Source organism: Bradyrhizobium sp. UFLA05-112, from assembly GCF_053572325.1.
This window is the reverse complement of sequence record NZ_JBANBK010000074.1, coordinates 1-44,434: the sequence shown is the minus strand read 5'-3', so window position 1 is coordinate 44,434 and position 44,434 is coordinate 1. Positions and strand designations below refer to the sequence as shown.

The 44,434-nt window shown below is 57.3% G+C and carries 35 protein-coding genes; 13 read left to right on the top strand and 22 right to left on the bottom strand.

Going from position 1 to position 44,434, the window contains the following annotated elements:
* Positions 1 to 157: 157 nt before the first annotated feature.
* From gmd to SO180_RS32270, 6 genes are all read right to left on the bottom strand, one after another.
* On the bottom strand, positions 158 to 1,249 hold the full coding sequence (gene gmd, locus SO180_RS32295; protein WP_449382869.1) for a GDP-mannose 4,6-dehydratase: 1,092 nt from the start codon (positions 1,247 to 1,249) through the stop codon (positions 158 to 160).
* Positions 1,250 to 1,403: 154 nt separating this feature from the next.
* Positions 1,404 to 1,796 carry a VanZ family protein gene (locus tag SO180_RS32290; RefSeq protein ID WP_449382868.1) on the bottom strand — a complete coding sequence of 131 codons (393 nt, stop codon included), beginning with the start codon at positions 1,794 to 1,796 and terminating at the stop codon, positions 1,404 to 1,406.
* 480 nt (positions 1,797 to 2,276) lie between these two features.
* Complete coding sequence (locus SO180_RS32285; protein WP_449382867.1) at positions 2,277 to 5,165, bottom strand: MFS transporter; 2,889 nt, start codon at positions 5,163 to 5,165, stop codon at positions 2,277 to 2,279.
* Positions 5,166 to 5,940: 775 nt separating this feature from the next.
* Positions 5,941 to 6,198 (bottom strand): hypothetical protein, encoded by a 258-nt coding sequence (locus SO180_RS32280; RefSeq protein ID WP_449382866.1) that lies wholly within the window; start codon positions 6,196 to 6,198, stop codon positions 5,941 to 5,943.
* Positions 6,199 to 6,343: 145 nt separating this feature from the next.
* Positions 6,344 to 6,712, bottom strand: a complete 369-nt coding sequence (locus SO180_RS32275; protein ID WP_449382865.1) for a hypothetical protein — start codon at positions 6,710 to 6,712, stop codon at positions 6,344 to 6,346.
* Positions 6,713 to 6,886: 174 nt separating this feature from the next.
* Entirely contained in the window at positions 6,887 to 7,258 is a 372-nt protein-coding gene (locus tag SO180_RS32270; RefSeq protein WP_449382864.1) for a hypothetical protein, read from the bottom strand.
* Positions 7,259 to 8,584: 1,326 nt separating this feature from the next.
* On the opposite strand from SO180_RS32270, the gene SO180_RS32265 reads away from it, so the two are divergent.
* On the top strand, positions 8,585 to 8,866 hold the full coding sequence (locus SO180_RS32265) for a hypothetical protein (RefSeq protein ID WP_449382863.1): 282 nt from the start codon (positions 8,585 to 8,587) through the stop codon (positions 8,864 to 8,866).
* A gap of 708 nt (positions 8,867 to 9,574) precedes the next feature.
* Positions 9,575 to 9,751: a hypothetical protein gene (locus SO180_RS32260; RefSeq protein WP_449382862.1), complete on the top strand. Its 177-nt coding sequence runs from the start codon at positions 9,575 to 9,577 to the stop codon at positions 9,749 to 9,751.
* A gap of 825 nt (positions 9,752 to 10,576) precedes the next feature.
* Here the strand turns inward: SO180_RS32260 and SO180_RS32255 are convergent.
* Both SO180_RS32255 and SO180_RS32250 read right to left on the bottom strand, forming a co-directional pair.
* A complete protein-coding gene (locus tag SO180_RS32255) occupies positions 10,577 to 10,834 on the bottom strand; it encodes a hypothetical protein (protein WP_449382861.1) in 258 nt (85 codons plus the stop codon).
* A gap of 418 nt (positions 10,835 to 11,252) precedes the next feature.
* The gene (locus SO180_RS32250; RefSeq protein WP_449382860.1) at positions 11,253 to 11,915 is read right to left on the bottom strand and encodes an arylesterase; all 663 of its coding nucleotides are present in this window, start codon (positions 11,913 to 11,915) and stop codon (positions 11,253 to 11,255) included.
* An 837-nt stretch (positions 11,916 to 12,752) separates the two neighbouring features.
* Here SO180_RS32250 and SO180_RS32245 point away from each other — a divergent pair.
* From SO180_RS32245 to SO180_RS32225, 5 genes are all read left to right on the top strand, one after another.
* Entirely contained in the window at positions 12,753 to 12,887 is a 135-nt protein-coding gene (locus SO180_RS32245) for a hypothetical protein (RefSeq protein WP_449382859.1), read from the top strand.
* 17 nt (positions 12,888 to 12,904) lie between these two features.
* A complete protein-coding gene (locus tag SO180_RS32240) occupies positions 12,905 to 13,156 on the top strand; it encodes a PilZ domain-containing protein (RefSeq protein WP_449382858.1) in 252 nt (83 codons plus the stop codon).
* Positions 13,157 to 14,112: 956 nt separating this feature from the next.
* A complete protein-coding gene (locus SO180_RS32235) occupies positions 14,113 to 14,451 on the top strand; it encodes an H-NS histone family protein (protein WP_449382857.1) in 339 nt (112 codons plus the stop codon).
* 1,319 nt (positions 14,452 to 15,770) lie between these two features.
* A complete protein-coding gene (locus SO180_RS32230; protein ID WP_449382856.1) occupies positions 15,771 to 16,043 on the top strand; it encodes a hypothetical protein in 273 nt (90 codons plus the stop codon).
* A 621-nt stretch (positions 16,044 to 16,664) separates the two neighbouring features.
* Positions 16,665 to 17,183, top strand: coding sequence for a hypothetical protein (locus SO180_RS32225; RefSeq protein WP_449382855.1), 519 nt, complete (start codon positions 16,665 to 16,667; stop codon positions 17,181 to 17,183).
* A 1,292-nt stretch (positions 17,184 to 18,475) separates the two neighbouring features.
* Here the strand turns inward: SO180_RS32225 and SO180_RS32220 are convergent.
* Positions 18,476 to 18,730, bottom strand: a complete 255-nt coding sequence (locus tag SO180_RS32220; RefSeq protein ID WP_449382854.1) for a hypothetical protein — start codon at positions 18,728 to 18,730, stop codon at positions 18,476 to 18,478.
* A 471-nt stretch (positions 18,731 to 19,201) separates the two neighbouring features.
* Here SO180_RS32220 and SO180_RS32215 point away from each other — a divergent pair, with 471 nt between their 5' ends.
* From SO180_RS32215 to SO180_RS32205, 3 genes are all read left to right on the top strand, one after another.
* Positions 19,202 to 19,366 carry a hypothetical protein gene (locus SO180_RS32215; RefSeq protein ID WP_449382853.1) on the top strand — a complete coding sequence of 55 codons (165 nt, stop codon included), beginning with the start codon at positions 19,202 to 19,204 and terminating at the stop codon, positions 19,364 to 19,366.
* Between the two features lie 2,772 nt (positions 19,367 to 22,138).
* A complete protein-coding gene (locus tag SO180_RS32210) occupies positions 22,139 to 23,569 on the top strand; it encodes an undecaprenyl-phosphate glucose phosphotransferase (RefSeq protein ID WP_449382852.1) in 1,431 nt (476 codons plus the stop codon).
* An 805-nt stretch (positions 23,570 to 24,374) separates the two neighbouring features.
* A complete protein-coding gene (locus SO180_RS32205; RefSeq protein WP_449382851.1) occupies positions 24,375 to 25,214 on the top strand; it encodes a sugar transferase in 840 nt (279 codons plus the stop codon).
* A 108-nt stretch (positions 25,215 to 25,322) separates the two neighbouring features.
* On the opposite strand, the gene SO180_RS32200 is transcribed toward SO180_RS32205, so the two are convergent.
* From SO180_RS32200 to SO180_RS32150, 11 genes are all read right to left on the bottom strand, one after another.
* On the bottom strand, positions 25,323 to 25,955 hold the full coding sequence (locus SO180_RS32200; protein ID WP_449382850.1) for a hypothetical protein: 633 nt from the start codon (positions 25,953 to 25,955) through the stop codon (positions 25,323 to 25,325).
* A gap of 70 nt (positions 25,956 to 26,025) precedes the next feature.
* Positions 26,026 to 27,456 carry an O-antigen ligase family protein gene (locus tag SO180_RS32195; RefSeq protein ID WP_449382849.1) on the bottom strand — a complete coding sequence of 477 codons (1,431 nt, stop codon included), beginning with the start codon at positions 27,454 to 27,456 and terminating at the stop codon, positions 26,026 to 26,028.
* A 94-nt stretch (positions 27,457 to 27,550) separates the two neighbouring features.
* Complete coding sequence (locus tag SO180_RS32190; RefSeq protein WP_449382848.1) at positions 27,551 to 28,195, bottom strand: hypothetical protein; 645 nt, start codon at positions 28,193 to 28,195, stop codon at positions 27,551 to 27,553.
* Positions 28,196 to 28,285: 90 nt separating this feature from the next.
* On the bottom strand, positions 28,286 to 30,706 hold the full coding sequence (locus SO180_RS32185; RefSeq protein ID WP_449382847.1) for a polysaccharide biosynthesis tyrosine autokinase: 2,421 nt from the start codon (positions 30,704 to 30,706) through the stop codon (positions 28,286 to 28,288).
* 648 nt (positions 30,707 to 31,354) lie between these two features.
* A complete protein-coding gene (locus SO180_RS32180; protein WP_449382846.1) occupies positions 31,355 to 32,338 on the bottom strand; it encodes an NAD-dependent epimerase/dehydratase family protein in 984 nt (327 codons plus the stop codon).
* Between the two features lie 189 nt (positions 32,339 to 32,527).
* Positions 32,528 to 32,965, bottom strand: a complete 438-nt coding sequence (locus SO180_RS32175; protein WP_449382845.1) for a VOC family protein — start codon at positions 32,963 to 32,965, stop codon at positions 32,528 to 32,530.
* 10 nt (positions 32,966 to 32,975) lie between these two features.
* Complete coding sequence (locus SO180_RS32170; RefSeq protein ID WP_449382844.1) at positions 32,976 to 33,215, bottom strand: acyl carrier protein; 240 nt, start codon at positions 33,213 to 33,215, stop codon at positions 32,976 to 32,978.
* Between the two features lie 41 nt (positions 33,216 to 33,256).
* Positions 33,257 to 34,402: a hypothetical protein gene (locus SO180_RS32165; RefSeq protein ID WP_449382843.1), complete on the bottom strand. Its 1,146-nt coding sequence runs from the start codon at positions 34,400 to 34,402 to the stop codon at positions 33,257 to 33,259.
* Between the two features lies 1 nt (position 34,403).
* A complete protein-coding gene (locus SO180_RS32160) occupies positions 34,404 to 35,843 on the bottom strand; it encodes an MBOAT family O-acyltransferase (protein ID WP_449382842.1) in 1,440 nt (479 codons plus the stop codon).
* Positions 35,844 to 35,893: 50 nt separating this feature from the next.
* Positions 35,894 to 37,813: an HAD-IIIC family phosphatase gene (locus tag SO180_RS32155; protein ID WP_449382841.1), complete on the bottom strand. Its 1,920-nt coding sequence runs from the start codon at positions 37,811 to 37,813 to the stop codon at positions 35,894 to 35,896.
* Positions 37,814 to 38,189: 376 nt separating this feature from the next.
* The gene (locus SO180_RS32150) at positions 38,190 to 38,687 is read right to left on the bottom strand and encodes a hypothetical protein (protein WP_449382840.1); all 498 of its coding nucleotides are present in this window, start codon (positions 38,685 to 38,687) and stop codon (positions 38,190 to 38,192) included.
* Between the two features lie 302 nt (positions 38,688 to 38,989).
* On the opposite strand from SO180_RS32150, the gene SO180_RS32145 reads away from it, so the two are divergent.
* The gene (locus tag SO180_RS32145) at positions 38,990 to 40,060 is read left to right on the top strand and encodes a glycosyltransferase family 2 protein (protein WP_449382839.1); all 1,071 of its coding nucleotides are present in this window, start codon (positions 38,990 to 38,992) and stop codon (positions 40,058 to 40,060) included.
* Positions 40,061 to 40,076: 16 nt separating this feature from the next.
* Here SO180_RS32145 and SO180_RS32140 read toward each other — a convergent pair whose 3' ends face one another.
* The gene (locus SO180_RS32140; protein ID WP_449382838.1) at positions 40,077 to 40,862 is read right to left on the bottom strand and encodes an FkbM family methyltransferase; all 786 of its coding nucleotides are present in this window, start codon (positions 40,860 to 40,862) and stop codon (positions 40,077 to 40,079) included.
* Positions 40,863 to 40,902: 40 nt separating this feature from the next.
* Complete coding sequence (locus SO180_RS32135) at positions 40,903 to 42,210, bottom strand: hypothetical protein (RefSeq protein WP_449382837.1); 1,308 nt, start codon at positions 42,208 to 42,210, stop codon at positions 40,903 to 40,905.
* 244 nt (positions 42,211 to 42,454) lie between these two features.
* Between SO180_RS32135 and SO180_RS32130 the strand changes: the two genes are divergently transcribed.
* Both SO180_RS32130 and SO180_RS32125 read left to right on the top strand, forming a co-directional pair.
* Complete coding sequence (locus SO180_RS32130; protein WP_449382870.1) at positions 42,455 to 43,801, top strand: glycoside hydrolase family 16 protein; 1,347 nt, start codon at positions 42,455 to 42,457, stop codon at positions 43,799 to 43,801.
* A gap of 429 nt (positions 43,802 to 44,230) precedes the next feature.
* Positions 44,231 to 44,434: oligosaccharide flippase family protein (locus SO180_RS32125; protein ID WP_449382836.1), on the top strand; the 204-nt coding region annotated here is incomplete at its 3' end.

Sequence of the window (44,434 nt, the reverse complement as noted above, 5' to 3'; positions counted from 1 at the left end):
CCGAACCTGATCACGATCACTGGAATCCGTGATCACCATCGTCTGGAATCACTGATCACCATCCCTGGAATACGCAGCTTGGCAAGAGCAATCAAGAGTAAGCGCCGCGAGAGCGCTTACTTCCTTCTCATCAATCGCTATGAAGACCTACGACAGGCTACTCGTGTCGCGCGAAGTAGCGGAAGCCATGCTTCTTGATCAGTTCGTCCCGCTTCGCAGATTCGAGATCCTCCTTCATCATCTCCCGAACGAGACTCTCGAACGACGTTTGTGGCTCCCAGCCGAGCTTTTGTTTCGCCTTGGTGGGATCACCGAGAAGCGTCTCGACTTCGGTCGGTCGGAAATACCTGGGATCGACCGATACAACGCACTTTCCAGTTTTGGTGTCGTATCCCTTTTCATCGACCCCCGCGCCTTCCCAGCGAATTCGCATTCCTATTTCGCTGGCGGCGACGTTGACGAAATCCCTTACGGAGTGCTGCTTGCCGGTAGCGATGACGAAGTCTTCCGGCTTTTCTTGCTGCAGCATCAGCCACTGCATCTCAACGTAGTCGCGGGCGTGACCCCAGTCACGCAGCGCATCGAGATTGCCGAGGTAAAGCCGTTCCTGAAGACCCAAATTGATCCGCGCCAGCGCGCGGGTAATTTTCCGGGTCACGAAGGTCTCGCCGCGGACGGGAGACTCGTGATTGAACAGGATGCCGTTGCAGGCGTACATGCCGTAGGCTTCGCGATAGTTCACCGTGATCCAGTAAGCGTAGAGCTTGGCAACCGCATAAGGGGAACGTGGGTAGAAGGGGGTCGTTTCCTTCTGCGGGATCTCCTGGACGAGGCCATAAAGTTCGGACGTCGAGGCCTGGTAGAATCGCGTTTTCTTCTCGAGGCCAACGATCCGGATAGCCTCTAAAATTCGAAGTGCGCCCAACGCATCCGAATTTGCCGTGTACTCGGGTTCTTCGAAAGAAACCGCAACATGGCTTTGCGCGGCGAGATTATAGATCTCGTCGGGCTGCACCTGGCCGACGATACGGATCAGGCTCGACGAATCCGTCAGGTCGCCGTAGTGCAAGCGGAAGGGCGGGTCCGGCTCATGCGGATCAAGGTAAAGGTGATCGATACGATCGGTATTGAAGAGCGAGGTCCGGCGCTTGATGCCATGGACTTCATAGCCCTTCTCAAGAAGCAGTTCGGCTAGATAGGCGCCGTCCTGTCCCGTAACACCGGTGATAAGTGCGCGTTTTTTCGTCATGCAAATCTCGCAGATATTGGCACGTGTTCTTAGCCAAAGCGTTCGGTTTGGGCTACCCGAAACAAAGCGAATTTTCGAGCGGATTGGTCGCTAATGTTAACAGACCCGGGGATGGCGCCCGGCAATCACGCCGCAGCAGCGGCGGCGAGGACGACTAAAGCCGATCGTGCTCTCTGCGTCTAAACGCAGTGCTCACTGCAGGCACGCTTCGCAATTTTGCTTGCCAGGAGTTGAGCGCGACGCGCGCCAGCATGATGCCAGACGCTGCTCCCGCGACCTTGGTCATCGCATCCATGAGGCGGCCGTGTCGGTCCGGGGTAAGTAGTTGCAGCATCTCAAGCAGGATCGCGCTTCCAACGACAATCAGGACAGCACGAATGGGACGGTTTGGATAGGCCAGCGCGAAGACGAGCCCCAATAGTAGGAACGCTGCGAAATGTTCCAGATGGGACGATGCAACCTGGGGTCTATCATGCACGGGACCAAGCGTCATGAACGCCACGATCCCAAGCGCCAGCCATCCTGCAATAAGACAAAGTTTTGTCATGCTTCCTCATAGCGGGAACTTCGCGATCCTGCAACGCATAGCTTGGAATCTGGCTCGAATCTGGCCCCCCGAGTGGTGGAACGGTCATACGCCGGTCGCACGGCGGCCGCCTATTATTTGGTCAAATAGTCTCAGAGATAGGTGCAGTTGCGCGGAAAACGGTGCTTGGGATGGCCGCACGTTAACGCCGGTTCGCGCGCTTGAATGCTTGGCCTTCGACATTTGCCTTCAGCTTCGGAAGGCTCCGGTGCCTTTCGATCTCCTTGAGAGGCAGCAATCTCCAGGCCTGCGCGGCACTGAGTTGGCCTTCAGGCAGGAGATCTCCCGTGCTTGCGCTTACACGTCCATGCTGATGGTGGTCTCCGATGGCGACAAGACGATTGTCGATTTCGAAGGCGGTAAATTAGATCAGGGCGCCAGCTCAGCGCGTTCTGCACCGTGCAGCGTTCTACTTGCTCTTCGAATTCGGGCGCGATGAGATCAAGGGCCGACCGTGGCCACCTTGCTCGGGAGCGACACAGGTTTCCCCAAAGCCCGCACGAGCTTGGAGAGTTGGTCGTCGTTGTCGCACTTCGTCAGTAGGCCCTTGAGCCTGTCGCTCCCCTTAAGCCTCTCGCGGGTTTGGTCGGAAAGCACCCATCCAAGCGGGAATGATTGCTCCTGCGCGCACATGGCCATATGGAAAAACAAGGGCTTTAGGGTTGCCGACTTAAGGGAGGTCGCATCGCCAATGTCGAGTTCGGGTTTCGATTGATCTTCACAGCACAGATGAGCGAGGCCGGTGACGGCGGTGAAGCCGTGAGCTTCCCGCACCGACATGATGCCGATCATCTGTGCGCTCAATTCGTTGAAGAGCGACAGGTCCCACCAATGGCGATTGGCCTGATAGCTTTCGAGGGCCTCGCCGCGGTGGTCCGTGCATTGGCGGACCAATGTTTTGCCCACGACCATCGTCGGATCACTGCTGATCTGCAGGATCACGGGTCGGATTGCGTTACCCTTCGCCTTGATCGCCGCGCGTGCGAGCTCGACGGCCGTCTGCGCGCCGTAGTTTTCGAAGTAGCCCCCGTCGATAACGAATCCATGAGGTTTATTGTCCGGATCGATCAGGTCGCCGGCGGGAGAGATGTAGGTGAAGCGTGCGCTGTTGTGGGCAGCCGTGCTGAGGCGAACGTCGGATGCGAGCATTTTAAGGGCATCGTAGCTGTCGACAAACGTGTCCTGATCGATCTTGAGGTGGCTGGTAATGATGCGTCGCCCGGTTTCCTGATGCGTGGCATTGAGGAGCAGTGCGGGCCGCCATTTCCATGAGTCTGGCGATAACCTGATTTCCGGAAAGAAGCTGGTAAAGGAATTAGACAACATTCCGCTATCGGGCGCTTGTTGTTCGAAGCCGCGTTCAAGTGCCTCGCCGCGGTCAATCTGTCCGAAATCCGGCAGGAAGTTGGAAGGAATGTCGATGAATGCAAGGCTTGCTAGGCCTGGGGCGAGAAGGTCGCCTTCAAGATAGGTCGTCGGCTCGACCTTCGGCCCGACCGTCGTTCCGTTCGTGGGCGCGACCTTCGGCTTCTTCTCAAGATGATCATGAACCGCTGCGGCGTACGCGGCTGCTCCGACGCTCCCGCCGGAGACACCGCTGATGGCGAACAGCAAGGGGCGCATTAGCCCGTCGTTGTCCGGCTGGCCGGCCGCGGCAATCGCAGCCTCGATCGCAGCGTCGTCCAATTCTGCCTCGAGCTTCTCGAGAACGGTCGCTGTCCAATACGCGGCACGGATCCCGCCGCCCGCAGTCGCGATGATGAACAGCGGAACGGGTTCTCCGGGATGCAACGAGTGGTAGATCGGCGCGGCCTTCTGGTACCATGCTTCAACGGCCTCGGTTACGGTGGGCCGCTGGTCGTACCTTGCGATAGCGGACATTCCCGGACTCTGTGGCGCGGGCTTGCATTGTCCGCAAAGCCGAACAGGGTGGTAAGTCCGGGTGGCCGACATCAATATGGCGGGCGCCACCAAGAGTCCGACGAAAACGCACCACACTGTCTGTCTGTGAATCGCAGTGAAGCCTCGCCGCCTGCAATCCCGCGCCAGGGAGTCTGCAATGAGATCCAGCAGATTGGCGCCGGACAGGAATGACCCGAACGCGAAGAAGGCAATCACCAGCGATCCAAAATGGCCGCCAACCCACATTGGCGAAATCCAGATCGCCAGTGTGCCGCCAACCATGATTGCGGTGAGACCCAAGCCGCATATCCATGAATTTCTCGCTTCCGCGATTGTGTCGCGTTGACGGTGTTCCTGAACGGCTCTGGAGCCGAGCGGTGGTCTGCGACGTAGCCAGCTAATCACGCCCAAAAAACCGATCGCGGAGAGCGAGATCGCCAGTATCGCCCAAAATAGACCAGCCGGAATAATTTCACGCCAGAGTGCAAATCCGAGGGCCATCAATAGCATGACTTCAAAAAACGCAGCCATCTGCATGTTCGAACGTGCGCGCGCTCGCTGCTCGGCGTTGCCCCTGTGGGGCAACAGCGCGTGCTCGAGGAACCAGACAAAAGAGACTGCGAGCACGATCGCTATGGGTGCAGTAACCGCAAGTGCAATATTTGCGACGGTATGTGTGAAATTGGTAGCTTGGAGTGCAGCAAAGGACAGGCTGCAAGCGGCGAGGAAATGAGCGATAACACCGACGAGACGAGGCCCCCAGAAAAGGAGAACCTGATGGTGTTCAGGCTCAGGAAACGCCCGATTGAGTCCGATCCGAGCCGACAGCCACGCGCTCACGGCCCAGTAGATCAAGACTAAAAACAGCATGGCGAATTGGCCGATCTTCTTGTCCATTAGACCAAGGCCAAGTTCACGCCCTTGATCGTTGAAGAACAGGAGGTACGTCGCGACGCCCATCACGCTGATTGGCAATGCCATTGCGGCCACGATCCGGCCTAAACGGCCGAACTCAACGATGTCGATCACGAGCCTGAGGCTAAGGAGGGAGGCGTAGGCGGCGAGAGCCAGCAGGGCGAAAGCCTCCGCGAGATGCGGCAGGGGATCAAGCGCGGCAAGAAACCGGTTGAGCGGGGGGTAATGCCAGGAGTGGTGCCAGTCGAACTCGGCAAGCAGCAGGAACAAGACGAGCGCCACGGAGAACCTTGGCAACAGTGCGCGATAGTGCAAACCGAAGCTGATCCATCCGTTCAGGCTTGTGCTCGCATTGCCATCCCAGCCGCCGATGAGAAGCGACCTGATCCTGACCAGGCGGTTCTGCCATCTGTCCCAGGCGCTCGGAGGTCGGATTTGCGCCCCATCGACTATACGGGCCGACCTGATGCGTCTCATTCGGGCAGCTTCGATGCGAAATTTCGCGTTCCACATGGATGCTCTCCATTACCGAATACGGCTGGCAGGGTTCGCTCATTGTCTGTGTGGGAAGCCCTTTTCCGCTCGCCGTACTATCAATGGTTGCGTCGCTCTCCACCGTGAGGCAGGTCACAGCCTTGGCATCACATGTTCGTGGCGGGGGTAACTCGAGCGGCCCTGCCTGGAGTTCGCGGAGGAGGGGGCCTGAGTGCAGCTCTGTCGTACTTGCGAAGCCGTATGCAGCAAGGCGATCTTCAATCTAGGAGGCGGCAATCTGATCGAGCCGCAGCTCGGCGCGTCTTTTGAATCGTGTAGCGCTCTGCTTGCGCTTCGAACTCGGCGCGATGCCCACTACATCGACGTGCTGAGGGACTCTTCGATTGCCCGTTGGGAATACGCCTCGAGAAGCTTGCGTCGCAAGAAGCGGTAGTGCTGGATCTACCCAGAAGAATTCTGCAACATCGATGGCGAGCAGCCACTCGATCGCAGATTGCGGCGCGAGATCGTTGAAGGTTGACTATCGCAATATTTGATAGTGTTGGACGCTTTCGTCAGGTGGCCCAACGGGGAGGAAAAGGACCACAAACTCTACCCCGCCCTAACATTTTGTGCGGTATCAAAGGTAGCATTCACAAAGCGGGTCCCTCACCCGCGCACCATCATGCTCAAAAGACGATCGATGCTTCTCCAAGTGAATTGACGGTCGCTCCGGAAATGTCGAGTTCTGTTTGTTAGAGGGGCCCTACTAGCAATTTGCCCGTCAGGTCACCCCTCGAGCTGTCCTGTTGGATCAGTGATTGTACCACCAGTAGCCTGACCAGAGCGAAGAGACGGGCCGACGCTCCGCCTTCAGTGCCGCTACCTCCTCAACTGGTCGAAGACGCGGACCGTAAACTGCGGGCGGATAGACATCGTCCCAATACACATATCCAGTCCTGTATCGGTGCGCCGGATAGGTCGAGATATCCGCAGCCGAGGCAACGCTTGCCGAGAGCATCGGGGCGGAAGCGCACAAAAGCATGGTCAGGACCAGGGCACGGGGCTTCATAGGGCAATCTCCTTCTCAAAATGGCTCAAGCTCGAACAATGCGATGCCCTGCAAAAGGTTGCATCGCGTGATGCTAGGGACGTCGCGGCGAACATAGCACATTACTTGTGGCCGTGCACTGGCGCACTTTCAATGGAATGCGCCTCTACCTGACAGTCACCTCTACAATAATAGTCGACATACCGCGTTGCCTGCGATTTTCGCCTATCACTTCTAGTGTGAATCGGTAATTTCCCGCGGAAGAGGGGGCTTGGTAACGAAATGATGGACCGACGGTGGTTACAACGCCGGCTGTTGGCGGCTCGAGCAATTTTATCTCGTCCAGGAGCTGCGTCCTGCCGCGCAATCCCTGCAGGCACTCGCCTCCAGGTTGGATCGAAAAGGACCAATACACCGTGTCGGAGCGTAGTTCGAAGCGCTCGGCGCGTGGTGCGCATTCGCCTGCGATCGCAGTGCGCGCCAACAGCAAGCCGGCGAAGCAGCACAGGCCGGCCATCGCTGATTTGATGCTCATGTGACCGCCCCTCGAAGGTCCCGAATGCGTCAATTGCTATAGTGCAGACCATACACGATAGTCCACTGGTAGATTTAACCGAACTGGGACGGCGCCAAGAGGCGCGGACCAGTGAACATGGTTTGTCACAGCAAGTGAAACGCGCATCGCGGGCAAACTACTTGGTCCCTGTCTTTACGCAATCGTCGAGCTTGCTTTGGCTTGAGCTGCGGTGATGTTTGATTTCCTTGGGAATCGGAAGACGTTTGGCTTGTGCTGCATTGAGCAGGCTCTCGAAGAAGACAAGAGCTCCGCGCGCTTGCACATGGACTTCCATGCTTGGGTACGACAGCGTCGGATCTCCCGAGACAGTTCGGCTACATCGATGGCCAACGACCGTTCGATGGCTGAACGAGGTGCGACATCGGAAAATATCGCACCTCGCAGCAATCGGTAGTGACCGGCGTCCTCGCCGGGCAACAGCAACGGCGGCGGTGAAAGAATTTCAAGCTCGCTCGGCAAGGTGATCGCAATAGCCGGGTGAGCCGTATGGAAAGGACCATTCATGTTGCCCCGGGCTCCGCGCTTGAGGCCGATGCGGACGGTAGGGCCGAGACAGCGTTCTCATCGACCGACCTCGGCGGCCACCGCGGCCGCACGTTGCCATGACGGTGCAGGGCCTGGTGACGTGCTTCTGCTGGTTCTTCAGGGTAGCCACGGCGACCCACGGATAGCGCCTGATCGAGGCTGCCGTGGCGCGACAGCAGGTGCGCGATCTTTCCGCCGGATGGACCAGCAGCCCATCGTGCTTACCTCTGGATTCAATCAGGGCTCGATGGCCTCTGCTTGCCGGCGGTCGCCAGGCAGAGCTCCACATAAGACGAAAACAGGAATTTGCGGCAAGCTTGCTAAACAGCATTAATCGTGCACTTAATTAAATTACTTAAATTGTGAAAAAAATCAAATTTAATGCTAGGCTGCAGAAGTTCGCGCCAAGAGCCCGAGTGCGAGCACAACCTGCGGTCTCGGCATCCATCCCACCCCTGCATCCCCAAGGATGCCGAGACCGTTTTAGCAGCTAAATGGATAAGTACCGCCGACACGAGATTCAGAGCATAGCGGACCGGCTAGATGCGATCGTCAAAGAACTGAACGATCTGGCAAAAGAGGAGGAATCCGCGTTTAAGTCGCGACCTTCCGCCTTTCAGTTGAGCGTCGCCGGTCAAGACTCCGAAGAATCCTATGAAGCACTTCGATTGATAGCTACTGCCGTAGGAGACGAGACATTGACGCTTCGGCAAATCGGCGAGCCTCGCCCGAAATATCGACTTCGCTAGCGCGGACACGTTCCGTTCTTTTGCAACCGTAAAAGCTCATCCAGGTTGTGCGGCTTGAGAACGAAAGTGGATCGAAGGGAAGTGAGTTTCTTGGTTTGCCGTCCATGTTTTGTGAGGCGCAAAGGTGCTGGCTCGCGTGCAGCTTGAGCCAGCCGCGCTCAACCGAGCGCTTGCTGCCGACCCCAACTTGTCCCCACTGGCTTAGAGCGCGTACGGAGAGCCGCGTTGATTTTCTCTATGTGGATGCGGGTCAATGCTCTTTCGAGCTGAGCAAGCTTTGCTTGCTGCGGCTTCCGTGTTGGCGCCGGCGTTCGGCGGTAAGCCTTATGCGACATAGCCTCGGCGTTCATTCGGCGCCTTAGCCTGGGCACTGCCGCTCCAGAGCAACACGCAACCATTGCATTGGTCGGCCGGGTGCAGCTCGCGACACGTCTTCATCCAGTTAACGCCCCACCTTTGGCGTATGGCCCGCAAACATCCCTAATTCGGTCCTCCCATCTTCCTGTTGCCGCCACAAACGGATCTCACGAATGCGTGACCGCTTAGGGGGAGAAAAATGCGCGCGCGGAGAAGGGCATGGAAGCTACTGGGGGCAAATCGTCATGAGCCAAATGTTGAGCAACTTCAGCTCGATCTGGCGGCGTTCAACCGGTGCGTGGAGGCATTGGAAAAAGCCGGCGCCAATCCTCACGACATAGAGGTGCTGACTACGCACGCACTTAAGCTGGCCGAGCAGATCGATGAGATGCGTTGGTCGAATCCCGCAGAAGCTTTGGGGTGGCTGTTCGAAAAGGCGACCCGCAAAGCTACTGAGGATCATCTGTCTCGACCAGCCTGATTGTCTGTGCAGTTGCGCTTGCGCCGGACCTAACTGCTCCCTCGCACGCGCGGCCAGAAAGCGCCGACCCGGAGCCTGATCGGCTCTTCCGACATGAGCGGACGCTATCGGATGGCGGTGGCCCCAGAGAGAGGGGCTGGTGGCTCAGTTGTGAACAGGAACACGGAGTCGGCGAAGGTCGCTAAATTAATGTGGTGAATTCCAAATTTAAATTTAAATGAAAGTGAAAAAGAATTATACTCGTGGTTAGCTTGGAGCGTGAGGTTTGCCTCGAAGCACCCTGCATCGATACTTCAGGCCCAGGTCATTTCCTGCCCACAGTTGTATCTTGACGGATGCTCTAACAATCGCTTGAGTTGCGTGATTTTAATGTTTCCGTTTCGCCGGTCTTCTTTTTTCTCAGGTATTATTTGAGGCGTATAATGACTATTTGTGATCGCGCCACTGTTCTCCGCCAGCATCTTGATGCGCTTGCTACTGAGCTTTCCGAAGTGGAGAAGCTTCGAGATCGTGTGCTCAAGGCTGAGCAGAGAAGGCTCGACGCTGCACTTCAGAGGAAGAGAAGTAGCGGAGAGCGCTTGCGGGCGCGCGCGCTGGCCCCTGGGCGATCGATGTGATCGGCATGGCCAAATTAAGTTACTAAATTAGGAACCAACTAAATTGGATGCTAGTTTTGCTTCGGTGTGTCCTCCAACGACGGAGACGACCATGAAGCAACAGGAGCAATTGCTATACGACCTGTCCGCCGATGAGCTTTGGTCATTGCGGGAAGATGTTGACGCGAAGCTGACGATGATCCTCCGAGAGAGGAAGGGCATTCTCGAAGAGCGCCTAGAGCAATTGCAACCGCGCCGAACCCTGAACAGTATTGGGCCGCCTGAGTAACTGACGCAGCGCTCGCCTTGCCTTGCGATTGCCCTTGGTCATTGGCAGCGGTGTGCATCTTGGCTAGCGTCGCGGCGCCCGTCTCTCCGCACCAGTCGCCGACAGCCGTCCAGTTGGCGGCCCCTGTTTCAAGAACCGCGCAGATGGCCCGCTCTCGTGCAGTTCGAGGCAGCCTTAGTCGACTGCCATCTTGATGCCGGCGCCGAAATCCGTTGGACAACCTTGGGGGAAAAGTGGGCAAAAGCGTTTGGATGTGTTCGCCTCGTTTACCTTCAATGCCCGATGAATCGGGAGTGTTAGCCGTGAGTATCTATTTCTTGTCTCTCGCGGCCTGCGTTGTTGGGATTCTGCTATTCCTGACATTCTGTCGATAGGGCCGACAGCGGGCGCATCAGTTGCCGCGAATCCTCAGCTTAAGACCGAAATTGATATTTTCGGCCAGTTGTTTTTGACTGTGCACGGATGAGCGCGTTCACTCCCAACTCGGAGGCGAACGTGATCCTTACCTGGTTGCTTGTTGTACTCGTCACCGTCAGCGCAGCGGTCTTGATCGCCCATGCGATCGATGCAATGCGCTCCTGATCTCAAAGTTTTCCACGAGCGGTCGCTAAGTCTGGACGCATTTGCGAGTAGTGTTCCGCCCGGACAGCCCCGTATTGACTTCCTCGGCATTCCCGGTGCCCATTTAAACGACTGTAAATTAATATCGTCCGAATGTTATTGTCTTCGATCGGAACGAGTCGCCAAGCATGTTGAGATCTCCCATCATTGCCGAGTGGAGCCATCCGCAACCTAGACGAAGCCATGGAGATGCGCGGCCATTCGTCATCGCCTCAGGTTTGTCAGGAAGGCCTCGCAGGCCTTCTCGGCGTCGGCGAGGGTAGTAAAGGGCGAGCCGGGAAGCTTGATTGCCGGCTTGTTCATGTAAATGGGCCGCCATGAGGCAACAAAGCCGGGCTGTCCGTGAAGCCCAGGACCGGCACGGCTTTCGTTACTGATCACAAACGAATATCCGTCGTCGCTCGCCATCCATATTTCAAGCTCACGCACTGCCGTGTCGACGCGAGTAAAATGCAGGGCCACATCACCCTCCACATTAGCTCGTCAAGAACGCCACATCGCGGCAACCGAGGCGCTGCTACTTGCGTAGCGGCCTACGGCTCCGATGCACCATCCGACCCTCAGCTCTGCCTGACGTTGGGTTGACCGGAGCTCGACCTGGGCGCTCTCACCTTGCCGTTTCGGCTTCCTTCGGGCAATGGCCCAGCCATCACCGGCGCGCTCCCAGCAATTTATGGTGCTTGGAGCAGCGGCGGGCAATAACTGCGAAGGGGAATCGAGCCGGGGCAGCGTGTCTTTTGGGGCCCATTGATCCAGGCCGGTGACATTGGGACGCCCGCCGGGCAGTCCCGCCGCTAGAACTATGGTCGCCCCCGGGTGGCTAGAACCGCAGATCGCGCGCGACGAAACCAAAAAACCAGCGATTTCAAAAAGGACGGAATCAACGCTCTCTACGTCGCGCGCGGTCGATCAGGGCCTCGACTGTTGGTAGTATGCGCGTGACGACCGCGTCGATTCCGGCCACGGTTGGGTGCAGGCCGTCAAGCTGCTTGAGCCGAGAATCGTCGACAAATGCATCGTCGAAAGCCGGGTAGAACAAGACGTCGTGCTCGCTGGCGAGACCAGAGAACATTGCTGCAAAAGCGCTCTTGTATTCGTCTCCCAGGCTGGGCTGGGTCCGGACCCCGCAAAGAAGCACGACAATTCTCCGAACTTCGAGGGTGCGTAGAATCGTCGCGAGTACCGCGCGAGTGGCAGTCGGATCGAATCCCCTGAGCATGTCATTCGCACCGAGCTCCAAAATCACCGCGTCGGTTCCGTCGGGGATTGATCGGCTCAATCTAGCGAGGCCCCTCGCAGCTGTGTCACCACTAACGCCGGCATTGATAACGTCCACCGTTTGACCTCTCCCTCTCAATGCAAGCTCCAGTTTGGCCGGAAAGGCATCGATGGCCGAAACTCCGTATCCTGCAGTGAGAGAATCTCCCAGCACGACGATCCTGACCGCCTTTTCTTCGGCACAAGCGCGATGGTTCGTTGCCCACGCGAGCACGATGCAAGCGACGACGATGGTAACTGTAAGGCGGAGAGTGAACTTGGCCATGCCAATCATTAGACCCGACAGCGAACAGACGGCAACACGCTAAGGCAACTCCCCTGTCGTGATCCGTTCCGGCGCAAAATGCGACCTCGCGGAAGAATAGCTCTCGGCGTGGAGCGGGCTTCGCCCTCGGTACCGCAAGCCGAAATCCGCTCGCAATTCGAGGCGGAAGCGGCTGGCGCCAACTGCTCGCCGCCGGCTGGCGGTGACTAACAAGATCCGCCGTTCCCGGGCCTTGTCTTGCTGGGCTCGAACATTGCTGTCTCCGGTCCCGCTAGCTCGGGAGTCACGCAACCGGACCGCAATATAATATAATAATAAACAATTAAATGTTGCAGCTATTTAAATATCAAATAATATGCTTTGCAATTCCGTGGCGGCGGACGAGCGCTCGGTGGATTGCTGGGAACCCCTATGAGGTTTTTTTCTTGGGAAGACCAAGGGGCAACCCGCGAAGCTCCATACCCTATTTTGAGTTTAATGACGGACATATCCTTTCGATACCTCAATCGAAATTTCGGTCGCAGTTTTGGCCGCAGCTGAACTTGGAAGAGCGAACTATGAAAGGGCAGACGAGGTTACAATCGCGCATCAGGCAGCTGGAGCAAGCGGTTGCGACGGCTTGTCACTCCTTGGAAACCGCGTTGCGCGAGGGCTACGTCTCCCGAGACAATGTGGAAGACGCCCGATCGCACTTGTTGCGCTCTTTGACGCCGCCAACGCCTCGCGAAATTCGTCGATGCCTTCTTGAGAAAGTCCCCAAAGAAACTCAGTGAGCACCCAACACTGAATTACACTTTTCGTTGATGCCAGTGTTAGTTTGATCGATGGGTTATCCGTATGCAAAAGCTGATGACCGCTTTCGACATATGCATTTGGATCGCCTTGCTGACGCTCGCAATTGCCGGAGTCGCGCGCGTGAGCATCGAGGCGAAGGACCGACGCAACCATCACCAAATTGCGCGCCTCTACTGAACGATCAGGAGGTTCTGTTGCTGGAGCGACGAACTTGCCATCGCTACTGGATCAACCGGAATGCTACCGTCCTTTGTGGCGAATTGATCCTGGCGCGGCATTGTCGTGTCCGTGACATGTCGCTCGACGGAGCCGGCGTGTGGCTTGGGGGCACAAAGCTTCTTCCTGTTGAATTCAATCTGGCAATTGACGGGTATCAGTCTCCTCGCCACTGTCGTGTGGTTTGGCGATGGGGCGATTTCGTCGGACTCAGATTTCCACAAAACTGAGAACCAGTACGAAGTCGCGCTGATCGACCCGTCAAACAGAAGCGTGCTGTCGCAATCAAATTTGAAAGGGAGCAGGCGAGGCAGCGGGCGGGCACCGCGTGGAAACGCGAGCGGCGCGATAAGCCCAAGCCATCGAATGATGGACCGAAGCTGTCCGTCGTGCGCTACCTATGGTTTCGAATGCTATGAGGCCTGCGCGCTGACGCACTGCAACCGGCCCTACGCGCGTTGATCTGCGGCAGCAGATGGGGGCGATACAATTCGCGCAGAACGAAGTCAAATTGAAGCAGTCATCGTAGCCCTGTGCGTGGCAAACGCCGAAGTCGTGTGGCCTAGACCGGCTATGTTGATAGCTTGCTTTGGGCGAGATGATTGACTTCGACAGGGACATCGGTGCTTCGCTGGTGGATGAGCGCGTCCATTCCTTTGCGGTGCAGCAAACGAAGTCCCCGTGCAAGTTGCCGAAGATCGTTCCGGTGCGGACCAACCGGAAGTCGCCGCGCTCGCCTCAGTGCGTCCGCGGCTTGCTTTTCCAATGGCGAAAACTTTCGCGTCATCCACTCGTCCCCGAAAACCAGAAAACTGTGCGGCGGTACCTTACTCAAGCCATCAAACAATTCTGTGAACTATCCCATATTTGAGCCACGTGCGGGAATTAAATGGGATCGTCCACGAGACCCTATCGCTTTTCAGTGATGGCATTAACCACCGCACTAGCTTGAGCTCGCACGCAATCCACGCCGAATGACCGTGCCCTTCAGTGGCTGCTCAAATCCGGTCCCTCGGTTAAAATGCCTTCAATTTCACGCGATTGTCGCAAAATTATCACTCTTGAGCCTTTTTCGATGCCAAGTGCCGCAATTAAATGTGGATTGCGAGACTGCCTTCTAAGCGGGGGCTTGTCTCTGCCGCGTGGATTTTATTCGTTAGTGCTCCCAAGAACCTCGGATCGCGCTATGAACATTGATCACCTGAAGTCGCTCTCCCTTGAAGAGCTTTGGAAACTTCACGAAGTCGCGGCCTCCGAACTCGAGAAGAAGTTATTGGCAGAAAAAGCGAGATTAGAGGAGCGGTTGCGCAAGATTGGAATGGCTCACGAACACGCTCCGCTTGATCGTAAGCGCCGCCGATATCCCCCGGTTCATCCGAAGTATCGTAATCCGAAGAACCCGGCGGAGACCTGGTCGGGTCGTGGCCGACTGCCTCGATGGCTCAGGCCAGAACTTCGGGGCGGTCGGAAGCTGGATGATTTCCTGATTAGGCCAGCGCTTGATCAGAAGCGGCAGATGACCTGAGCGGATCGAGCGGCCTGCCGCCCCTCGGCCGTGCGTTTGTTTGGGCTTTGGTTGCCAAGGCGCGGAATCGACCCGGCCTGTGCCTGCGCAATTCATGAACGGCTGGACCGATACGCGGAATTCTCCGCGATGGTGGACCGGCGCACATAGTTGCAGCGGCGCTCGAGTCAAGCACCATTGAGCTGCGGAGATACCGGCTCATCACGCGCGTCGCACACCCAATCGCCGAGGTCGCAACAGTAGATGTTCTCTGACCTCGTCCCATCAATGCGGTTTGCGAGATTCGTACAGCTCATTCGACAAAAGACACGAGCGGCAGCTCAGGCCCCAATCGGAGATACGCCGAGCCCAGCCGCTACAGCTGGTTAGCTCAGATCACCGGCGAGGTATGAGCGCAGGCGCATTCCTGGGAATTGCGCGGCCGCGAAACCCATTTCATTTTCGCCGACTTCAGAGTGCTTTGCGCGGGAGCACGTTGGTCGAGTGGCCACCAAATAGGTTCCAGATTTAACCTTTGACGCTGGCATCAATCTTAACGAGCGATGTTCGTTTGCGCACCCGCACGCCCCTGATACGTTGAGCAACTTTCAAGATCGCAATGGTATCGATCGACGGATTTTTCGAGCGGACCCTTGCCTGAACACAGGCGGCGCGATTTCATGATTAGATATTCATCGTATGGCAGTACGAATTACGCAGCGCGAACATCTCTGGCCAACTCGGATCCGCTCGAAGCAGCATATCGCGAGCTTCTTGAACTGCGCGAGCGCGTTCGACGGGCCGAATCTGCGGCGAGGCGGAGCCCGTCTGGCGACAAACTCGGTTTAATTGACAGAAACGGCTCGCGACATCCTCTGGACGCTGCCCACAAGCGCCGCGCGTTCGACAGAAAGGCGCGTTGATTTCGCGGAGCGATGCTTTGTTAGTGCGGAGCAGCGCATCGTCCCAGACCGGTGCGGGCCTCGCATTGTCCCACGGCGGGCCTCCGGCGTTTGCGCCTCCGATCGGCGATTGGGATACGTCGTCGCGATCCGGCCTCTATGCTCAAGGATGTCTCGCGGCGCTCTCTTTTCCTGTTGCAGAGCATAGCGTCGGCTCATCGTCATCTGCTGGCCCGACGACATTTTCTGGTTCGGAGTATCTGCCGGTAGATAAGGTCTCTCATGGCGAGTGGGACCTCGGGGCACGGATACGCTTCCAACTGGAGGCCATCGCAGCCGCTGGGGAATTAACCTTCACCGCTTACTTAAATTGCGAAATGATGTTGTCGCCGGGCTGCAATTCCATGAAGGTCTGGCGTAGCCGAACGGGATGGTCAGATGTGGGACCTGCGTACCCGCAAGGTTAGGGGCCGACCGTCGAGAGATGGCGGCCCCGCCGATTTTGCAGGCGCAAGCGTTGGATTGCGTGATGGAGTGGCGAGCGCCGGGATACGGCCTTTCTCGGGAGCAGCAAGCCGCCATACTGCTGCCATGGCGACCATGTCAGACGAATTTAATGGGTCGCGCGCGAAGATATTGCAGGATCTCGCAGAGCAATCGGACGCGTTCATCAAGATGCGTCTTTTGGGTTTGATGAAGCGCTACGCATGAGCCCCGGGAATTCGAAGCACGGCATGCATCGGCCGGTTGATCGGGACGCGCTTCAGTGCCCGACGTTCGATCATGGGGAAAATCTCAAACGCGAAGGTAGCTTTCCGTCGAATGAGTGCGGTTGCGAGGGAGATTAGTTTACAGGTCCCGCCGACGTCCTAGAAGTAGCTGTCCCCCAAAGTTGATCTGGGTCGTTTACGCGACAAGACGTATCGTTGCCTCATTAAAATTGAACGGGAGCTCGTGGCTAATTCGCACCCTTGCCGCCGACCTGGCAAAGAAACGGGATCCCAAATGGCTTGCAAATTACTTATCCGTTGTAATTCAGGCGCCCGGCGAGCCGCTGGATGTGACAACATAGCCAACGAGACGATGAAAGTTGGCGATGTCCCTGTGGTTCGCATCCTGGAGCGGGACGCTAATGCAAAATCCGGGCTGCCTCGGCGAGCCGGACCTTCTCTCGCAGATCCTCGAGTTCGTCGATCGCTTCCAGCAACGTCACAAGCTGGCGAGCAATATGTGTCAGAGTGGGCTTTTGGCGTCTAAGAATGCGAGCTTGCTGTGCCATAGTTGCACGCCTCCTTGCGTTCTATGGGCCAACTCGCAAACAACGTGCCACCCATGGCAATGGGCGATCGATATCCCGAGTGCTTAGCTATCAATGGGCGGGCGCGTCATCTGAGTATCCCGCTGGCCTTTCGCCAGCCTTATGACGATACTCCTCTACCGTTCCAGCTACGGCACAGTGTGCGGCGTGCGGATGACCCCACGACGACGCGCTGCTCGGCGGGCCTGGGAGGCGGCGGCCTCAAAGGCCACGCGCTCTGGCTGCCGTGCGCGCAGGCGCGTGTCAACGCCGAGCAAAAGGTCCACTATCGGCAGATGCACAAGACCGGCGACCATCGCGACGATCCGGCGACAGGTGAGGCGCAAATGATGCTCACATTCCGATCTTCATCGCTGCAAAAATTCGAGATCATGGGCACCGATCCTGATGGTCGCCGCAGCAGCGTGACCGCGACCAAGGTGGCCGACGCGTTTAGTCGGGAGCGATCGCAAATCCATCGGTCCGCAATCGGCAAGCGCCTATCACGGCCCGGCGATCCTAGACGCGACGAGCAAGTTACTCGCGTCACATGACGCCGGGTTCAATAATGACAACGCGCGCGGCGATCGGAAGGCGCTCCTCGCCCAAGCAGATGACACTGAGCTCGAGGAGTACGACACCACGCGCAACAGCTTCAGCGCGCCCCTGGAATGAAGAACGCCGACAAGGAACGGCGCTATCCGAGCAAAAGCTCAAACTGGCGAAAGATTGCTCGATCTATGTACGTGCACGGGTTAGGGGGCGACTGTCGCGAGATCTTGATCACGCCGCGAGCCGGTTTTTGGAGGGGACCAAGTGGCGGAGCGTGACAATCAGAACTGCCTGCTATCCAGTCCGTCGCCGGCGCTTCACCAGCCAATACACGCCATACCCGATTGCAAGAATGGGCAGTCCTGCGCCCGCAATAGGTCCGGGAGCTCCGTGCGCATCACCGCCTTTTTTGATCTGGCCGGGAGCGTTCTCACAGTTTCCGTTGCCATTGCAGGCGGATGCTGGTGGCGCGGACAACACCAGAGCGAGAGCGAAAGCCGCGGCGGTTAAAGTGCCCTGGGCAATCTTCATTGACTTTCTCCCTGCGCGGCTGTGACAACTTAAACGATTATATCCTCATGTTTTCCCAAGATTCATTAAATATGTTAAATGCGATCAAATGTCGCCCCTCAAGCAATGTTTCGGCGACCCAAGTTCCACGCGATCCATTCGCCGATGCGATTGGCTCCCAGCAGCTTTCCTGGCAGTAGCCGTTTGGTTTCGGGCAGCGAGTGGGTGAAAGTGAGTCGCGTGTGTTATGGGCTTCGTGAATTGGAACCAATACTGCCGCGTTGCTACGTCGTGAATGACCAAGCGGGTTGAAATACTGGAAGTTGTCGGAATAGACTGTTGCAAGCGCACCGAACGCGCGGGAACTCGGCGGACGGCGCTCAAGCTTGCGCAAGGGGACCGCGATAGCGCTAGCGGCGATTGCCACAAGAAGGTCGGGACAGTCGAACACCTCAACCAGTTGATCGAGAATAACGCGCTCGTTAGTGCGCGGTTGAGGCTTCAGGTATTCTTCAAGGATGCGCTGCGCGTCGCTGAGAGCTTGTAGAGCCAGCTCTCGTCATGCATTAAACCGCACTCCATTGCGATTAACCGTGTCTGTTATAGCAAATACAGCGGTTGGCTGCGTTGGAACCTGAGGTCAGAATGCTGCAATGCAATCCTCAACACGGAAATTCGGTTGGAGTGTTTCCGTCATAGCAACTTCTGTTTTCTTCAGGAGAGAGAGCGTGCTCCGGCGCTTACGGTAGAGCCACGCCCGCGCGACCCCGCCGTACGATCGTCCTTATGGCTTCGATCGCACTTCAAGCGGCACCACATTGTGTCGGTCGATCGAAGCCGAGTCCGGTTCGATCACCGGGCCTGAGCGCACGCTCTGCCGCCCGAGAATCTGCTCAAGTTCAAGAGCCTCTATTGCGATCTCATCTGCCAAGCGTGCGAACCGTTCCCGCTTTTCCGCATCATTCGCCCGCCTGCTCATGAGGGCGAACTCCGCGGCATCGGCGCGGAGGTTCTCCAACTTTTCCCTGAGGTCCTTCATGGTATTGACTCAGCTGCTGAACCACCTCGCGTGGGGTAGCTACAGATCAACGACAAGACCATGCTACGAGTTCATCGTTAATCGCTCGTTGCCTCGGCTCGCCGCCTGGCGATGGACGCCCCCAACGGGGTTGCCTTTCCGCGACGCTTCGCGCGCTCGGGCTCGCAACTCGTCCAGTTCGGTAAGTTGAGGATTAAGCGCTTCGTCGCGTTGGCAAAAGACGAGAGCGGCAGCGATAGCGCAATCGCAAATCGCAGGCCGCTGTTTTCGTTCAATTTTGAAGACTGCCCAGGCGAGAAACGACGGCGGCGCGGCTGGGGATTTGTCCGGCTTCATCAAGCCTCTTCGGACATCGAACGACAGTCGGCACGTAGGAATCACAACTAACAGTACTTGATGCGCTAAACCGACGATTAGTTGCCAGCCGCCGCGCAGTGAGTTCAAACTATGAAAGCATGATTCGGGGGGATCATGGATCGGAAACAGTTTGAGAATATGTCTGTTGACGAGCTGTGGGAACTCCACAGCGCGGTCAACGATATTCTCGCCGCAAGATTATCTGCCAAAAAGCAAAAACTTGAACGCCGTCTCGAGATGCTCAATCGACAGAGCACAGACCGTAGGTCAGAGCAGTGAACTCCGTCTCACGAGGGGATCTCCCTGGCGCCGAGGAAGGCCGACGCTGACCGCAGCCTTGGAAAAGGAATTGCGCGGGGGGCGGACCGCCGAATATGGAGGCGAGCTTCAGCCTCTCGTTGCGGTTGCACCAAGGTCAGCACAAAACTGCTCGCGACAGTTTTCAAGCCAAGATCACGGTGGTCCTGCGGCCAGCTTGGGCACAAACTGCATCATTTCGACGCCCCTTCTGCGTAGCGAGTAATCTACGGAAATGTCGGTGCCGATTGCCATGGATGCTGGCACATGGAATAGGACCTGGCGGCTCGGCTCAAACCCCTGCGACTGGAGCCGTCTCCATCTACCATTTGCCCTGAAGGGCCATTTAAAAATAATAAATTAAAGTTTTTAAAATTAACTAGATCGTTGCAAGATAATATAATAAGGTGACGAAGCTTGGTGCCGGATGCACGCATCAAGCACAGGACCTGACCACGACCCCGGCAACCCATCCCCATCGCCTCCAAAGCGGACGCTCGGGTGCCGGGGTCAATTTCGTGTTGAACGGCCAGGCGATAAGGCGCGACGGCGAGCAGAGTGGTGGTTTCCACCGGTTTCCTGGAGTGGACGGCGTCCCGGTGGGGAAACTGAAGATTGATCGTCCCGAGATTAGCGTCGGGGCGTCTGGCGCCATGCTTACCTCGCCGATAAATCGAAAATATAAAATTAATCGAAATTAAAGGTTTAAATTATTTAAAAATAGGATAAGCTATGGAGGCTTGGCGGTGATTCCGCGAGGCGATAACCTGACGACGGCCCCGGCATCATCCCCACCTGCCCCCAGCCCCCTGGATGTCGGGGTCGTCGCTTTCCGGAGAGAGACGGCATATAGGCGGAGCGTATTAAGGGAGCTGCGGCATCAGCGGAGCTGGAGCACCCAAGCTCAATGCGTGGTTCACAAGCGCGCCGGCTCGAATCGCCCGAATGCGCGATTGCTGTCGAGGTGAGATCGCTTGGTAGGCCGCTTTTGGGGATACGAAAGTCATCGACGCCTCACTAGTCTGTCGAGAAACTCAAGGACGGATGGCTCCATCTCGTCGAGTTCGACAAAACGGCGACGAAGTTCATCAGCGATTTCCGCAGTTACATCGCGAGACCAGCCCTCGGCCGTGTTGAAGGCCACGATGCGTGCTGGATGAATGTACTGACCATCCAAAAGACGCCGAATTAGTGTTGCTCGGTCCGCACTGTCTTCATCCGTCTCGCACCAAGCGCGCCCGAGCCGCCCGCCTAGGTCATCCAGCACGAGATAAGTATCTTGGTTTGCCGGTATATGGGACGCGATAGGCGGGGAACGGGTCACCATTGTAACGCCGATGATTAGAAATGCTGATCTTGTATCATTAAACGTAATCAGAACAAAATTAAATGACCGTGGACCGCCTCCTGCGTCCGAAGAGGGACGCCTGTCCATGTGAGGAAAGCGCTACCCGGAGTTCCCTAAGGGCGCTGGGTACCATTGCAATCCCAACGCATCCTTTGCTCGTCAGGAAAATACGGATTGCGAGTAATCGCTGCGCTCGATGAAGCTCTGGCCCAGGCTGACTTCCAAAGGGCGTGCCCTTCCTTGCATGCGGGTAGCTAGAGAAGATGCAAGAAGCCGAGAACGGCTCCACGCGGAGGGGCGTTCGCCGCGACGTCCACTCGGTAGCGCCAGCATCTGATTGGGGCAGTTGATGCGCTCATTAACTGGACCTCGACGTTTTCGTTGCCCCCACCAGATGGCAGCGCCATTCGCACACGTGCCGCTATTTGACGGAGGCGATTGCCTTGCACGAATTTGAGCCGCGCAACTGCTGCCCGGCCGCCACCTCCTGGCATCGTCCGTGCGTTGCTTCCACTGTGGTGGTTTGTGCCGGAGAGCGGTTCTGTGGCCCTCTCGAGCATGCGACTGTCTTGGGTCGTCGTGAGGGCCGCCTATTGCATAGGCGCCGGTATCGATGTTGGCGAGATTGGCATTCAGCCAAGATGCAGCTTCGTCAGAATCCGACAACGTAAGACATCAGCGCCTATGCGCTGCCCACGCGGAAGGCAGTCATTCAGCACCGAAGGATGGCCTATTTCATGAATGCTGCGCTGAAAAGTTCCCGGCGCGCTTCCATGAAACGTGAGGAACCGTATCCCGGAACTTCGGAGATTGTTTTTTTCCAGATGCAAGGAACCGAAGCGTGGCCATCTGTGTTCGAGCGTGCGGGTCCTCTCGGCTTCACGTCCAGCTCTTCAGCACACCGACCGGAACTGCTCCGTCGCTACAGTGTTCCGTCGCTATATCACAACATGAGGTCTGGAACTGCAAACGACGCCCGAGGGCTTGATGCGGCAACAAGTGCCGCGTTACTAAATTTTGGGCATGGACTCTGACATGACACGTACGGGCGGTGACGATGGAGAGCGAGCGCCCGATAACTCATGAAAGCGATGATTGTCCGCTAGACGTCGTCGCGCGAGATCAACTGTTGTAAACCATCAACAAGCGTGTTGATGCAAGGTGCCGCGCATCACTTATCAAATGTTAACGCCGACAAAACAGCCTCGAGAATCTGTCTCTGCAATTCAGAGATCGCATGCTTCTCTGCATCGCAAAGATTTTGCGTGCGGTGCCACAATATCGCTGCGATCAGTCAACAACCTCCGCGTCGAAATTCGCAAGTGTTCGCGATCGCGACGAGTGTCGCGCGCTCCAGGGATCAAGTCTCCTCTCGGAAGCAATCCGATCGACACGCAGAGGTTCGAATGGCTGTAGCAACATACGGTTCAGATGATGTTGAGACGGTCTCGTCAGCGCACGGCGCCGTTCTGCAGCGTCCCTTTCAGGTCTTCGTTATTGCGGCCGACTTCCTGCTGATCTTGCTTTGTTATGTCGTGGCTTCCCTGTTCTACAGCGGCATCGTCGCTTCCAATGCTGACGGAGCCTCGCTCGGCGCGGGACTAATCGTAGGCGCGGTGTTCGTTGCTATTGCCTATTTCAAAGGCGTGTACGCGACGCATCGGTTGCTTAACCTCGTCTGGCAGTTGCGCAAAGCTCTCATCATTTGGCTCGCGTCACTGACGATTCTTGCCGTCGCGGCGTTTCTACTGAAATCGACGGACAATCTCTCCCGCGGCACCGTCATCTTGTTTGCTGCAGTCGGCGGCATCGGACTGCTCAGTCTGCGCTTCGCATGGCAGTTTGCACTCGGCACGAGTTTTGCGAATGGCCGGCTGGTCGATCGGAAGGTTGTACTGCTTAGTCTCAGGCCGATTGATTTCACCACAGATCGATTCAAGGACCTGCGCAGGAATGGGTTCGACGTGGTGCGCCATTTCGTGCTTGCCAACGATAATGGCGATAGCGGGTGGAAGACACAGATTCGCGATATCATCCGGCAGTCGCGCGCGGTCGATGTCGACGAGTATCTTCTTGCGGTTGACTGGAATGAGCTGCCGTTGCTGCCGAAGCTCGGACAACATCTGCGCGCGGTGCCGCAGCCGATACGCGTTCTTCCGGATAATTCGATCGCCGATCTCGTGTCACGCCCGTTCTTGCCGGTCAGCGGCACGGTGGCGATCGAGATCCAGCGACCTCCGCTGACCGTGTTCGAGCGCCTGCAGAAGCGTTGCCTTGATGTGGGTGTCGCGGCCTTTGCTCTTGTCACTTTGGCGCCGCTGCTCGTGATGGTCGCCGTTCTGATCAAGCTGGATTCACCTGGTGCCGCGATCTTCCGGCAATCGCGACGGGGCTTCAACGGCAAGCCCTTTGAAATCTGGAAATTTCGTAGCATGACGGTCTGCGAGAACGGTCAGACGATCATCCAGGCAACGAAGCATGACGCGCGAGTGACGCGGATCGGGCGTCTCCTTCGCATGACGAGCATCGATGAATTGCCCCAGCTCTGGAACGTGCTGCGCGGCGATATGTCATTGGTTGGGCCGCGCCCGCACGCGCTTGCGCACGACAAATACTACGATGAGATTATTACTAACTACGTCTACCGCCACCACATGAAGCCAGGACTGACCGGCTGGGCCCAGGTTAACGGCTTCCGTGGTGAAACACCGACCATCGACCTGATGGAGAAGCGGGTGGAATATGACGTTTGGTACGTCAGCAACTGGAGCATTTGGCTCGACCTCAAGATCTTGTCGCGCACGGCGGCTTCCGTATTGTTCCAGGAGGCCTACTAGCGTCTACGTGAAGCGCAAGGAGAAGCAGCACCAAGAACCCATCCGTAGGGCTTTGCGTCAAAGGTCTTGCGTTAACCTTGTCAGCGGCGCTGTCCTGGATCCTGCATCCTCTTCCGGAGCCGCACGATCGCATCACGTCCCGCGGTCAGCGGCGAGGCTAGGATGAAAAAGGTTCCCAACGCACGTGATACGAAGACATGGCGAAGCGAAACTGGTTCGCCTTGATCAAGCCGGTCTTTGTGCTTGTCGATCGGAGCGGGCGCAAAGGTGGTTCTTGAGGGCCGTGAGCTCGATTTCCTTGGAGGTACCACGATCAGAACGAACAGAACGTTGAGCAGCAGCCAGATGCTCAATATGACAAGTATAGCCGACATCCGGTCTTTCCAAAAATACAGGATCAAGTATGGGGTCAAGAACTGCCCTCGGAGCCCTCTCGGTCGTTTTTATCAATTCGGGCAAAAGTCGGCTACGTCAATGATCGTCATTGCGACCGGGACAACTACGGTCTGCGATCGACACACCTGGGATCGCTGGTTCTTCGAGGCGAAGCACAACATCGTCGGAACCGATCGCGACTGACGCCGGGCTCCTGCTCTCGCCGGTGTGAAAACATAACCGGGGCACGTTTCCCAGCCTCCGGCGGGAGGGCCTGGCCGCTGCTCAACGAAGAATTCGAGATATGATATCAAGCCCGCGCAACTTAGCTCTTTGAAGCGGCGCCACAATGTCGCTGTGTTTGGTAAGCAACTTCGCTCTGTAGCGCACTTCCAAACTTGGATGGGCAACAGTTGCAGCCCATTCCGCGTTGTGCTCGTTCCTTTCGCCAAAACTTGTTGTGTTTGTTGGTTTTTGGTTCACGCGGCCGTTGCCGCTGAGCGGAGGGTTCGATATGTCTGCGAGCGCGTATCGCTCCGATGAACTCCGCATATTGGAGCCGAACTGCGGCACTCAGTTGCAGAGACCGACGATTCTGCAGCCGAGTCGCGATTACTCGATCGCGGAGTCGAGCGCGCGGCCGCTTTTGCCAGTCAGCGAAGCCGTCGCTATTGAGCTTCAGAGGCCTTCCCTGTCGGTGCGCGAACGATTTCAGAAGCGCTGTCTCGATATCGGATGTGCGTCCGTCACCCTTGTAGCGCTGGCACCACTGATCATCACGACGGCGATCCTGATCAAGTTGGAAACTCCGGGCCCGATCATTCTTCGCCAGTCGCGTCGTGGTCTCAACGGCAAGCCGTTCGAGATCTGGAGGTTCCGCAGCATAGGCGTGGCCGAGAACGGCTCCAAGGTCCCGCAAGCCAATGGTGGGCGGGTGACGCGAGTCGGAGAGTTCTTGCGCAAGACCAGCATTGAAGAGCTGCCCCAGCTCTGGAACGTGCTGCGGGGTGAGGTTTCCCTGGTCGGGCCGCGTCCGCATGCGCTGGTCTATGACCGTTTAATCAGCAAATACGTCTGGCGCTACCAAATGAAGCCCGGCCTGATCGATTGGGCCCAAGCCAACGGCTTCGGGGGAGCGACGCCCACCGTCGACCTGATGGAGAAGCGCGTGCAGTGCGAGGCCTGGTATGTGAGGCACTGGAGCATCTGGCTCGACGTCAGGATCATTTTCCGCACCGCAGTCGCGCTGATGTATCAGGAAGCCGATTGAGAGCGGTCGATCGCGCGTCATTCGGCGAGGCCGCGACTAGGATCGAAGAGCAAGAGGGGAAGCGGTCGTCAAACGGCGAGCATGCATGGACTGCTGACCGCATCGTAATCAGCCGCGCAGTGTCGCAAGGAATGACGGATCGATCGATTCGACAGCGTCTTCCAGGAAAGCCTTGCCGAGGTCTGATGCCCGCCGATAGGCCGACACGAGTGCTGATTTCGATTCAGGCTCTCGGGTCAAAATCAGCCGAACATCGTTGCGTACGAGGTCCTTGACGTCCGGAATGGCCAGCGCATCGGAGCGGCTCGCTATGTCGATCCGCACTGGGATCAAGCGCTGGTCGTTTGGCGCGATATAATAAGCCATCTTCAGCGCCTCGACCGCGACGGGATCGTGGGGGTCGCGTTGGGCCTGAAGCAGCGCCAGCGCCAGCCACAGTTCAGAATTGTAAGGCGCGATTGAGAGCGTCCGCCTGACCCTGCCGATGGCGTCTGCATGCTTTGTCGATCGCACGGTCGCCGGCTTTTGCTGACCAGACTGGATCGCCTGCAGAGCGGCGATCAGGGCATGATTGCTCTCCAGCTCCGATCCGAAGGGAGAGAGCGTTGCCAGTGAGGAGGGCAGATCTTCAGTCCAGCGCGAGCTAATCCTGGCTGCATCGGCAGGAAATGTCGTGTGCTCCAACGCCATCACCTCTGCTATGGCCAAGACCATCGCATGGGATCCGATGATCAGCGCCAACGCAGTCAGAAGAATGCGAAATCTGCGTGAGGAGGTCATTTTCGGCGGGCTAGTTCGATGTAAGGCAATCTCATGGCGCGAGCCTGCTGTCGCCTAACGGTTGGCGCACGCTGGTCCGGCCCACCGATTGTGCAAGTCCAAGTCCGACCATCACTGCCACGACGATCTGGATCGTCGGGCTTGAGAGACTAGAATCGAGGAAACTCTCGCAGAGTACGACCAGAATGCCGGCGGCCGCGGCAGCCGCGAAAAAGAAATCGCGTCCTCGCCGTACGGCGCCGCGAAAGCTAACGAAGAAGAGCTGGGCGGCGAAGCCTGCCAGGACCACAATCGCCAGTCGTCCCGACTCGATAGCGATCATGATTGCGGTGGAAGGAGGTATCGCCAACGCTCCAACGCCAAACTCCTGATAGGCCATCGACGTCAGCCCAAATGTTCCGATGCCATTCCCCAACAACGGTGCATCAGAGAGCAGGTGTTTTACCGGTGCGACCGCTTCCGGGGAGAGGTTGGCGAATCCAAGGAGGCTCGAACCACCGGATTGAGAGTGCGGTAGCGCCATGAGGCCGGCCATTGCTGCAAGGATTGAAAACAAGATCGCCGATGGCCAGGAGCGAAATCCCAAGCGGCGGACAGCGGCGATGAAGACGAGGACAGTCAATCCCCAGCCAGTGACCGCCAGCAAGGCGCCTCGTTCGAGGGTCGCCATAGCGGCGAACGCCACGGCAATTCCGAACAGACCGGAAAGAACCCCGACCCACAGCTGGAGCGAGGCCAGATTGTGGATGTCCTGTTGGTGCAGGTGATGTTCGAGTGCCCGGGCAACGAGCGCACCATTTGCCAATACTGCGAGCGCAGCTGCTGCCGAAAATGGGCTCGTAGCGGCGCTCGTCCCGGAAATCATGCCGGTGAACAAACCGAATCGGTGGAGCAGGACCTCGATCGACATGAAGGTCGTTACCGCGCACAACGCGAACAGGATCGTTTCGGCCCTGTGGCGATCCTTGGTGATGATGACGGTCGACACCACCAGCGACACAGCAACCAGATAGTGAAACAAGCTCTGCAACGTTGCGCCGGGGGCAACGCTGATGCGGCCAGGTAGGGATGGCTGGTTCAATGCGACCGAAGTCGCCGACCAGATTTGGTTTGCAAGCGAAACAGTGGGCGCCGGAAAAATTTGCAGCGCCATCCAGACGATCGGAAGCAGGACCACGGGCAAAAATTGCTTCAGCAATTGTGCAGCAGACGCGAGTTCGGCCTGCGGCGACCTTGCCGCCATGGCCATAGTCATGGCGGCAACGAGCGCAACCATATGCTGTGCGAAGGCGCCGTTTGCGATCGCCAAGATCGGAGCCGCGGCCAGCAATGTGATTAGAAGGTAATGAGCGATCGACAAGCCGCGAGACTTCGAAGGGGAAATGGAGTTCACCGCGGCAAAGGGCTCACGTTGGCGCCTATCCCATAGGCGAACATGTGAATCTAACGCAGTCTTGCTCATTGCGCTGTTCGTTGAGAATGTGACTGATCATCGGTCGGTGGCGCGCCACCGGGCCGAATGCAGTCGATTTGCGGGATTGATGGGCATGATTGAATTACCGGGCATGGCAGTTTTGCAGCAAGTAACGTAGGGCCGTAGCCAGTCCGGCGATTGGCACCGCCCCGCGGATGGCGCTCGGCTTGGTTCCGATTTCGACGGCAAGCTCGTTTGCGTTCTGCCAGTCGCTGGCAGCAAGCTTGGAGGCATCGGCGGGCAGTAGCAGCGCCACTCCGCCCTGGATCACCGTTGCTTGGAACTCTGCCTGCTTTTCTCCTGCTATCAGGGTCACGTTCGGTTGCGTCGAGCGGGACAGGGGTTCGAGAACGATGAGCACAACTTCGATGCCGTCCTTACCGCATTGCAAGTTCAAGCCCGCAAGGCGCGCATCCGATTTGGCGCCATCGACGACGTGCATCACTGAAATGGCGTCGGCGCCACCGTCGGGATTTCTGCTCTTGACCAATCGCCAACCGCCCTCAAGCTGTGTCGACTGGCTGCCGGCCTCGACCTGCCTGAGCGCCTCTTCGTCGCAACGTCGACGCTGCTCGGCGTCGACGCCAGACGCGCAGTTCAGAATACCCGGACGCAGCGGCTCGGCTCGGCCGGAACCATACGGCAACACCAAGACACCAGCGCAGAGCAAGATTATGCGCATCATCATGAACGCAGACGTAACCTCCGCCGGAGTCGAATTCTTCATGTCGTACTCTAAGGCCTGTTAAAACATAATCCATCGCGCCGCATGACACCGTGATGTTGTGGGGCGATAGCATCAAGCCAAGCTTGAACGTCAATCGACGTAACCATACCTCTTGTAGTATCGATTGCGATAGTAGGCTGCGCCGTATGTATCGTAGCGGCTCATCACCGACACGTTCACCTTGTTAAGAACTGCACCCAGCAGACGCTCGCGCACGATCGGCGTTTCACCTAGCACGCGCTCGACGATATCCACCTTAGACTTCGCCCATTCGATGACGAGAATATAGGAGTTAGCCAGCCCCCTGGTCGCCCGAACGTCGACGACCGGCGCCAGCGGACTAAGGTCGAGAACGATGCGATCGTAGTGTTGGCGTAGCTGTTGGAACAGGTTTTCCATCTCCTGCGAGGCCAAAAGGTCGCTCGAATTCGGGAAACGCGATGTGACCGCACAAGGAAGAAAATGCAGATTTGTCTGGGGGTCGATCCAGACCACTTCCTTCCAGTCGGCCTGACCGACGACGACGTGGATCAAGCCAGCCTGTGCAGTTGGCGTAAGCCTTGCGGTGAGGCTTGGATTGCGAATGTCGCCGTCGATCAGCAGGGTACGGCAGCCGCTTTGGGCCAACGTCTGAGCCAGGGCTTCGCTGATGGTTGATTTGCCCTCGTTCGGAAGGGCTGAGGTAATCCCCAAAACCTTGTTGGACGCCGAACCGTAATTTGCAAGATCACTGGCCAGCTTGATGGACCGAAACCCTTCTGCGAAGCGCGAAAACGGGGCGTTGATCACGTACCGCCCGACGCTCTCCTCGGTCGAAAGCAGACGGTCGCGGTGTGGCTGCGGATGACCGGAACCCGCCGCCGATCCCGAGAGTGGCGAGGTCGTGCCGGATCCGCCGTTTCCAGGCGGCGCCTGCTGCGGCTTGGGCTTGCCGCGTTTACCGAATCGCCATGCCGCCTTGCGCGGTTGCGCGGGAAGGGCGTTGACCACACCTTGCTCTATGACAGGGATTGAGGCCAGACAGCTGGTCTGCACGAATTGCTCGACCTGGGAAACAGTTCGGAAGACGCGATCCATCATGTCGAGCAACATCGCGACGATGCTCGCGAGAATCGATCCGCCTACGAACGCTGCGAGCAGGATGAGTGTCGTCTTTGGCGACGTCTTGTTGGGAAGAGTCGACGCGGCCTGGGTGATCACCCTCGCTTCAGTAATGGGAAACGATTGCTGCTGAACCGAGACCATGTACAGCTGCAGGAAGTTGTCAGACAGGGCGCGGGCGCTCTGCGCGTTACTTTCGAGATCCCTCAGGACGATCTGGGCCTGGCTGGTGTTGTTCGACACCGCGATGGTTTCGTTCAAGCTCTTCTGGCTGGACTCTTCTCGCGCCTTGGCGATTTCAAGGTCGCTCTTGTAGACCTCGGCCGTACGTCGCAGCTCATCGATAATCGAGCGCCGGATTTCACGCATCTGGTTGCGCAAATTGACGACGGCCAGATGGGTCGATCCATATCGGTTCGACCAATCTGCCTGCTTGGCGTTGTACTCGAGGTAGGTCTGTCGCAATTTGGTGATGACCGGGTTAGCCATCGTTTCGCTCACGGTCGCGAGGTCGTTCAGAATGACCGTCGAATCCTCAGTGTCCGCATTCAAAATCGTGGTGATGCGTTCGAGCTTGGCTTGTGCCTCGGCTCGCTGGCTACGGGCCGTTGTCAGCGAAGTGTTGATTTCGGCGAGTTGCTGCTCGGTCAGTAGTCTCCCACCTGCGTCGACGATGTTGTTCTTGGCCTTGAAGTCGGCGACCGCGCGTTCGGCGGTGGATGCTTGCGACCGCAACTCCTTCAATCGGTCCTGCAGCCAGACCGCCGCGCGCCTGGACGCCTGATATTTCGACTCCAGCGAGTCCACGATATAGCCGTCGGCGACCGCGTTGGCGATCTGCGCGGCCTGCTCCTGCGACAACGCCTGAAAGGCGATCTCGATAACATAGCTCACGCCGACGCGTTTGATGCTGAGGCCGCCTGCAAAGCGCGCGAGAGCTGCACGCAGCAGTTGGTCTTCCGTGGGTGGCTTCGACTCCGAAAAAAGTCGGAAAATCGCGTCGCTGATGCTACCGAGCACTCCGCCGCCGCCGTCGCTCATAAACTCGGGCGACTCGACAAGCTTCAGGTCCTTGATGACCTTGGAAGCGATCGCCTCGGACTTGAGGAGTTCGACCTGACTGTCGACCATCGCCGAATCGATCGGATTGTCGCCGCCGCTTGTCGTAGCCTGCGTCTGCAGGCCCTGCATCTTGCGGCTGTCGATCATCAGGATGGCCGTGCCGGTATATCGTTTCGTCGCCGTGAACACGTAGACGCCGGCAAGAAAGATGCACAGGAGCAACGTGAAAATGATCACGGGATACTGCCGGCTGAACAGCGCAAGCGCAGAGGAGATCGTCTGCTCCAGCGATGGGGCCTCGGGCGCAGTGGAGTCGATCTCGCGAGATGTGATTTTTGTTTGAAGCATCCGGCTCGCCTACGTGAACCTATTGTGATTTGCGATGTATGGCATCAGCCTGGCCGTGCCCCCGCGCTGAATCTGTGAGCGTGTAACGCGCCGGAGCGAACTGCCTGACGTCAGCAAGAGTTCGACACGGCGGATACGGTAGTCGAGATCGCTGCGCTCGTGAGTTGACCGGTGCCGCCGCCGACATCGATGGAATAGCTAGTCGGATTGTTTGACAAGTTGTTGGCCAAGGAAGTTTCGGCAACGCTGCCGGGCGCGATCGGTTCCGTTCGCCGCAAAGTCGTCATAATGCGCATCTCCGCTAACCCGCCCAGGGCTGCGACTGTCAGTCAGGATGACCTGCACCGCCTTGGAAGATCATTGGTTCGCCGATCTGTTGGATAGAGATCGAGCAAGTCCCATGCCGACTAAATGGAACCGGCGCCGACGAACTCGTAAATTCTGCGATGCAATATCGGCCTGAGTGTGACGGGGCGGGCAACGGATCGAAAAACCGCAGTGGGGGGAAGTGAATCCTGCCCGTTCGCTGCGATCAACCACGAACGGCCCGATGCGAAAAAGCCCGGCTTGGGAACACCCGCCACCAGGGCGAACGACTGTTCCGAAGTTCCACCGAATTGATCGTGAAACAGTCAGGCCGTCGATATCTCAATCAAAATCCTCGATGGAGGATTCCCGCTTCCATTCCGCAAGCGAGCTTGCCAGGTCGTATTCGAACTTGAAGCCGCTGGCGACGAGGCGCTTCGGCATAATGTTCGTGGAAAACCACAACTTCCTGATTCGGTCGCGATTGATGCCCGTCTTGATGCCGACAGCGTGCAGCATCTCGAATGGAAGCACGGCGAGATTCATTAGCCATACCGGAATCGTGATCGTTGGCTTTGTGTATTTGGCAGCTTTGGAGAATGCCGAACAGATCTCGCTGATCGTGTAGCGTTGCTCGTAGCAGAAATTGTAGATCGATAAGCTGTCGTTGCGAGACGCCATGAAGAACATCGACGAGACCAAGTCCTTCACGTAGCCGCACGACTTGATAGTGTCGGTTCGGCCGGGATAGATGAAGGCACGTCTTTCGAGAAGCCGCGACAATCGCGTGAAATTGCCCCGCTCGTGGTGTCCGTAAATTACAGCGGGGCGAACGATAGTGAGCCGTCTGTCCGAGGCTTCCGATTGCCACAGACGATGGATCGCCTCGGCCGAGAGTTTGGAGCGTCCATAGGCGCTGACCGGCGCCGGTGTCGCATCCTCGTCAAGCGGGGCTTCGGTGGGACCGTAGATCGATATCGAGCTGGTGAAGACTATACTCCGGCTGCCCGTCTCCCTCGCAAATCGGCAGACGTTCACGGCGCCCAGCACATTTGTATAATAGTAGTCACCCTCCGGGTGACCCGGGGTGACGTGAATCGCAGCCAGGTTGAAGATGTCGGCAGGCATTCCGTCTCCGACCTTCGGATCGATCGGCTCACGGACGTCATGATGGACATATTCAACGCCATCGACGCGCGCCCTTGGCTTGCCGATATCGACTGCGACGATCCGGTCGTAGCTCCCGGAAGCGACCAACCGCGTCATCAGATGTGTACCGATGAAGCCTGCGCCGCCGAACACGATAGCTTGGGTAGGATTGGACATTATGGTTCGGGCCAAAGTGCGTGAAGCCTACTGGATCAAGTGCGACGAATTTGCGGTCAGAGCGTGCGAGTGCCGGAGGACGCGAGACACGCCAAAGCCGCGTAGAATTCGGGCTGTGCGACTGGGGTAATGTGGTAGAGATCGGTGGTCATTCGTCTGACGGTATCCTTTCGATCGGATGATTAGAGGTCAGACTGGGACGCCGGTCTCCAGCATCTCGATGAGGCCGAAGCCGGCAATATGATGGAACGACACTTTCTGGCCTCCAAACAAGACCGCCGGCGCGGGGGAACTCACGGGAACGATTTCGATTCCGGAGGCAGCCAGGGACTCGAGTGCCAGTTCGGCATTTGGGCAGGCGTAGCACAAATGATAGATCATGGAACCGGTTCGCTGGACAAGGTTGTCGATCGGAGAGGGGCCCTCACTCGGCCAGATCACTTCGACATCGGGCATGAGGGGATGATGCTGCATGGCGAGGTTGACCCGTTGTATGGGATCAAAGGCCGAGTTTCCCGGGGTGTAGCCGATCGAAGCCAGGAACTGAAACGCGGCTTCAGGGGATGCGACCGCGAGTCCCAGATGATGGAAGGCAAGTCCAGCTAGTGCAGGAACGACACGGCCCACTTTTATGCTCTCATGCTTTCTTCTCGATTAGAGCGGCGAACTCTCCGACATTCTTAAGGTTCCCAATTTCTGAAGCGGAAAACTTCACGCCGAATGCCTTCGAGACCGCAAGTACCAGGCGGATGTGGGACAGGCTGTCCCAGCCATCGACGTCATCTGCCGTGGTCTGCGGCGTAACATTCAATTCGTCCTCGTCAAACACCTCCCGAAAAATGGCAGTGAGCTTGCTGTAGAGCTGGGCATTTTCCATTTGTCTTATCCTTTGATGGTGGTCGGCTCGCGGATCACGTCTCAATTGGATTTCGGGACAGCCAATACGCGTTGGGAAGATTGGAGGGTTGCGACCGGTGGTTCTGTATCGTCCTTCTCTTTCTCCTGGCAGACGAATGAGTTCAGCACCATGGCGAGCCTGGTAGACCATACTTGAGCCAGGTGCCGCTTGGCGTGGACCTCGTCGGAGTAGTCCAGGTTCTGGTCGAGATCATCCATGCTCAGCGACACAAAGTTCGGGCGGTGGCCAAATTGCTGAACTACGTCCTTCAGGGCTTCCTGGTAACCTTGTTGGTAAGGGCTGGCATCCCGATGCCAGGCAGGGATCGGCAGGTCCACAAGCACGACCTTCTCATCGGAGGCCAGTAGCGCCTCGATGGTTTCCTTCAGCACGTCGACCTGCGCATGGGAAATCTCATCCTTGCCGCCCATGCTCACTTTCCAATACTCCAGTGCCTCCTGCTGCTCCCGCTTTGACATAACGACGCTCTCGCGCTCGTCATCGGTGCGCTGCGCGGTAGTCCGTCCGGTAAGGACCAAACTGACGCCGGCTCTGGCTTCACGCGCGATCTTTTCGAAAAGCAGGAACGGACGCAGCGCTGTCGTGCCCCAGTCCAGCCATTTCGGCGGCAGCACCGCGACGGCTCCATCCGGCGTGCGTCGGTAGAAGCCATATCGGTATCGCTCGATATCGACGTCCGTTTCCCCGCGATGGCGATCGCCTTCCGCATATCTCACGTCTGAATCGACAAACATGCCGAACCAGGTGCCAATGACGAAGGTGTTGAGCCGGCGATTCTGCTCGTTCTGTACTTCATGCACCAGATCAATCACTTGCTTGACCTCGGAAATGTTGGCGCCGCCCATCCCGAGATTGGTCACGGCGGCACAGCCGAGATTCGCCTGCACCATCGCTTGTCGAAAGCCGACGCTTGTGTTTGACGCTCCGACGAGAATGACCTTCCTGTCTGAGTTATTCAGAACGCTACGGCCGAGGACAACATATTTCGGGACCGTCATGTAGAGGGTTCGTTCCGCGGCTTGGAAATCCCTCGGGCCTCCTCCTGAAGGGTCTTGAAACACCAGGAACGATGCGCCGCCGAGCAGCGCGTAAAGGAAGGCAAATGACAACAAGGTCAGCGCGGTCTGTCGAAGGATGTGTTTCACTTCAAAACGCCTTGTAGACGAAGTCCGGAGCCTTGTGCAGCAGGGTGGCGACGGCGACGATTGCCATCATCTTGCTTGCCAGGGTTAAGTTCCTGACGATCTCCCCACTCTGGATCGCCGACAGAGAAAGCGGGATGTGTACGCGCTCGCGGATCAGATCGAGAGCCAGAGCAGCTATTGCGAACGTTGCACTCAATACGACGAACGTGCCTAGTACGCCGGCGACACCGAGGCGTACCAACAGGTCGGTGAATTGAGGCAACTCCGTGACCCACAGGCACGTGAGAGCGAGTGCGAAATAGCCGACCGTCAGGCCTCTGGCAAAGTAGATGTAGGTGGTGGATTCGGTAAGCGCCCGATAGCGCTTTTTACCCAATCGCTTGATGCAGGCCTCCTGCCAGAGCTTGTTGATGCTCGCGCCTGCACCCATCAGCAAGCCGTAGATGACGAATACCGCCGTAGTGCCGTGCCACACGCCCATGACCAGGAACGTGATGAAGAATGCCAGGACGCCCAGGTAAGCGGTCAGGGCAGGAGAGGGCAGCCATGCCATGAGAAACATCAGAAGCGGGTTGAACAGATAGAACTTGAACCACTGTGACAGCGTCATGTGCCACCGCTGCCAGAATTCGAGGAAGCTGCTCGCCGTGAAAGGTTTGTCGAAGTTCTCCGGCAATGACTGTCCGAGGAGGCCCCCGATACCGATCACGATGTCCATGTATCCGGAGAAATTGAAATAGAGATAGACCGTGTAGAACGACGCGGCCATGGCGTAGACCGCACATAGCTTGAGGAAGGGTACAGGCGCCGCCTGTAACAATTGCGGGCTGAGGAACGAGAAGGCGTAGTCGGCGGTGGCGGCGATAATGACGAATTTCAGGTAGCCGGTGACGATTCTGGAAAACGCGCCGTAAACACTGGATGTGTCGGGCTTTCCCACGGCCTTTCCGTCCGTCTCGCTGAAATCCTGATAGCGCTGGATGGGGCCGGAAACGAAACACAGAAAATTGCAAGCGTAGCGAAAAAACGCGAACGGGCCAATTCGCTCGACCAGATCTCCCGACCGGACATCCACCATGATGTGCAATATCCGGAACAGGATGTAGGACAAGCCGATGGTCATGTAGGGGAACGGCAGGTGTCCAAGACCATCGAAGAAAGAGAAGCGTTTCAGGTAAATATAAGAGCAGAGCACGGCAACGACGCCGAATGCCAACACGACAGACGCTCGGTAAACATAAAGCATGCACACGCAAGCGTAGCCGAGCGCCAGGAAGGCGAACAGCGGCAACACTTGTGTGAAATCGGTCAGATAGCTGGCGATGAATATGGCGTTTGCGGCCGCAAGGACCACTCGCCGATAGAAAACTGACTCACTGATGTGGAAAGCGACGATTGTCGCTGCGACGAAAGCGAAGAATATGGGCGATGTGAGACTCATCGATGGAAAGCTCGGAGCTGTCTGAAATTGCACTGCAAGATTGATTCCAATCACGCCAGCTCAAGCTGCGACTCTTCCTGTTCGACCGTCATCGGCAACTGTTCCAATTCGACGTCCGTGCCCAGCTCCCAACGACTGCTCGCGTCAGAGCCATCATCTATGCGCATGAAACCCAACTTTCCGTAGTGTTCACGGACCATCTCGTTGCGATCGGTTGGAACGTAGTGGCCCTCGAGGGTTTCGATGCCTGCGGCACGCGCTCGGCGTACGATCTCTGCCAGCACCGCCTGCTCCACGCCACGACCTAACACGCGGCAGCTCATCAGCCAGCTATCGATCGTCCATCGTGCGAAACCGGTTGCCCGGCAAATCACGACACAAATGAGACCGTTATCGCCGAATTTGTCGATTAGCCTCGCGTGCAGCGTCATTGCGGCCGGATCCGTTTCGAGTTGCTCGACTTGGGATTCGGTGTAGCGCCGCGTCGTCAAGTTGAATTGATTGCTCTTGTTGATGAGCTGGGTGAGGCGGGCGCGTGTCGTTCGATTGAAGGAGCCAAAGACGATACGCATTTCCAGCGATCGAAGATAAGACTGGAGGTCGACGGTTTGACCCTGCAAGCTCAGTCGGCGCGCATTGGCCTGATACATTTCGGCGCGCGCGCGGTCTTCTTCGGAGAAGTTGATCGCTTCAAAATACCCGGCCGCAGCCAACGTGCGCGCGTAGGTGGCCGGGTCACTCTCAAGTTCGGGGACGGCAACCTCCGGAAGCTCTTGCCGGATAAGCTCGCGTTCGACCGGATTGTCATCGAGGAAAACAAACGAATCGAGCCCGAGCGCGAGTTCTTTCGCGATTGCGCGAATGTTGGTCGCCTTGTCGTTCCAATTGGCTTGGAATACCGCGATATGCTCTTCCTTCAGGAGCATGTCCGGGTGTTCCTTGAACGGCCTTCTGGCGACGCTGTCGGTATTCTTTGAGCTTACCGCCAGAACGATGCCGCGCGCACGTAGCGCGAGCGCGAGTTGCTGCACGGAAAGATGGGCCTCACCGGTCGCGTCGCCTTGGGCAATCTGAATGCCCTCCATTCCGTCGTCTCCGATAACGCCGCCCCAGATAGTGTTATCGAGATCGAGTACCAGACAACGGCGACTCTTGCCGCGCATCGCCTCCATAATCCGCCCTACCTGTTCGGCGTAAAGCGGCACAAAGGCGTCAGCGAATGGCAATTTCGCGAGATTCCACAAGGCAGGGGAATGCCAATCGGCCAGCCCGACCGTCTCAGCCATGCCTGCAACATCAAGTAGCATGTCGGTCGACTGCAGGACCGACTGGCTGATCCTCTGATTGACACGATCGACCAGATTGCGTGCTGTTCCGGTCAGCGCGCGGTCAAAGGATCCGAACAACCCCTCGGGAGGCGGCGCCAACGTCTGGACGATGCACGGCGCGCCGCAGTTGCGCGATATGCCGGCGCGGATCGAATCGAGAAGTCCGATCGCGGCATCGATAGATTCGTTTGCAAGCTGCTCGTTGCCCGGAGAAGGTTGCAGCGCGAGTCCGCGATGATCGAGGGCGACCAGGACCGCATCGGGGCGCGCCTTGTTCATGGTTGACTCCGGCGTCAATGCATCCTGCAAAAACTGGTCATACGCTCCTGTGATGCATTCGAGCGCGAAGCCGTGACGCGCGGCCGTTGCGACCAGGACCGGAACGATAAGATCGAGCGTGCCATTGCCGATCAGGCCGAGGCGAAATGGAACCAGGGGGGCGAGCGATTGGCCACTTTGTTGAGCTGACTTAATAACGCGACCCAAGCGCGACGATTGGCGTTCATCCAATGCGTGTGTCGCCAGCAATCTGATTTGTTTTCCCAAGTCGCCAGAATTGTTCGCAAATTCCCTGCAGCGTGACGCAAAATCAGAGGGTGGTTTTGGAAGCCACGCCAATTGCCGATACAGTTCCACGGACACGGTCGCCCCCACTTGTTTGGCATTAATTCTCGAAGGCCGCTTACGACCTCCGACGCAAGCGCCAAGCCCGCAAAGGCTGATCGCTTGATATGCAGTTGCGCGTAGCGCGGTACGGTTCCCGCCACGGCTCGTCATTTAGATTTGGTAGATTTGGCGAAAAATCGGGGCAGGAGTTGGTTGGGTATCCAGTCATCGGACCGAGATAACAAGATCGTTACCTACCTGTGCGTGCGACGACCTCGTCGGTTCCATCCGGCTCCTCTGCGGAAACGGCAATATCGAGCGGATGCTCGCGCATTCGTCGCGAGAACGATTGTATTTCTCATGATGAGGTGTGAGGACGATCACTCGTGGCTGCTCGGCTGCGTTGGCTTGCTCAATAGAGCTCGCGATATTCGAATTGAAAGTTCGGTGCTCCGGCCGCGATCCCCAGCGTTCTCTGCAGCTTCTGATAGCCTGCGAGTGGAACGATGATGCAATCGGTGCTGCCGGCATAGCAAACCTGAACCCGGATGGCGTCACCGCAAATGTTTTGAACCAGGACAATCTGGTCGACGATCTTGGAATTGTTAGCTTGCGGATGCGTCAACGGGTGGACCGATATGCAAAGCTTTCCGTCCACCGTCTTGTGATTTGGAGCGTAGGTGCCTTCCATCGGCCGAATCGAACTCGAGGGCCGAGTGGAAATACCTGAGCCGCCATACATCGGTTGAGATGTGCGGCCGAAGCCGGAAATTTGAGCATCGGCCGTCTCTGCAAGTAGCGATGAAGCGACCACGATGCACATCGCCACGTAACGATCTGTGCGCGTTGATCGGTTGTTACGCATCCTCACTGCTCGCTCTGCATAGATATCGGTCAGGACGAACCACATCCGACGTATGATCGCATCTAACATGTGATGACAGCTGAGGCCGGCTCGACAGGATGCCGCGCTCGTCGGCGGCAGGATAGGGTTGTAGTTACGGCAACAGAATGACGAACGAATTGTTCCCTAATTGCTGTGACCGAATTTCTGCCGTTTCCTTGCGATTGAAAGGGGGTGACGGCACTCTTCAATGTCAGGCCACCGAACACCCGTCGACTGTGATACTCTACCGGTCATCATATGATGAGTATCCACAACGCGAGCATTATCGACGTCTAATGTTGAAGGAGATGCCAGGACACACTGTGTTGCGGGACGCCGAACTGGCGGCCGTACCGAGTCTGTCGGTCATCATCCCGAACCACAACTACGCTGCTTACGTGGGATCTGCGATCCGCAGCGCACTGGACATACGATGGCCGAAGGTCGACGTGGTCGTTGTCGATGACGGTTCGACGGACAATTCGCTTGCGGTCATCAACGAATTTGCCAACGAGATCACAGTCATCAGCCAGCCGAACGCAGGTCAGACGACGTCCTGTGTCAACGGCCTTCGCAAATCCTCTGGCGACGTGATCATATTTCTCGACTCGGATGATATCTTGCATCCCGATGTGATGACCGAGATTGCGTCCGTCTGGTCGAAACTCGCGAGCAAATATCAGTTCCAGATGCGCGTGATCGACGCAAAGGGGCGGCCGACTGGAAATGTCCTGCCACAGTACTTCTCCTCTCCGACCTCAGAGGACATCCGCAGTTGGATGATAACGACCGGTGCCTATCCGACCCCGCCGGGGTCGGGAAATGCCTACCCGCGATGGTTTGTCGAGCGTGTTTTCGGCTTTGAATCCGACTTTGTCGATCGCGCGCCGGATAGTTATCTTCTGGCGGCAGCTCCCGCGTGTGGCGATATCGTGACGATCACCAAGCCGCTGGCAGACTATCGCGTACATGGCCTCAATCACGGGGCCTTCCTTCAATTGGACGATACGCGCTTTGCGAGAGAGATCGACCTCACGCGGCGGCGCTACGAATTCTTTTTGGAGGTGGCGCGGACGATGAACCTGCCAGTGAGGCAGCACGCTCTGAACAGGAACCTGACATACTTGTGCCTGCGGACGGCGTCATACCGGTTGCGGCCTGACATTCATCCCATCGCGCGAGACACTGCGAGCTCGATTTTGGCTGATGGACTTAGGGCATTCTTTTACCCGCAGGGCTTTTCGACCTCACAAAGTGTTTCGCTGCTGCTGTGGATCGTTTGCGTGCTGGTCAGTCCATCACGTCTCGGGCGTCAGCTCGTGGGCTGGCGATTTGTACCCGCGGAACGGCCAAAATGGATAAAGTCAATGCTGAGGCGGCTTCGCGTCCTCCGATAAGGACGCGAAGCGGACTCTATTCAGGACGAACATACACAATATTTTCGCCATCCAGTATCATATCGAAATCTCTTCGACCCATGGCCTTCTGAAGCGTTCGGCTTGTTCGCCTGCCAGGCATAAGCCAGTCATGCGGTTCTATGATGATCATTGTTGTGCGATCAATCCACTCGGTGTTTTCCGAGAAGAGCTCCTGTTCAAAGCCTTCAATGTCGATTTTGACGATGAGCAAGACGCCGTTCGGTACCATGGCCAGCGCGTCATCAACGGTGAGTACGCGTACTCCCGTGTTGGAGCGGCTTGTCCGTGCGCCCCAGGACAGTTGGGAGTTTGTGACCGTGACGAAGCCGGGGGCTACGCCGATCGCAGCCTGGACGACAAAGGTATTGGGGCGATCGCCGATATTCTTTTGGAGGATTTTGACGTTATTCTCCTCAGGTTCAATGGCAACGATGGAGGCCTCGGGTAAGGCCTTCCGAAACCAAAGCGACGCCGCTCCGATATTGGCGCCTGCGTCAACGATTACGGGCTTGGCGCCGCGCTGCAGGATTTCTGAATACGAAGCCTCGAGTCTGGCCCTCACTGCTGGATAGCAATAGGCCGCATATTTCGGCGAACCAAAGATGTCCCGAAACGTCGACACGTCGCTTTCGCGAGGACGAAGGTAGACACTGCCGATCGAAGGAAGGAACACGCGCGATGCATTCGCGCCGGTTATCCGTGCGACGTGGCGCAAAAGAATTCGAGGACCGAAGAGTCGTACATCCTCGATATTAAGGCCAACGTGATACCAAAAGCTCATTGGTTGTGATCCCTCATCAGTCTCCGCTGAAGTGGTACGACTATGCCATCTTCATCGGTGTCATTTCCCCGCGATGCCAGGGCAAATGGCTTGCGGTTGCCGGCCTCGCAACGCCGGAGCGTCGATGTCGCTTGGGCACCAACGTCAACAACCAAACGATAACGGCAAATTCAGGCTTCAACAGCTGCCCGCTAACAAGCCAGGTGAACAGAAAGTAGTTGCAGGCCTCGACCCGCAGGTCGCTCGAATGTAGCCGAAGTACGAAAACTGACAAAACCAGCGCAAATCCAAGCACCCCGTACTCGTAAATGAGTTTCGCCCAGGTCGGATCATTCACCTCGTACTTGACTTTGAGTAGGCCGATTTCCCGCAGGTAGCTGCCGGCCCCGTTGCCAAACCACGTCGAAAAGAATCCGTCGTCGAAGCTGTGCGCGATCATGTCGAGCGGCGCTACAAAGCGGGCGTAGCCACTCGTATTCGGCATCGTAAATTCGTCGAGCCGATTCAGCCAGACGTTCAGATATGGAATGTCGGCGCTGTAAAGCGTGAACAGCACGACGACCACGCCGACCAGACATGCAACGAAGACTGGAATGCGGGCCGGCGACCGTGGAAGCAGAAGCCCGGCTATGATTCCGATGACACCCGAACCGGAGAACGAACTGACCAACCCGCCCGCAAGAACGCCGAGAACGAGCCACCTGGCCCTCGTGCAATATTCGAGGATGATGGCGAGGGCCATCACCAAGGACAGAGTCGATGATTCGCGAAGGAAGAAGCCGTTTGCCTTTATCAAGCCTGCGTCTTCGCGGCTATAGGTATAAGCCCCCTCGCTCCGTATCGCCTCGGGGAGCACAAAGTGAATATTCGTGATGAAGGGACTCTTCACCGCGTTTACCGCGACGATCTGAACAATGGAAATCACGGCAATCACTGTCGCCGCAGTCACGAACGTGCGCTGGATGTAATCCTGCACCGGCCGCGGATCGCGGGCGCTTCTCAAGCGGAAGCAGAAGGGCGCGTACAGGGCGGATAGAAGCAGGAGCGACGTCCACGTCCCCGAGGTGTCGGAAAACGACATGCGGAAAGCCGCCAAGGCGATCGCGCTGATGAATAGCAGCAATGACAAAACGCTCAGCGATACGTAGCCGGAGACGAGGAGATAGGTTGCAAATAACGCGTATGAGATGAGATCCGCCGAGATCGGAAAGGTGCCCAGGTTGTAGGCAATTTGCGACAAGAAGAGAGGAGATATCACCGAGATCCAGACCACAGCTTTTCCGGCTCTGTCCAGTTCCATCTCCATCCGAATGGCCGATGTTTGGCCGGCAGGAGACAGCTCATTCATCGGCATATCAAAAGTCACTTATGCTGCCCTTTTGGTAAGTTGTGTTGCTTCCAGGCATGCCCGGGTGCCATTGACCCAAAGGCCTTTGTTTGCTGCAGGCGGGAACTGAAGATGGTGGCCACTATCGTTCCTCAAAGCGTGAGAAACGTAGTTGGCAATCAATGCCATGTCGACGCAAAAGTGTCGCAATATTCGCATGTAGTTCCGATGAGACTCGTTCGAACGCGGACCGGAGACATCAGTGATGATTGCCGATTGGCGCAAACAAATCTTGAGTATTGTTCCGATCGTGCTGATTGTCGCGTCGGCTGGACCTGCGCGCAGTGCCGGTTGGGAACTGGTGTTTTCGGATGAGTTCAACGGCGACAAGCTTGATCGAACGAAATGGGCGACCCGATACATCTACAACAATGAAACGATGGACCGGTTCAATGACGAAAAGCAACGCTACCGCGACGACCACGTGGTGTCCGGGGGTGTACTGAGCCTGACCGCAAAAAAGAACGGGGGCTCGGATACGTTCGATTCCGCGATGATCCGAAGCCACCAGACATTTTATTATGGCTACTATGAAGCGCGGGTCTTTCTTCCGAATGCGCGCGGATCGTGGCCGGCATTCTGGCTCGAAGCCGATTACGACATCGATGGAAAGTTTTGGCATCCGCCGGAGATCGACATTTTCGAGTACGTCATCAACGGCGTGGAAGACAAGCCGAACATGCTGCACTCGAACGCGATGAGCCAGGACAAGTGGACGCCGCAGTCCTACACGTATGTGGACAGCTCGTTCGTGCTCAAGTTTCAGGACATGGTCAGCAAGGAGGACCTGAACAAGGATTGGCATATTGCCGGCTTCGTCTGGGCCCCTGACCGCATTTCGTTCTTCTGGGACGGCCGCCTTGTCTACACGCGCGTGTACCAGTGGCTCAGGAAGGACGGCCAACTGGGGCCGCCTGCACACGTCGATCTCAACTTTGCCGTCGGTGGAGCGGGCTGGGCGGGCCGGCATGGAATCGATGACGCGGCTTTCCCGCAGGCGTTCAAGATCGACTACGTTCGGGTCTGCCAGTTCACGTCCTCCGCGCGTGGAGGCCGAAAATGCGGTCCGAGCGAGGTGACGCCGGATCCAACGGATTTTGGATACACGGCAGCGCTCAACGACATGCCCAAGCCGACATTCCTCAACGTGACGAAGGTCGTGGCGGACAAGCAGCCGAATGCCGGAGTATTGTCGCTAAGCACAACCGACCCGCTCAAGGTCGAAATTCCGATCAAGGTTCCGGAAGACTATCCGACAAATCGAACGCTTCAAACGTACGTCTTCGACGAAACAACCGGCGCCGTGGTCGCATCGGCCAGGAAGCCGCTGCAGCAGGTCTCTCGCAAGGAAGGGGAAGATGGCGCCAGCGTGATCGAATTGGCGCTGCCGGCTTTGCCTCGTGAAGGGAACTATATTCTGGGCAGCAAGCTCACGGCCGAAGTCGCGGGCGAGGTCGGCCCCAAAGAAGTTCCCGTTGCCTGCGACACTCAGGTGATCCAACCCAAAAAAGCCAGATCTTGCCGCCTATTGTCGCTGCATGTGCGCCGCTGACCGGAACCGTGTATCCAGCGCGAGCACAACTTTGTGTGATCTGGATCAAGCCGAGTGACGCCGATTGCGGTCGGCTGCCCGCAGGTCGGTCTGGGTTTTGTTCTGTCTGTGGCAGGAAAGCGCGCGATGCGGCTTCCTGCCAGAGGCGTTATCTTGCAATGGTAGTCGTCCATGAACTCTAAGGTTCGCGCCGTCAGGCAAATCCTTCGTGGCGCATTGCGCGGCAGCCCTAGCCGGCTTTGCGGTCATCGCACGTGGAGAAGTGAACATCCGCATTCCTGGCTGCGGGCCATCGAGGAAGAAGTGCTGATGCGAAAGGCGCCGCTTCAATTCGGCAGCCGTGACGCGGCGTTTGCTCGCGCTGGAAACCATCTGTCAATGAACGAGCATTGAAAAATGGTCGCTGTCGGTGCGAAAGCGGCGCCTCCGTTGTCGAAGAGTTCAATCGCCATCGGAGCTGCCTGGATCGGCGTGAGTCGGGTGGTGGTCGCCACGCTTGGCTTCCTGAACACGCTGATATTGGCGAGGATGCTCACGCCGGAGGATTTCGGTCTGGTCGCCGTCGCGACGGCGATCATTGCTATTCTGGCGTCGATGACCGAGCTGTCCCTGACATCGGCGCTAATCCACCAC

Excerpts from the sequence above, each read along its gene's own strand:
- SO180_RS32280 (WP_449382866.1), bottom strand. The coding sequence starts at position 6,198 with ATGAAGCCCCGTGCCCTGGTCCTGACCATGCTTTTGTGCGCTTCCGCC.
- SO180_RS32260 (WP_449382862.1), top strand. The coding sequence starts at position 9,575 with ATGAAGCAACAGGAGCAATTGCTATACGACCTGTCCGCCGATGAGCTT.
- SO180_RS32185 (WP_449382847.1), bottom strand. The coding sequence starts at position 30,706 with ATGCTTCAAACAAAAATCACATCTCGCGAGATCGACTCCACTGCGCCC.
- SO180_RS32235 (WP_449382857.1), top strand. The coding sequence starts at position 14,113 with ATGAACATTGATCACCTGAAGTCGCTCTCCCTTGAAGAGCTTTGGAAA.
- SO180_RS32150 (WP_449382840.1), bottom strand. The coding sequence starts at position 38,687 with ATGTGGTTCGTCCTGACCGATATCTATGCAGAGCGAGCAGTGAGGATG.
- SO180_RS32270 (WP_449382864.1), bottom strand. The coding sequence starts at position 7,258 with ATGAATGGTCCTTTCCATACGGCTCACCCGGCTATTGCGATCACCTTG.
- SO180_RS32170 (WP_449382844.1), bottom strand. The coding sequence starts at position 33,215 with ATGGAAAATGCCCAGCTCTACAGCAAGCTCACTGCCATTTTTCGGGAG.
- SO180_RS32220 (WP_449382854.1), bottom strand. The coding sequence starts at position 18,730 with ATGAAGGACCTCAGGGAAAAGTTGGAGAACCTCCGCGCCGATGCCGCG.
- SO180_RS32290 (WP_449382868.1), bottom strand. The coding sequence starts at position 1,796 with ATGACAAAACTTTGTCTTATTGCAGGATGGCTGGCGCTTGGGATCGTG.
- SO180_RS32285 (WP_449382867.1), bottom strand. The coding sequence starts at position 5,165 with ATGTGGAACGCGAAATTTCGCATCGAAGCTGCCCGAATGAGACGCATC.
- SO180_RS32135 (WP_449382837.1), bottom strand. The coding sequence starts at position 42,210 with ATGAATGAGCTGTCTCCTGCCGGCCAAACATCGGCCATTCGGATGGAG.
- gmd (WP_449382869.1), bottom strand. The coding sequence starts at position 1,249 with ATGACGAAAAAACGCGCACTTATCACCGGTGTTACGGGACAGGACGGC.
- SO180_RS32140 (WP_449382838.1), bottom strand. The coding sequence starts at position 40,862 with ATGAGCTTTTGGTATCACGTTGGCCTTAATATCGAGGATGTACGACTC.
- SO180_RS32195 (WP_449382849.1), bottom strand. The coding sequence starts at position 27,456 with ATGAGCAAGACTGCGTTAGATTCACATGTTCGCCTATGGGATAGGCGC.
- SO180_RS32230 (WP_449382856.1), top strand. The coding sequence starts at position 15,771 with ATGTGGGACCTGCGTACCCGCAAGGTTAGGGGCCGACCGTCGAGAGAT.
- SO180_RS32265 (WP_449382863.1), top strand. The coding sequence starts at position 8,585 with ATGCGCGCGCGGAGAAGGGCATGGAAGCTACTGGGGGCAAATCGTCAT.
- SO180_RS32210 (WP_449382852.1), top strand. The coding sequence starts at position 22,139 with ATGGCTGTAGCAACATACGGTTCAGATGATGTTGAGACGGTCTCGTCA.
- SO180_RS32160 (WP_449382842.1), bottom strand. The coding sequence starts at position 35,843 with ATGAGTCTCACATCGCCCATATTCTTCGCTTTCGTCGCAGCGACAATC.
- SO180_RS32130 (WP_449382870.1), top strand. The coding sequence starts at position 42,455 with ATGATTGCCGATTGGCGCAAACAAATCTTGAGTATTGTTCCGATCGTG.
- SO180_RS32250 (WP_449382860.1), bottom strand. The coding sequence starts at position 11,915 with ATGGCCAAGTTCACTCTCCGCCTTACAGTTACCATCGTCGTCGCTTGC.
- SO180_RS32275 (WP_449382865.1), bottom strand. The coding sequence starts at position 6,712 with ATGAGCATCAAATCAGCGATGGCCGGCCTGTGCTGCTTCGCCGGCTTG.
- SO180_RS32245 (WP_449382859.1), top strand. The coding sequence starts at position 12,753 with ATGCAAAAGCTGATGACCGCTTTCGACATATGCATTTGGATCGCCTTG.
- SO180_RS32225 (WP_449382855.1), top strand. The coding sequence starts at position 16,665 with ATGGCAATGGGCGATCGATATCCCGAGTGCTTAGCTATCAATGGGCGG.
- SO180_RS32215 (WP_449382853.1), top strand. The coding sequence starts at position 19,202 with ATGGATCGGAAACAGTTTGAGAATATGTCTGTTGACGAGCTGTGGGAA.
- SO180_RS32190 (WP_449382848.1), bottom strand. The coding sequence starts at position 28,195 with ATGAAGAATTCGACTCCGGCGGAGGTTACGTCTGCGTTCATGATGATG.
- SO180_RS32180 (WP_449382846.1), bottom strand. The coding sequence starts at position 32,338 with ATGTCCAATCCTACCCAAGCTATCGTGTTCGGCGGCGCAGGCTTCATC.